The sequence below is a fragment of the Idiomarina baltica OS145 genome, from assembly GCF_000152885.1.
GTDB classification, from domain to species: Bacteria; Pseudomonadota; Gammaproteobacteria; order Enterobacterales; family Alteromonadaceae; genus Idiomarina; species Idiomarina baltica.
The window spans coordinates 414,503-472,173 of sequence record NZ_CH672403.1; the positions used below are offsets into that span (position 1 = coordinate 414,503).

Here is a 57,671-nt window from a genome sequence, read left to right on the forward strand (position 1 = left end):
CGAGAGGTGCGTATTCTACACACCGTCAGTTTTCTGTCAACACTTTTTTGAAAAAAGATTTTTTAGAAAACTTATGTTTTCGGCGACTTCGTTGTCTGCCTCAAACGTGGGGCGTATTTTAGACATTTATCTCCGTGGGTCAAGGGCTATTTTTCAATTTTAATTGATTTTTTTGCTGTTCGGTCAAAGTTAAATCAGTTCGTTTCTTTTATGACCAATTTTCCCAGTAGACTGTACAAACTATGCGCTTTTAAGCAAAACAGCTATAGTTAAATGCACAATTCGAAAAGACAAAAGATGATAGGAGTAGGGTTATGGCTGATATCCGTAGCTACCATGAAAAGGAGCCGCAATTAGGCGAGCGCGTCTATATAGATGATAGCTCAGTCATCGTAGGTGAAGTTACTATTGGCGATGATGCAAGCATCTGGCCACTCGTCGCAGCCCGTGGCGACGTTAACTATATCCATATTGGCGCTCGTACCAATGTACAAGACGGTTCTATTCTTCACGTGAGTCGCGCAAGCGCTGGTAAACCCGATGGCGATCCACTCATTATAGGAGAAGACGTCACTGTAGGACATCAATGCATGTTACATGGTTGTCGTATTGGTAACCGTGTATTAGTAGGAATGTCCGCTATCGTTATGGACGGCGTAGAAGTACAAGATGACGTCATCATCGGTGCGGGTAGTTTAGTTCCGCCGGGTAAAGTATTAGAGTCCGGCTTTCTTTATGTTGGTAGCCCAGTAGAAAAGAAGAGACCATTGAACGATAAAGAAATGTCATTCCTAAGTGCATCAGCAGAAAACTATGTTCGCTTAAAAGATGAGTATCTGATCGACGTTAAGCCAATATCGTGAATCACACTCGCAATTAATGAAAGCGCCGAGAGGCGAACTTGTTCAGTTGTAGCAGGTCACTTTTATCTTCTAAGCGACCTGCTACAACATGAACCACACCTTCACTCATCTCAATAACGCCCTTAACCCATAATAGTTGGGCCGATAAAAAAGCCTTTCTATATAGAGTCGCTGTATTGGCCCAAACTACAACATTCATATTGCCCGTTTCATCTTCTAAGGTTAAAAAAGTGACACCACTTTTAGTTCCCGGTCTTTGTCGACAAGTCACAAGACCGATAACCTCAATTACCTGCCCAGAGCGACAGCCTGCTAGAGTCTCGGCAGTAATACTCTTAGTCACTTCAGGGTGGTTGCGTATAAGCGCCATCGGATGTCGACGTAAGCTAAGTCCGGTACTCGCATAGTCTGCTTTTATATCCTCAGTCTCAGACGGCTTAATTGAGATTTCACTCTTATTATCAGCCACTTCATTAAAAAGTGGCATTTGCTGATCGCTGAGTGACAAAGCATCCCATTGGGCTTGATAACGATGTCCTGATAAAGATGTGAGTGCATCAGCTTTTGCTAGGGCTTGAATATCTGATTCATGTAAGCCCCCTCGACGTAACTGCTCAGTGTTAGCAAACAAAGCGTCTGCACGCGAGTTCAACAACAACGCGGTTCGTGAGCGAGATAGTCCGAAGATCTGGCGTAAGCCAATACGCACACAGTTCCCTTGGTCAGCAAGCCACTGGTAATCCCACTGACTATAATTAACATCCGCAGGTAGAAACCGAACACCATGGCGCTTTGCGTCTTGAATTAATTGGGACGGTGAATAAAAACCCATGGGTAAGCTATTTAATAAGCCTACAAAAAATGCCGCCGGATAGTGCACTTTTAGCCAAGCCGAGGCATACGCTAAATTAGCAAAGCTCGCCGAGTGTGATTCTGGAAAGCCATACTGACCAAAGCCACAAATCTGGTGAAACAGCCGTTGCGCAAAGGATTCACTGTAGCCTCGCGCTCGCATACCAGAAATCAGCTTATGCTCAAACTGCTGCAATTTACCAGTACTCTTCCAAGCTGCCATAGCACGTCTTAACTGATCGGCTTCACCCCCACTAAAGCCTGCCGCTACCATCGCCAACTTAATTGCTTGCTCTTGAAAGATAGGCACACCCAGCGTCCGTTGCAGAACTTGCCTCACTTCATCGCTGGGATAATCCACTTTTTCTTTACCGGCTCTTCGGCGTAAATAGGGATGCACCATATCGCCTTGAATAGGTCCTGGCCGGACAATCGCAATTTGTATGACTAAATCATAAAAAGTGTTGGGCTTAAGGCGCGGTAACATGTTCATTTGCGCGCGAGATTCAATTTGAAACACACCCACCGAATCACCTTGCTGCAAGGCCCGATAAACAACGGGATCTTCTTGAGGAATATCAGCCAACCCAAGCGTTAGATTACGTTTTTCTTTTAATAACCCAAGCGACTTACGTAATGCAGTCAGCATACCTAGCGCCAGCACGTCCACTTTCAATAGTTTAAGCACTTCAAGATCGTCCTTATCCCACTGGATAACAGTACGATCACGCATACTGGCATTTTCAATGGGGACGAGTTGAGTCAGTTCATTGGCAGCGATAACAAAACCACCCACATGTTGAGAAAGATGCCGTGGAAATCCCATTAGCTGCTCAGTTAAAGATAATAAGTGCTGTCCTCGTTTAGACTGAACGAGAGCAGGGTATTGCTCAGCAAGTTGCTCCTTCCAATTCTGTGTTTTATCCCGACGATCAAGGTTTTGTCGATACGTTTGTAGTTGTTGTTCGCTAAAACCAAGTGCTTTACCTACATCTCTAAAAGCACTTTTAAAACGATAGCGAATAACGGTTGCCGCTAAAGCTGCACGCTTACGACCGTACTTCTTGTAGATATACTGAATTACCTCCTCACGTCGCTCATGCTCAAAGTCCACATCAATATCAGGGGGTTCATCTCGCTCTTTGGATATAAAACGCTCAAACAACACATCGAACTGAGCGGGATTAACCGCGGTAATCTTAAGGCAGTAACAAACCACCGAGTTTGCCGCAGAGCCTCGCCCTTGATAGAAAATCCCCTGAGACTGAGCAAACTCTACTAGGTCATAAATGGTAAGAAAGAAATACTCATAGTGTTGCTCGGCTATCAGCTTCAGCTCTTTCTCATACTGACTCACAACTGACTCTGGAACGCCTTCTGGATAACGTTGCTGAGCACCCTGTTCTGTAAGGTGCCGTAAATACTGCTGTGCCGTCATACCTTTAGGCACCAGTTCGGCAGGGTATTCGTAACGTAACTCTGACAAACAAAAAGTGCAGCGGTCAGCTATTTTTGCAGACTCCGTTAACCAGTTGGCTGGGTAACACGCCTGTAATGCCTTTAGATCACGTAACCGACGTTCGCTGTTTAACGCACAGACCTCCGGATGCTGTACCAGCGACTGGTTAGCGTTAGTCGCACTCAGAATATCCAGTAATGGCTGCCGATTTTCGTCATGCATAACCGCGCCATTAGATGCTGTAACAGGTAATTTAACCTGTTGACTTAAGCGACAGACCATCCGAAATAAGGCTTTGTCATTATGTTGATAGTGTCTTTCGTAGAGTAACCATAAACGATCGCGCCAGTGACGCTTGAGTTGATGCCCCAAGTTTAAAGCTTTTGCGTAAGAAAGACCCTCGGTGTCGCACTGTGGCCACCATAGCAAAAGCGCTTCATCGAACCCATGCAAAAAGTCATCCAGCTGAACGGCGTATGAACCTTTCTCGGAACGTTGTCGAAATAAAGTGATTTTCTCACACAAGCCTGCATAAGCGCTGCGAGTAGGGCACAGCACCACAAAAACACCTGCTCCAGGCAGCATAAACTCACTCCCTACAATGAGTTTAATAGGCCGCTCGCGAGCCGCTTCATAGGCGCGTACCACACCAGCGACTGAGCATTCATCGGTTACTGCAATCGCCTCGTAACCGAGCTCTGTTGCTCGATCAACAAACTCACTAGGGTGAGAGGCTGAACGCAAAAAACTATAGTTCGACAAACAGTGCAGTTCTGCATAACGCATCAGCTAAACCACCCCTGTAAAAACCAGTGACTCTTTTCAAAGAAAAGCCAGCCTAGTCGTTGTTGCTCATCTTTAGCGAGCCAGTAATCTCTGCAGACTTCAGACGTTGACCACCAACCCGACTGGATTCGCTCGGGCCCTTCTAATAACTGCCAATGCTCAATTTGTACTAACTCGGGTTCCGTTAATAACCAAAGTGGTCGTCGCGGCGCATGCCGCTGAACTGTGAGTGTTGTCATTTGAGCGGCGCGCTGTTCATTGATTAAAGGGCGGGGATCACTCGATAGCTGCGGACTATAAACGGCCTTTTCGCCGAGTCGAGCTTGTAATCGGCTGACTAATTCTGTGACTGTTTGCTGATGTGCAACACCCTTTGTTAATAAGGACCCAGAGTCACGCGTCAATTCAAATAACTCAAGCGCTCTCATCTCAATAGCGATAACCGGCGCCGTAAGCGGGTAGCGATTCATTTGTAACTGCAATAAATTAAGAAACTCTGATGCCCGCCAACTATCCGAGGCTAACTTAAGCGGTACAGATGTTGGTTCCATATCACGGTGCTGTAACTCAATGGTTAACTGACGAATCACTTTTTGCCGCTGATATAAAAATTGCTCTAACTCTTGTAAGAGCCGCTTGAGAGGAAACAGCATACCTTGCCAGTGCTGTATTTCTGTTACTAAATCCAACTGCGTAATAAACGCATCGCGGGGACGGAAAAAGTCAAACGCTTGTGACTCATTGCCTTTTAAACGCTGAATATCATCCACCATACCTGCGCCAAAGCGCTTACCGATATCGGCTGCAGATAATGACCAAAGCTGTTTAAGTTGATGAATACCGGTGCTGAGCAGACGCTTTTCAATTTGAGAAGAAAGTAACAACTGCTTGATAGGTAAGTGCCCCAGCTCATGTTCAATCACACATCGATCCGTACTGAGTTGTTCAATACCTGCACACGCCAAACATTGTGCCGAGCGGGCACTAAACCCTAAACTCATCTGATAACTCACCCCTAGTGTATCGAGCTCTTCTTTTAAGTGATCGATTAAAGGTTGAGTACCTTGATAGAGCTTCAGTAGGCTATCAAGCTCGATAGCAATACCTTGCGGCTTAAACAGTACTTGTTTATCAACAGATAAATATAATCGCTCAGCCAGTCGCGTTAACACCCGCGACTCTTTTTCTTCAGAGTAGGGCATAAGTACGACATCGTTGACTAATGTATGGGCTAAAACCGTACTGTGACCCACTTCTAAACCTTGGCTAAGCGCAGTCTCATTGCACTGTAAAAGCCACTCTTTTTGATGCTCCTGATAAACCAGCGCGACGGGCAACGGCTGAATCTGCGGTTGCAAACGCTGTATGTTGTCGAGCAATAGCCGAGGAAAATGTAAATAAAGCCACAGTTTCATAAACTGATATTATTAACTGGCCAACCATAACGACGCTTAACAACATCCACTGTGTGATTTGGATGCAAATGCAGCCGGTTAGTATAGGCACGCGCTTCCACTGTTTTCTCAAGTGCTGTTAAGACAAAGCCCATTTGATGGCCTTGCTGCACTGCTTTTTGCCAACGCCGAACATAACTCGACTGATTTTCGGACTCGGGTTGCCATAAAAACGCAACACCCGCGCCGCTTTGTAGAATTTGTTCAAAAGCCCACGCCGCTTCGTTAGCCGAGGTGTTCAGTACAATATGCAAGCTATCGGCCTGCTTCAAGCGCCAGCGTAAACCCGCAGCCGATAGTAAAGCTGGGGGATTTAACCAAAATATAGGCTGGTTCATCTCGTGTAATTGTTCGAGTAACGGCCAAAGTAACTTTTGCTCTATAAAAGGAGAGTCGAGCTGCCACTCATGCACCGCATCAAACTGCCAACCACCACCTAACAACTCATTTAATGACGGATGTCCTGTACTGAGAAAACGCTGCTCTTGATAATGTGTTTGCCGTCCTTGCCAGAGCAGTCCTTTATTCACCAATTGCTTTAATTTCGGTTGCATTGTGTCACCCTCGCAATACTGTATATATGTACAGTATATTAAAAATGGTGAATTTCGCAACAGACAACCTTTATTTGTTCCGTTATGATTGTTGTTTTAAACAAAGGGAAGGGAATGCCACCATCATGATCCGTACACTCTTAATTCCGTTTCGCGTCCTTATCAATTTCACATGGGCAGCACTGACGACGGCGATTGTCGGGTTAATGGTGATCTTGGTGGGTATATTTAAACTGCTGCTTCCTATTCCGCCACTCACTCGGTTTTTCTCTCACCTAGCCAACTCAGTATTTCGTATCTGGGGCTATTGCATGTCAGTCACCTTTCAGCTCACTCAGCGAATGACTTGGCATATCGAGGGGGACTTAAATATTCACAAAAAAGGTTGGTACCTAATTATGGCCAACCATATGAGCTGGGTTGATATTCTGGTACTCATGCACCTAACACGCCGTAACGTGCCTATGCCTCGGTTTTTCTTAAAGTATCAGTTACTGTGGGTTCCCATTGTAGGAATGGGCTGTTGGACGCTTGATATGCCGTTTATGCGCCGCTACTCAAAAGAGAAACTACAGAAAAAGCCGCACTTAAAAGGCAAGGATATCGAAACCACCGCGCGCTCTTGTGCAAAGTTTAAACATATCCCCACCACGGTAGTGAATTTCTGTGAAGGCACACGCTTTACACCTGAAAAACACGCCAAAAAGTCGAGTCCTTACCAACATTTACTCACACCCAAAGCAGGTGGTACTGCCTTTGCTTTACAAATCATGGGTGATCAATTTGAGGCTATTCTTGATATAACCATCGTATACCCTGGTAACGATGATCGCCCGGTCGTTTGGCACTTACTGAGTGGCCAACTCCGTGATGTGTACGTTGATATAAAAACACGACCTATTACACCTGAATTAATCGGTGACTATCAAAATGATCCCGGGTTTAAGGCGTCGTTTCAAACTTGGCTCAATGAACGTTGGCAGGAGAAAGATGCCACTATCAGTCGCTTAAAAACAAAGGCGGAGCAAGATAACCAATAAGGACCAAACCGTATGGATTTAAACTTCATCAACGAATGGTTGAGCCAGCTCGGACTTGAAGGTGATTTACTGACCTACGCAGTGCTCGGCATACAATCCGTACTCGTCATCATCGCGGGTTATATTATTTATCAAGTCACCCGCTTAATCATCAATAAAACCATTCATCGCATGCTCAGAAAAGCCCCTGAGCGATGGTATAACTCTCTCGTAAACAGTGGTTTTTTTAAGCGGTGTGCTAATCTCGCCCCTGTTCTACTTATTAATCTATTTATTCCCGTAGTCTTCGTTGATGACTTCGAAAAATGGCAAGGTCCTCTACAAACCGCCGTTGGTATCTATTTAACGTGGGTGATCACCAGTATTTTATTGGCACTAGCGAACGTCGTTTCAATTGCTTACGAGTATTCAAGCAAGGCCAAAGAAGTCCCCATTACCGGTGTCATTCAAGTCGCCAAGCTCATATTAGTACTCATGGCAATTATCATCTCAGTTGCTATTGTGATGAATAAATCCCCTATGTATTTATTGAGTGGCTTTGGCGCCATGACGGCCATACTGATGGTAGTCTTTCGTGACACCTTAATGGGATTTGTTGCAGGGGTACAACTTGCAACTAACCGTATGGTTGGTATTGGCGACTGGATTCAAGTCCCAGATTCGGACGTCGACGGTACCGTTCAAGAAGTCGGTCTTATCACTGTAAAAGTGGAAAACTGGGATAAAACAACGGTTTACTTACCCACCTATGTGCTCATTCATCAATCATTTAAAAACTGGCAGGGGATGATTAACTCCGGAGGCCGTCGCATCAAACGATCGCTGATGCTCGATCTCGACAGTGCCCAGATACTTGATGACGAGACCCTTGAGTCATTGGCATCAAGCTACTTTAATGAATCTCTCGATGAGTGGCTCAACCGCCATCAGATGCAGAAGCCTGTTTCCAACTTAACGGCGTTTAGATGTTACGTGCAAGACTATGTAAGTGGTCATGAACAAATTCATGAGGATATGACGCTGATGGTACGCTTACTTGAGCCTACTGCCTCTGGATTGCCACTTGAGATTTATGCTTTCTCTAAGCAAACAAGTTGGACAGACTACGAGCAAATCCAGTCCATTCTATTCGAATACCTATACACGATTATGGGTGACTTTAAACTGAGCTACTATCAGTACTTCCCCAAAACACAGACCATCAAAAAGCAGCCTTCTGAGCAACAACGAGAAACTAATGATGACGAAAATGACCAGGATAGCAAAGATAAAGACGATCAATAGATAGAAAAAAGCCCCGCCATTTGGGCGGGGCTCTCATTCTGAATCTTTTTAAGACTTATTAAGTAAGTAACCTGCAAGCTTACTGAAGTCCGCAGCAAAGTCATCGCTGTCGCGGAAGCCCTGAGGCAACATTTTATATTTACCGTTTACGATAAACGTTGGTGTTGCACGCACGTCCATATCCGTCGCTTTACGGTCCATTTTACTCGCCGCTGCACGCACCGCGAAGCTCGACATAGCTTTATCAAACTCTTCGCCAGAAACACCATTTAAGATGAATACATTACGGATATCATCCTCGCTGGTCAGCATATTGCGCTGAGCAAAATTGTAATCGAATACGGCTGGAATAATTTTTTCTTCAATACCGAGTTTTTTAGCAACAACAAATGCTTTTGTCATCGTTTCACCCACATCATCTTTGGGACTTAAAAATGACACATGCATTTTCTCAAAAGCGTCTGGGTATTCCTTTTTAAGGCGCTCCGCAATAGGCTCAAAGCGATAACAGTGAACACAATAAAACGAGAAAAACTCGAGTATTTGCGCATCATCTGTCGCTTTATCAGAAATCACCTCATAATGAGTGCCTTCTTCAAACTCTTGTGCTTGCACCGCGCCTGTTACCATCAGTAACACACTCGCCAATCCTAACAACCAGTTTTTCATATGCTCTTACCTACTTAATTCGCTTCATTAATAACCGAGTTTAATGGGCGCCTCATCTAATGCAGCCCGCTGTTCTTTAAGCGCTAATATTTGTGACTCCCAGTAGCGAGCCTCGCTAAACCATGGAAACGCACGTTGAAAAGCACTGTCCTGCCAACGTTTAGAAAGCCATGCCATGTAATGAATGAGTCTAAACCCGCGTAAAGGTTCAATAAACGCAATTTCTTTTTTATCAAAATTGCAGAAATCTTGGTAGCCCTCAATTAACGCATCGAGCTGACACGTTTGATCTTCACGAGAGCCATTAAGCATCATCCAAAGGTCCTGTATTGCCGGACCCATACGGCAATCATCTAAGTCGACGAAGGTTAGTTCTGTATCATACTGCAATACGTTACCAATGTGACAGTCGCCGTGTAATCTTTGATAGGTCAAACTATCCCATGCAAACGTTTGTAGTGTTTCTGCTAACGGCGACAAAATGGCCCAGAACGCGGCTTCTAACTCTCGAGGTAATAGTTGTGACTGCTGCAATTCATCAATGGATTCCGATAGCAGTCGTTGAATGTCTAATGATTCACGAGCCTTAAATGCGTCTTTCTTTCCAACTTGATGCAAACGACCTATTTGCCGTCCGAGTCGCTCCAAGTCATCTAAATCGTTCGGCTCAAAAGCACGCCCACCAATGCTTGGAAACACCGCAAAGCGGTAACCTTCATATTCATGCAAAGATTGACCTGACACTTTTAGCGGCGCTACAACGGGGACTTCGTCATCGAGTAGTTGTTGAGAAAACAGATGCTCTTCTTCTATTTGAGCATTGCTCCAACGGTAAGGGCGATAAAACTTAGCGACATAGCGCATGCCCTCGTCACAGCGAAATTGGTAGACCCTATTTTCGTAACTATTGAGGGGAAGCAAACCGGAACTTGGGTAAATACCCAAGCTCTCGATAGCATTGATAACTACATCGGGCAACAGACCTGCGAATGCAAAGTCCTTGTCATTAACCATAGTGACCTATTGATAAATAAAGCGAGATTCTTGCTTTATAGTAACACCTTCTGATGTCTCCGAGGTCACAACAAAGTTAAATTCGGTAATTGAATCACTCAATTCGGTTGGCGGTACCGCCAGGGTTATAGGTAAACTACCCACTTCTCCTGCACCCACTGATTTCTCAGCATTGCCAATCAAACGATACTGCGACAAGCCTTCTACATCAATCTTGTACGTTTGATCGATCTGCGACTTATTGACAATTTTCAGGGTATACACGTTTTCTATCTCGCCCTGAATATTTTCTTGATACAGAGAGTTGCGGTCACGCAATACATCCACCTCAAGCGGAACCCGTGTTGCGACATCCCAAATCATCACCGAAGTGACAACTAACATGATGACGAAGTAGCCAATTGTTTTCATTCGCCACGGATTGGTTTTCTTAGATTTATCCGTCGTGTTGAGGTTGCGTTCAGTGGTAAATCGAATCAAACCACGAGGATAATTCATCTTATCCATCACATCGTTACAGGCATCAATACACGCACCGCAATCGATGCACTCATATTGTAGGCCGTTACGAATATCAATACCTGTTGGGCAGACCTGAACACACATATAGCAATCAATACAGTGCCCGAGCCCCTTTTCTGCCGGATCCGCTTTGCGTGAACGTGGTCCGCGCGGCTCGCCTCGGTTTGCATCATAACTGACCGTATAGGTGTCTTTATCAAACATCGCTGATTGAAAACGCGCATAAGGGCACATGTGAGTACACATGATCTCACGCATGTAGCCTGCATTACCGTAGGTACAGAACGCGAAGAACAAAACGGAAAAGGTTGCCCAGAAACCAGCGTCTAAGGTGAAGAAGTCAGCAAAAAGTTGGCGCACATCGGTAAAGTAGCCGACAAAGGTCAATGACGTGAGTAGCGCAACTGAAATCCAACCCAGTTGTTTACCGGTTTTACGCCAGAACTTGTCAAAGTCCATTTTACGTTCGTCCAGCTTGATGCGCTTGTTACGCGGTCCTTCAAACTTCTTCTCAAACCACATGAAAATAAAGGTCCAAGTGGTCTGCGGACACATAAAGCCACACCAGACACGTCCCCAGATTGTGGTCACAAAAAACAATGCAACAGCTGCAACAATCGCGAACCACGCCAACACCGTGAAGTCTTGTGGCCATAATGTGAGGCCGTAGATCCGGAAGCGTTGTTCCATGATATCCAGCAAGACCGCCTGCTGGCCGTTGTAGGTTAACCAAGGAATGAGTGCAAAAATAGCAAGAAGAATGAAGCCCCAAGAACGCCGAAAGTATTCCATCCCGCCTTTGACGTCACGAACATAGATACGATTGCGAGCCGTGTCTGAGCCGCCTTTTTTGGAAGGACGCTGGATTTTGACCTTATCGGCCGATTGAACTGTGACTTTTTGTTCCATGACATTACCACTAGAAACAGATCATTGTGCGAGCAGTATAACAGTTATCGTATAAAGCCGCATTACTCTGCTGAATTTAAGATGCAATCTAAAAGTATGTTTGCACCCGCCTCCACATCATGCCAGTGAGACCATTCATCAGGAGCATGGCTCACACCATTGACCGAGGGAATAAAGATGAGTCCAGCCTGCGTAATCTCTGAAAAAAACTGCGTATCGTGACCCGCACCACTAGGCATTCTGATGCAGCTTAAGTTACGCGCTTTGGCGCTTTTTTCTATGATCTGCGTCAACTTATCTGAACAGGATTGAGGCTTTAACCAACTGACTTGTTCATACTCAAACATCAACCGATGCTTCCGAGCGATAGCTGACAAGGCTTTCCGACACGCATCAGCAAGATCATTCATCACCTCATTACTCATATCACGGCCGACAATCGTAAATATGGCCTCACCCGGCACAGTATGTGGACTACCAGGTTTGAGCTCAACCTTACCTACAGTGATGCGCGTTTTATCGGTGCCATCCTCGGCAATAATACGCTCAATTTCATGTGCAAAATCAGCTAATCCCATAAACGCATCGCTGCGCATATTCATCGGAGCGGTGCCGGCATGGTCAGCTTTGCCTTTTAAATGCACAATCCATTTAAACACGCCTGAAATGCCCTCAACGGCGCCGATACTCACCTCTTCATTAAAGAGCACAGGACCTTGCTCGATGTGTAGCTCGTAAAACGCCTTTAAGCGACTCGGTGGCCATGCAGCGTCGAGCACATCCATGACATCCAAGTCATGCTTTGCCATCGCATCTTTCAAGTACACCCCATCAGCATCATGCGCAGACATCAACCAATCCATATTGACTACGCCAGCCAGTGCTTGCGAACCCATCATACCACCGAAACGACCTTCCTCTTCTGCCGTACCAACGACCCATACAGGATGTTTCAGCTTTACATCGTTTTCTTTCAACGTGCGCAATACTTCAAGTCCAGCCAGTACACCGAGCGCACCATCAAACATACCGCCTGCAGGCACTGTATCAAGATGAGATCCTGTTAAAACGGCGGGGGTCTCATGGTAATCGCCGATGCCCGCGAACACATTACCCGCACCATCCATATGACATTTAAAGCCTTCTTGTTCGGCCAAGTTTAGAAACCACCGACGAGCCTCCATGTCTGCATCGGTGAAGCCCCACCGATACACACCGTGGTCCGACTCGTTATAACCAATTTGGGAAAGCTCTCGTAACGTAGATTTCAGACGTTCAGCATTGATATTCATAGTTCCTCCGCTCATTGTATTAATAAGCTTAGGACACATCTTTGAAAAGATAAAAAAAGCCCACCGACAAGCGGTGGGCAAAGCGTTGTGAGCAGTTGGGGCTGCTCTAGACAGGGATCGGAGCACAGCTCCTAGGGGGGTTACGACAGTTTACGTGCAGTCAATGCTGCATTAAGTACCGCCGCCAACTTAATTGATGTTTGAATCGCTTGTGCTGTGACATCATGTTGAACGAGTGTCTTCACGTGCGAATCAATACATAAACCACAACCATTTAACGCTGAAACAGCGAGCGAGAACAACTCAAAATCCGCTTTATCGACACCGGGATTTGCCATCGCATTCATCCGCAAACCTGCTGGCATCTTAGAAAATTGTTTATCACTCGATAAGTGAAGAAAACGATAATAAACGTTGTTCATCGCCATGAGCGTTGCCGCTAACTTTGCCGCCTGCTTCACGCTATCTTCGACTTTATCACCAGTCTCGTTCTCAATCGTCTGAATGAGTTCTTCATCGCCTAAGCTGTAAGCCAAGGATAAAGCAGTACCATAGAATTGGTCTGTCGTTAGACCGGATGTATCGACGCTGTTAAACAGACTCGACAAATTCAGCTTAGTATCTTTGCCGTGGTCGCCTAACAACTGTTTGTAATCTGCAATCGCCATCATTACCTCTACTTCGACGAGTCATTCATCAAGGGGACTCAAATGAGTCCCCAACCAATCATCACTTACAGAGTGTCACCACCGACAGCGCGGTTGCATGGGCACAGCTCATCAGTTTGTAAACCATCTAAGATACGTAGAATCTCAGCAGGGTTACGTCCGACGTTTAAGTTGTTCACTGATACGTGCTGAATAACGTTGTGTGGGTCCACAACAAAAGTCGCACGTAATGCCACGTTTTCTTCTTTGTCGCGCACACCTAAGCCATCGACAAGTGAACCATTGTCAGCAAATGAGTACTGGTTCAAGCGGTCAAGGTCAGGGTGCTCACGGCGCCATGCTAACTTAACGAATTCATTATCCGTGCTGCCACCTAAAACCACAGCATCGCGGTCAGCAAACTCTTCGTTCAACTTAGCGAATTCAACGATCTCAGTGGGGCATACAAAGGTGAAATCTTTTGGATAAAAGAAAATAATTTTCCATTTACCTGTAAAGCTGTCTTGCGTCACTGTCTCGAACGCGCTTTCGCCATTTTCTTCTGGCATATTAAATTTTGGCTTCGCAGCAACTACACTGAAATCGGGTAACTTATCGCCTACTGTCAACATAATGTCTTCTCCTAATCGTTGAGAGGTGTCTTAACGTTTCGAGAAGCATACTAGGGCAAGTTTTTGATTGGATAAAACGAATAAAACCTATTAAGATAATCGAAAAAGCAATAACCACAGGTGAATAATGAGCAAATTACCGAGTTTGAAAAATCTGAACTACCTGATTGCATTACATCAGCAGCAAAACTTTAATCGCGCCGCAGCCGCCTGTAACGTCAGTCAGTCGACGCTAAGTAGCGGCATTCAGAACCTAGAAGAGCAATTGGGCTGCCAATTGATCGAGCGTGACCATAAGTCATTTTTGTTTACTGCGCTCGGTGAAGAGGTCGTTGAACAAGCGAGAAAGATTATCACCTCGACCGAGGAGCTGATGCACTATGCCAAAGGCCATGGCAATATTATGGAAGGCCCTGTACGCCTAGGTATTATCCCTACCATCGCGCCTTTCGTCGTCGCTGAACTGAGTCGTCGCGTTCAGGCCAAGTTTACCAAACTCGATCTACAGATTTCTGAAGACACCACGGCCAATTTATTGAGTGCTCTACGCGACGGTGAGCTGGATATATTGCTGTTAGCGCTACCGATGGATATTCATGGCAACCAGAAGTGGTTACTCGGGCGCGATCCGTTCAAATTGGTTGCGCACAAAGAAATAGCTGATCAGCTTGGAGAGCCCGTTGACTACGATAAGCTACCCGATGGTAGTATTTTCTTGCTCGAGAAAGAGCACTGTTTAACGGGACATGCGGTATCGGCATGCCAATTAACCGATACGGTTAAAGTCAATCCGTTTACGGCGACAAGCTTACACAGCCTAGTTCAGATGGCCGACGCTAAGAAAGGTGCCACTTTTATGTCACAAATGGCGATTGACCGCGGCATCCTTGATAACACCGACCTCAAGCCTTTGAAGCCAGCAGGTCAGGAAGCGTTCCGTGATATCGGTATGGTTTATCGACCCACCACAAGTCGACGCCAAACTTTTCGTAAACTGGCAGAACTCATCGCGCCGTTACTGCCAGTGAATACGCTGAACTGAGTCTATCGCCTACGTGCTGGCGGAAGCGGATAACGCTCCGCCAGACTGATACTTTCACCATCCGGTTTAATGACACGCGCATGGCGGCGATTAAGCTGACGCGGATCGGTGACCCCACACGAATGAGCAATTATATTAACGCCGTACTCAAGGTATTTGTGGTAATTGGCGACACGTTCCGATTTATCTTGCGGGTCTAAGCCACGTTGCAATTTAGGGTCATCAGTCGTCACACCGGTCGGACAAGTGTTTTTATTACACTGCATGGCTTGAATACAACCGAGTGAAAACATAAAACCACGGGCTGAGACAACAAAGTCCGCTCCCATCGCAATCGCCCACGCAACATCCGCAGGCGAGATCATTTTGCCAGAGCAAATAATACGAATACGTTTGTGTAAACCGGCTTCTGTTAACTTATCGACCAAGATAGGCAGGCTCTCTGAAAGCTTTAGCCCGACATAATCAATGAGTGGCTGTGGTGCCGCTCCTGTACCACCATCCGCACTATCGAGCGTAATAAAATCTGGGGCCGCTTCTTCACCGCGGCTGAGTATGCTATCGACTAACTCGTCTATCCAACTTGGGTCACCCATGACAAACTTAAAGCCCGTGGGTTTGCCGGTAATCGTGCGTACTTTATCGATGAAATCGAGTAGCTCTTCATTATTGCTAATTTCAGGGTGGCGGTTAGGGCTAATCGCATCTTCACCCACCTTAATACCACGAATTTCGGCAATTTCTTGATTGACCTTAATGCCCGGTAGAATACCGCCTTTACCTGGTTTGGCGCCCTGGCTTAATTTAATTTCAAACATTTTAACCGAATCATGTCGCCCTAATTCAGCTAGACGTGACTCATCGAGTTTGCCGTCTTTCGTGCGCACACCAAACTTTGCTGTGCCCATCTGAAAAACCACATCGCAGTGACCCGATAAATGATAGGGCGATAAGCCACCTTCCCCGGTGTTAAGCCAGCAACCAGCCTTCTTTGCTCCTGCAGATAACGCTTTAACGGCAACCGGCGATAACGCGCCATAACTCATGCCGGAAATATGAAAATATGATGTCGGCGAGTAGGGCTTTTCGCAATACGGACCAATTTTTACGGGTTGCGGACTCACCGATTGCTCGGCTAGTGGCGGATAGGGCGCATTACTAAAAATAATCGTCCCTGTGCGAGTCAAATCTCGGGTCGAGCCAAAAGCAACATTACGATCGGCGTTTTTAGCGGCGCGATATACCCAACTTCGTTGCGCTCGGTTAAAAGGCATTTCCTCGCGATCCATGGCGAAAAAATATTGCCGCATAAATTCGCCCATACGTTCAAATATATAACGAAAGCGACCAACTACAGGGTAGTTACGCCTGATCGTATGACGCGTTTGTATTTTATCAACAACATACATCACACCCACACTAACGACGAGCGTAATGATGCCTAAAACAAAAAGCGCTACTAACCACTGAGCAACGGTTAGTAGCGCTGAGTTATCAAACCAAGATTGACTTTGCATTATCGAGCTTCTTGTACCTTATTCAGTGAAGCTGTGATTGAATCCGCATTAACACGATCCATTGAATGCGTTTGCAATTGACTCCAATCGACAGGTCCACCGACGTGTTCCTCAATTAATCGACGGCTTTCATCCTTGGTGAGAGGACCATCTACTTTGATGGTATATAAGCCATCACCCTCGTTATTTTCTGCATTCGCAGAGTCCGGCAAATAAATTGTACCGTTGTTAAAGTCCACAGCGTAAGCAATAAGACCAGGAATAACGAATAATAATAAGCCAACACCGTTCAGAGCTGCGACGCCAGCATCAATACGTCCACCCGTTTGACCTTTACGCTCAGGATATAACAAAGTTCCGCACGCAGTTAAGTGCAAAATCAGTGTGACACTCACGGCTGCCTTTAACAATGACTTGGATTTCATAAGCTTTCCTTTAGTTTTGTAATTAATAGTTAACAACATTATTAAGTAAGGCTGTGATTTATAAAGAGATCAAGAAAAGTCATCAAAATCTTAAATTAATACGTATACTAAAAATATTAAAAACTATACAAGTTAATTATGGAGGCTCCATGAAAAGCAACCTCACTGCAGTAGCAGCTGCGCTTTTGTCAGCGACGATGAGTACCTCAGCACTCGCGCAAGAAGTCGAGACAGAACGTCACACGCTGTCGCTAGAGACCATTAGCGAAGGACTTAACCACCCTTGGGGAATCGCCTTTTTACCATCGGGCGATATGCTGGTTACCGAGCGTTCAGGTACGCTAAATATTATTACTCAAGAAGGTCAGAAAACACCCATACAAGGTACGCCTGAGGTGGTTGCAAAAAGCCAAGGCGGTCTACTAGACGTTAACATCGATCCCGACTACGCAGATAATGGCTGGGTCTATATCAGTTATTCAGAAAAAGACCCCAAAGGAGGTAATGGCAATAGCACCGCCGTTATGCGAGGTAAAATTGACGGAGATAAATGGACTCAAGGCGAGGTTATTTTCCGCCAAGCGCCAAAGTATGAAAGTAACGCTCACTTCGGGTCCCGTCTTGTATTCTCTCCCGAAGGGCATCTATTTATTACTTTAGGCGAGCGTTATTCCAGAATGCAAGATGCACAAACGTTAGATAATCATCACGGAAAAATTGTGCGTATTTGGCCCGATGGCTCAATCCCTAAAGATAATCCCTTTGTCGGCAATGACGATGCACTTGACGAAATCTGGTCTTATGGACACCGCAACGTCCAAGGTGCCGCTATTCATCCTGATACGGGCGAGCTATGGACGATTGAACATGGCCCACAGGGCGGTGATGAAGTTAATATTCCCAAAGCAGGTAAGAACTATGGTTGGCCGACCATCACTTATGGCGAAGACTACGGTGGCGGTGAAATCGGTATTGGCACACATAAGGAAGGCATGGAGCAACCGTTTTACTACTGGCTTCCTTCAATTGCCACGGCTGGCTCAATTTTCTATACCGGCGATAAATTTCCAAAGTGGAAAGGCGATTTACTGGTGACTGCCTTACGCGGACAAACAATTGCACGATTAGATCTTGAAGAAGGTCGTGTTCTGCACGAAGAACGGATGTTAGAAGACGCAACCAGCTTCCGTATCCGTGATATTGAACAAGGTCCTGAAGGATTCTTATATATCCTGACCGATGCCGATAGTGGCCAACTTATTAAACTGTCACCCGTAAAATAATTATGAAGTATTTACGCACAATAACAGGGCTGGCTCTTGCGCCAGCCCTTTGTTTTAGCCAAGAAATTAATGAAATCATCGAGGTGAATGCGCAGCAGTCCGGTAGCGAATGGCGCATGACCCCCGGTAGCGTTGATCTTATCGATATCAACCAGCAACTGCCATCTTTGAATATTGATGCGGGAGATACACTTCGCGCCATTCCGGGTATTCAGGCGGATACACGCTACAACTATGCCCAGGACACGCGTCTCGTCGTGCGTGGATTCGGTGCACGCGCAGCATTCGGTGTGCGTGGCTTGCAGTTGAATGTCGATGGTGTACCTCTGTCCATGCCTGATGGCCAAGCGCAAACCTCAAGTATCATTTTAGACGAAGCAGAAACAGTCGAAGTGTTCCGCGGTCCACTCGCTGTTCTATACGGCAACACGGGCGGAGGCGTGTTCGAATGGAACACGCGTGCACCACAGCGAACCACGAGTGAGATTGCTGTAGCCGCAGGTGCCAACGATCTTACCCGCGCCAAAGGCCAGTTTGACTGGGTCAATGATGCCCACAAATTGCGCTTCATCGCCACCGACTTGTACACCGCGGGACCTCGCCCTCACAATACGGCAAAGCGGCAGCAACAAGGATTGCGGTACTACTTTGATATCAACGACCAACAACAACTTATCCTACGGTACGACAACAACAACGCACCATTGTTAGAAGATCCAAGTGCGCTAACCCCCAGTGCTTGGCGCCAAAACCCCGACCAAACCGTCAGTCGAGCCATTGATTTCAATACCCGAAAATCCATTCATCATCGGCAAGGTTCTCTGACATGGAAGCTCGACGCAGATGGTTATCGCGCACGCATTGCGGCTTGGCAGGGTGATCGCGACGTTGTCCAGTTCCTACCCTTCGCAGGAGATGCCATTGGTAGCTCGGGCGCCGTGATCGATTTATCACGCCAGTTCGAAGGCAGCTCAGCTTATGTAGAGTGGCAAGCCACAGCGCAAACAGATATCGGTTTTGGTTTGCGATACGAGCGCCAGCAAGACCACCGGTTCGGTTTTGTGAACGATGAAGGTGAAAAGGGTGACTTGCGTCGCAGCGAGTTTAACTATGTTAGGAAGCAAGCCGTTTATACTCGTTTAACGCATCGGTTTAATGAACAATGGCGAATAACCGCTGGCGCTCGACACAGCCGCTTTGACTTCTCGGTAGACGACCAGTTTATTATGCCAGGCGATCCCGATGACAGCGGTCAAAATGAGCTCAGTGATAACTCCGGAGCGGTCGGTCTTACATGGGCGTTTGCGCCGCGTTGGTCAACCTATATCAGCCTAGGGTCAGGCTTCGAAACACCCACCTTGACTGAGTTGGCTTATCGTAATAATGGCAGTGGCCTCAATACCGAACTATCGCCCAGTCAATATCGACAAACCGAATGGGGCTTAAAGTTTAATTCAGCAGGGCGGTTTTCCTCGCAATTGGCAATGTTCGATATTCAGTCTGAGGACGACATTGTTATTGATCAATCGAACGACGGACGCACGACCTACCGCAACGCAGGTGAGACTGAGCGTCAAGGTATCGAGTGGCAGCTTAACGTACAGCTAACTGAGCAATTAGATAGCTTTGTATCCTATAGTTATATCGATGCCAACTATCAAGGAGGTCTTTATAACGGTAATCAACTGCCTGGGGTCGCTGACAGCCAATGGTTTACAAGACTCACTTGGCACCCCACACAAGCCACTCAAGTTCAATTACTTGGACAATATCGCGGTGAAACTTACGCCGACGATAGTAATACAGTAAAAGCACCGAGCTACGTAAAATGGGATTTGGCCATAACCCAGCAATGGCAAATAGCCGAGAACGAGTTTGAAGCTTGGCTTCGAGTGGATAATTTGTTGGATAGAAACTACGTAGGAGCAGTCGTTGTTAATCAGGGCAGTGGTCGTTCATTTGAACCCGGAATCGGTCGTTCGGCAAGTATCGGGATTAGCTGGCATCATCTATTTTGATGCCAGCTCTATTATCATACGATTACAACATTGCCCGTAACACATCGAGCAAACGCTCAGCCGTTTGCTCAGATGATGCCGGGTTTTGACCCGTAATCAGCATACCATCCTGCACAGCATAAGACTGCCAGTCGTCAACCTTACGATAGTGACCGCCTTTTGCTGATAACTCATCCTCGAGGAGGAAAGGAACCACGTCTGATAAACCGACGCCGTCCTCTTCGGAGTTACTAAATCCAGTAACCGTGCGACCTTGGACTAAAGGGTCTCCGCCCGGTGTTTTTGCATTAAGCAGTACCGCAGGGGCATGACATACTGCCGCGACAGGCTTACCTTTCGACCAAAACTTTTCAATCAAATCAATCGACTGTTCATCGTTAGTGAGATCCCACAATGGACCATGTCCACCTGGGTAAAAGATAGCATCAAAATCATCAACACAGACTTCATCTAGCTTGCATGTACTACTGAGCTTGTTCTGCGCATCCTGATCTTCATTAAAGCGTTTCGTCGCCTCTGTTTGAGCATCTTCCGCTTCACTATTCGGATCAATCGGTGGTTGCCCGCCTTTAGGCGAAGCAATTGTCACATCCGCGCCAGCATCGACAAACGTGTAAAACGGTGCGGCAAATTCCTCTAACCAAAACCCTGTTTTATTACCCGTATCACCTAACTCATCGTGAGACGTCATAACCATTAAAATCTTCACGGTTTACTCCTTAGCGTTTGTACTCGTGCCTTTAATACGTTTTCAGCTTTCAGATTGATCAGTTTGACCTTCAAGCCAACGATAAAGCGTGCGCCGCGTGACCCCTAAAATCTCCGCCGCTTTCTTCTTATTGCCACCCACATGATTCATAACGTCCTGAATATATGCATCTTGATGGGCTTGCAATGTATGCCAGTGTGGCTGCTTATCGGCTATCGGATCACGCACTTCCAGCATGCGCTCGGGTAAATCATCGACTTGTAAATGGTGCGACTGCGCGAAAGTCACCGCGCGCTCAATCGCGTTTTGTAGTTCTCGGACGTTGCCAGGAAAACGATAACGATAGAGTATATCCAAAGCATCGGTATCAATGTCAGTGATACGCTTGCCTGCCCTTTCTGCATACACACTAATAAAGTGATGCGCTAAACGCTCAACGTCCTCACCTCGCTCCCGCAACGCGGGGACTTTCACACTGAAGGTTTCTAGTCGGTAAAATAAATCTTCACGAAACTCGCCATCCCGCACACGCTGCTCTAAGTTTTGATGGGTTGCAGCAATAATACGTACATCAACTTTTTCTTCCTCATCACTGCCTACCGCGCGTAGCGTACCTTCTTGTAACACCCGCAGCAGTTTAGCTTGAAGTGCTAACGGCATTTCACCGATTTCATCAAGCAATAGAGTGCCACCATCAACCTGTTTGAACAGCCCCAAGCGTTTACCCTGAGCGCCGGTGAACGCCCCTTGCGTATGACCAAAAAACTCACTTTCCATAAGTTCTGAGGGTATACCCGCACAATTGACCGCTTGAAAAGACTTATCACGCCGCTCGCTAAGCTCATGGATTGCGCGTGCAACCAGCTCTTTACCGGTGCCGGATTCGCCCGTAATAAGTACACTACCTCCGGCTGTGCCGAGCCGCTCAATTTGATGATACAACTTGCGCATTGCGGGACTTTGCCCGATAAGGCCCGCGGGTCCTTTTTGCTGTGACTTAAAACGAGTCAACTCTTGCTTTAATAAGCGGTGCTCCAACACACGTTGAACACTCAGAAGCAGGTGCTCAACATCAAGTGGCTTAGTCAAAAAGTCAGCTGCCCCTTGTTTTAGCGCATCAACCGCCTGGTCGACAGTGGCAAACGCAGTAATAAGAATAAGTGCAGGAGCGCCCGCCTCTCTGACATGCTCAAGTAGTGACAAACCTGAAGAACCGGGTAAGCGAATATCACTGACAACGACATCAACCGAAGGCAGCTCAGCTTGATAGTCCTCGGTTGATGGAAAGGCAAAAACTTTGTAGTCCTCTGCTTCAAGCTCCTCAACAAGTAGCTCACGTAGCGCTGAATCATCTTCAACAACGGCGATTTGCGCTTTACTCGCTGTCATTCGAACCTCCTGTCTTTAGTACCTTTTGAGGAAGTGACAAAATAACGCAACAACCACCTTCAGGGCGGTTCTCAAGCTTCAACTCACCCTCGTGATCGCTCATGATGTGCTGCACAATAGTCAATCCCAGCCCCGTGCCTTCACCGGTTGTTTTGCTACTGTAAAAAGGCGAGGTGGCATGTGCTTGAGCGCGCTGAGTGAGTCCGTCGCCATCATCCATAATCATGATTTCGGTCGAGCTAGGTGTTTGACTCACAGCAATACGCACCTCTGATTTAGCCGCTTGATACGCGTTTCGTAGTACATTCACTAACGCAAGCTCCATACGCGAGACATCAACCGTACAAACATCATCGCCCTGATACTCAACAACACGCTGGATATCATCATTCTCCAGCTCAAACCCCACACTGGTGTATGCACGCTCTATCAGCACTTTTATTGCCACTTGTTGGCGTTCGCTCACAGGCGTGCGAGAAAAGGCGAGTAGTTGATTGACCAATCTTGTTAAGCGATGCACTTGCCCTCGAATGGCTTGTAACTGACGCCTGTCATCTTCAGAATCGGTATGCCGTAAAAGCTTTTTAGCACGATTATCAATCACCGTAAGCGGTGCACCTAGCTCGTGAGCGACACCACTCGAAACCGAACCGATAGCCGCCATTTTTTCTTGTTCACGTAAGGCTTCATTTAGACGCTGCTCTTCTTGACGTCTATCCCGGATCTCTTGCTCGGCACGAGTGACCGCTTCTAGCATCTCGTTAAGACCTTGGCTTATCGCGACGATCTCGCTCGGTCCATGGGTATCAACCCGAACATCGCGCCGTCCTTCAGCGACCTGTTGCATAATATTGCGAAGATACAAAACATGGCGCCCAACGCCGCGATAATGACCAAAAACTAAAACGGCAATCGTCACCACGGCAAAAATAAACCAACTAATCCACGCTACTTGGCTTAGTTGCTCAAACCGTTCATCAAAATCGCTGGCGCGTCGATTAATTTGCAGAAGGCCAATAATACGGCCGCCACGATCAACAATAGGAAGGAACTGGGAAAACACCTCACGCCCCTCAACTTGACGGTAGTCATCTTGTGAGACGCCAGTTTGTACAGTTTGTCGAGCTAACCAACTGTCTGATAAGTCAGTCTCAGTAACACCTGCCTCTGCGACTTGCTGACCATTTACGTCATAAACTGAAGCGCCATAAACGCGTCCAATATTAAAAACCGAATCTAAGTTCGCTTGCACAGTCGCCAAGTCATTGTTTAAAAGCGCATCACTGATCGGCAAACTAATCGCCCGCCCAATCAATTTAAGATCGGTCTTAAGACGTTCCTCTTCTTGCTGACCCGCTATATTCAATCCAAACGTTATCGCAGCCCCAGAAATTAATAGCATTGGAATAACCACATAAAGCAATAAACGGCGCTGAATACTCGAGAGCGGTAAAGTGTATCTTTTTGTCACATTACCTCCTTTGTGTGTATCAAAAGGATACATAAGAAATCGTAAATTTTCCTTGTTTGATTACAGGTATTTATTTTTTCCTTATTTTTCATGATGTTAAAAACTTGGCACAGTATTCGCTTTATCTAAAGTGATTAAATTTCTTGAACAACAGGAGTTCACGATGAAAAAGACAATGATTGCAATCGCATCAGCAATGACATTAGCGACTACTGCAGCCGCTGCGCAAACTCAAGACAACGCAGCACAAAATCAAATGGCACAACAGCAAGCTCAGCAAAAAATTACTGAAGGCATGCTGGTCAAGTTTGTCGCTGCAATGGAAGACGTTCAAAAAGTAACGACGAAATATCGCGACAAATTTCAAAATGCTGAAAATCAAGAAGAAGCGCGTAGCATCCAGCAAGAAGCGCAGAAAGAGATGATCGCAGCAGTGAAAGACTCTGGTCTTTCACCACAACAGTACAACATGATCATTCAACGCGCTCAAAGCGATAAAGAGTTGCGTTCTCGCCTTAAAGAAATGACTTCAGGTGAAGGTAACTCGTAAGCATCGATGTTAACGTTAATTTAAAGGGCGGTCATAGTACCGCCCTTTTTTGATCATAATTGACCTCCACAACGTAGCATTTAATATTCACACGAATTTAAAAGGAGTGTCTTAGTGAAAGCAGCAGACCTCATGGTAAAAGCTCTCGAAAATGAGGGTGTACAATATGTGTTCGGTATCCCAGGAGAAGAGAATCTCGATTTACTTGAATCTCTCTCAAACTCATCAATTGAACTGGTGTTAACGCGCCATGAGCAAGCTGCGGGCTTTATGGCGGCGACCTATGGGCGGTTGACAGGAAAGCCGGGGGTTTGTTTATCAACACTTGGGCCTGGAGCGACCAATTTAGTGACATCCGTTGCTTATGCACAACTTGGTGCGATGCCAATGGTCGTGATCACGGGACAGAAGCCAATAAAAGATCGGCCGCAAGGTCAATTCCAGATCATTGATGTCATCGATATGATGACGCCTATCACCAAGTACACTCAACCGATTATCAGTGCAAAGACGATACCTTCACACGTGCGGGAGGCTTTCCGTCGTGCCGAAGATGAACGACCAGGTGCAGCGCACCTTGAGCTATCAGACGATATTGCAGCTGAAGAAGTGGATGCTACCCCAATTACACCGAGTTACTCGCGTCGTCCAATTACTGAGCATAAGTCTGTCGATTACGTTTTGAAACTGCTTAAGGAAGCTAAGCATCCGCTCATCGTCATTGGTGCCGCAGCCAACCGTAAAATTACGGCAAAAATGCTTCGTGCGTTCGTCGATAAAACAGGAATTCCATTTATCACAACGCAAATGGGTAAAGGTGTCATTAATGAAGATCACCCACGTTGGTTAGGGAATGCAGCGGTATCTGATGGCGATTACCCACATCGTGCCATAGAACAAGCTGACTTAATCCTCAATGTCGGCCACGATGTCGTTGAGAAACCGCCATTCATGATGAAACCTGATCAACGCAAGGTGGTTCATATTAACTTCCAAGGCGCCCAAGTCGATTCTGTTTATTTCCCACACGCCAGTATGATTGGCGATATCGGCAACAGCATTTGGCAGCTTAAAGAAGGTATCGAGCCGCAGTCTCATTGGGATTTTGAATTTATGCTGAAAGTCCGCGAACACATGCGTGACCACACCGACGAAGGCGCACATGACGAGGCTTTCCCTATGCTACCTCAGCGCCTAGTAGAGGAAGTGAGAGAAGTTATGCCAGACGACGGCATCATTGCGTTGGACAACGGTATTTATAAAATTTGGTTTGCTCGCAATTATCCTGCACGCCAGCCAAACACCGTGTTGCTCGATAATGCACTGGCCTCGATGGGCGCCGGTTTACCATCTGCCATGGCTGCTAAACTGGTCCACCCAAACCGCAAGGTAGTTTCTATCTGCGGCGACGGCGGCTTTATGATGAATTCGCAAGAAATCGAAACCGCTGTTCGTATGAATCTCGATTTGGTTGTGCTTATTCTTAACGACAGCGCTTACGGTATGATTAAGTGGAAACAAGAGCACATGGGTTTGCACGACTTTGGCTTGGACTTTAAGAACCCTGACTTTATCAAATACGCGGAAGCTTACGGTGCTAACGGCTACCGGTTAGAAGCAACAGAAAAATTGCAGCCACTGATGCGTGACTGCATGGAGAAAGGTGGCGTGCACATCATCGACGTTCCCGTTGATTACTCACGCAATGTTGAATTACTCAACGAGGAAATTCCTAAACGCGCAAAAGCGATCCAAGCCTAATCTTTAAGGCTTGGATGCGTATCTGCAAAGATAGGATAGTCGTTAATTTTGTCTAAAAATGCCTGCAGCTTGGGGAATTCGTTTAACGAAATCAGTGAACGAAAGAGTCCCCAGCTCAGGAAACAGCCTAAGCGCAGTTCACCATCGCTGAACGGATGCGGTCCCTCATAAGCAACAGCATGGTCACGGCTCTCCATTAAAGCGAGAATTTCATGCACGCGCTCATGCTGGCGCTTCATGTAGCCATTGTTTTCTGGCGTCACACCTTCCTTGCTCAATAAGAACAGATTAATGGTGGCGTCCATCGCTGTATTCACCAAACAATACTGGTCAAAGTCAGTGGTGTCCGCGAAAAAACGCTCGCCGTTCTTTTCACGCACATATTTTAATATGCTCGAAGAATCAAAAAAGCGCAGGTCGTTATGATGTAAAAAAGGCACCTTTTTAGCAGGACTCAGCTTTGCACTCATATCGTGATCAGTCTCGGTAAACGAATACGCTAACCCCGTTTCTTTAAAGGCAATACGACAGTGCCGTACATACGGTGAAGTATAACTACCAAACAGTTCCATAAACCGCTCTCCTATTAATGGTCTCGACAGGGCTCGTCGGGATACTCAAGTTCAATTGTAGTATGCGCTAAATTAAAGCCTTGTAGCGCATCGGAAATATTAAGTTTGAGCCGGCCCCGCTGCTCCGCAGTCAGCTCACGCGCAACCACAATATGCGCGGTTAATACATGACGCTCACCATCAAGCGACCAAAAGTGAATATGATGAGCATCTTGCACATCATCTAGTTTTATCAGTTTTTCTTGAATAGCGATATAGGCCTCTTCGCTGGGCGCTGCTTGCACAAACAGTTTCACTGTAGAGGCCAAAGTGCGAATAACATTAAGTAAAATAAATAAGGTAAAACCGATAGATAACAAAGGGTCAAGAATAGGCCAGTCGACAAAATACAACACGATTGAGACTATCAATACCGCGACCCAGCCCAACACGTCTTCGATCAGGTGCCAATTTAATACGCGTTCATTAAGCGTCTCACCTGCACTTAATTTAAACGCCGCATAACCATTAACGGCGACACCAAAAACCGCCAGTCCGATCATTCCTTCAGCAACGGGCATCACGGGATCAAATAAGCGAGGGATGGCGGTATAAAGCACCCAGACCGAACCGGCAATTAGAATCACCGCATTAATAAAAGCCCCGACCAATGAAAGCCGCTGATACCCGTATGTGAAGGTGCGAGATGGATCCCGCTTACTGAACTTGTTGAGTAACCAGGCTAGGCCTATAGATAAGCTATCGCCTAGATCGTGCACCGCATCTGCAAGGATCGCTGTACTGTTCGTTAAAACACCACCAATAAACTCAATGATGGTGAAAGCCAAGTTGAGAAAAAATGCCCAACCAATCCGGTTCGAAGACATATCGTGGTGATGGTGATGATGGTGGTCGTGACTCATAAACTCCACTTGTTAACTCAGTGAGACGGACAACAGAGTGTGTGTTGGTTTAGTAACTACTATGACACGATAAGACGTATATGCGAAGCATATCGCGATTTATGTCGCTCTGACTTCGTCATTTTGGGCTGACAACACAGTACTATTATATTATTGTAAAAATAATGTTATCAAAATGAGAGAACACAGTGCGAAAACTTCTTATACTTGGATTGCTTTTAACGAGCTTCAACGCCCTTGGCAAAACATTTGAAACACCTACTTTTCTCATTCAATGCCAAGATTGTACAACCGGTCAACTCCGTGACTGGTTCTTCAACACGATCGTTCTTAATACAAATAAAAACCCGGAAAAAGAACATCAACGCATCTACTCAGAATATCGCATCATCGTACATCGACCTGAGTCATCTCGGTACGACGCGTTTAAAGTGATCGCACCCGTAACACGCTTAATGCAAGGCGATATTAAACCAGAAACCTTTAACGTCTCAAAGACCTCTCATACAAACAGTGAAACCTACCTCGCGAAGCAGCTGTTTGCCTATGCAAAGCAAATCGATAAACAATTAGATCATATCGGCGACCAATTAAGCCGTTCGTTTAAAACTACGGATGAGTATCAGCAATGGCTTAACTCAAATAACACGCAAGCTAATAACCACGTCTGCACAAATAACCCTCAATATCTTGGATTAACGTCTTTCTTTTCAGTTGATGCGCGTAAACAGTTACAACAACAAGCAAGCCAACTGTTCAGCGAAATCGACTTCAACAGTGAACCAACGACGATCGAGGTAGCCAACCAGTCTCGGTTTATTAAGGGCACTCTCAATCAGTCTTCTATTTACTTGATTAAGCGAAAGCCGTTTCATAATTCGACAATATCCTTAAATTTTGCCGATCCGGAGGACCCAAAAGACTCTGCGAAAGCAACATTCCTCCTGACATTAAAGGGCGATACGCTGACTATTAATCCTACTGAGTCGTTAACACGGCTAGGCAACAAGAGCCTGAGTCTTTTCGAAGACTTTGGCGGAGAAGTGTCGCCATGTGCTGTTGTGGCAATGAATAGCTATCAAACACCTCAAACAATTCGACAAACACAGAAAGAGCCTAGACTTGCAGCTAATGTTAATCCCGATAATCCACATTTATGCGCATACATTTATGATGCGCAAGATAAAACACGCAGATTGATTCTAGGAGCAACCTGTAGCTTGATGTCGGATGGAGCTGATACCGTTGATAGCCGCTAGCTATAGGATTCCGAAAGGCTTCTATCTTTCGTCTGACGGCAACAAATTGGTCAAGAGTTGAATTTACCAGAGGCTACATTATGACCTTAATACTAGTCCACGTTGCGATCATAGCTCTCATCACGCTAATCTGTATAAAAATTAAAGTATGGGTGCCTATGCTTATCACCTTAATTCTATCCTTTACTTATTTTTATTGGATAATCAGTAACAGCCAACCGGACGGTCTTTCAAACATAGTTTTCTTTATTTGGCCTCCTCTTTATACAATATTATGTGGCGGATTTTGGTTTCTCTTTAATAAAATACGGTTAGCGTTATAAAGGTTATCAGTGGGAAAATACGGGGTTTTATATCAAGCCTAATGACTATCGTTTTAATCTAATTAAAAAATTGAAGTAGGTTGTGCAAGTGATTAAATTTAAGTTCAATCATTTTTGGTTTGTTTTTCTTTTGTTGTTTTTTTTAAGTAGCCTCTATTTTATTTGGCCAGAAAAAGATCTAGTCATCAATTTTTATAAGACGGGCGACGGCACTCAGTTTGAAGCAAAAATGACCATTGGCATGACACTTATGATTTTTGCAGTTTTTATTTATATGCCATTTCGAATGATTACTGAACCGTTTTTTTCGTATTGGTTAGAAAATAATAGTCTTTTCATAAAAAAGTTTGGAAAAACTAAAGAGGTTCCACTTAGTAAAATGGTTTATGTGCTTCGGAAACCATTATGGACAAGGTTTTTTGGCGCACCATATATGCTATTTTACTATAATGACAAGCGTTACAGAATACCGTCAGGATTTTACCTTTCTGAAAAAGATTATGAGTATTTAAAAACAAAAGTAGATATAACGGAACAGGGTAACTTAGAGGTGAAAGTTTAGTGTCATCCAGCAAAAAAAGGACATCTAATGTTACTCAAAAGATACATTTTATGTCCTTATTAGCCGTTGTTTAAAACGCAGTGACGGTTATTCAACCGTCACTGACTTCGCAAGGTTTCTTGGTTGGTCGACATCGGTGCCTTTAATGATAGCCACGTAGTACGACAACAACTGCAGAGGAATGGTGTACACGATAGGCGCGATGACTTCATCACAGTGACAGACATTTAATACATTCATCGTGTCATCACTGGTGAAGCGTGCGTTCTTATCAGAGAACACATACATAATCCCGCCACGGGCGCGCACTTCTTCAACGTTTGATTTAAGCTTCTCGAGCAGCTCGTTGTTAGGTGCAACAACAATGACCGGCATCTCTTCGTCGATTAACGCTAATGGGCCATGCTTAAGCTCTCCAGCTGCGTACGCTTCCGCGTGAATATACGAGATCTCTTTGAGCTTTAACGCACCTTCCATGGCTATTGGGTATTGATTACCACGTCCAAGGAATAGACTATGATCCTTGCTTGCAAAGTCGGGCGCTAGCGCTTCAATTTCAGCATCGAGTTCAACCGCTTCTTCGAGTTTAGCAGGTAAGGTTTGTAACGCTTTTACAATAGCGGATTGCTGTTGTTCGTTCATGCCACGGTACTTACCAATCGCAACGGTGAGCATTAATAGCCCCGTAAGCTGGGTAGTAAATGCTTTCGTTGATGCGACGCCGATTTCTGCGCCAGCACGCGTCATAAAAGCAAGATCTGACTCACGTACCATGGACGAGGTTGCGACGTTACAAATCGTCAGACTGCCTCGATAGCCCATTTCTTTTGAGAGACGAAGCGCTGCGAGCGTATCCGCCGTTTCGCCACTTTGCGAGATAGTCACAAGCAGACTGTTAGGGCGCACAAACGACTGGCGATACCTGAACTCAGAGGCTATCTCTACATTACACGAGATGTTTGCCATTGATTCAAGCCAGTATTTTGCCACCATGCCCGCATGGTAACTGGTACCACAAGCAATGATTTGGACATGCTCAACCGTCTTAAATAACTCGGCTGCACCTTCACCAAACGCATCATCAAGCACGGTCGTTTCGGATAATCGACCTTCCAACGCATTTCGCACCGCGATAGGTTGCTCGTGAATTTCTTTCAACATGAAATGGCGATACTGACCTTTACCGCCTGCATCGTAATTGACATCTGAATCAACGACTTCGCGCTCAACAGCTTCGTCAGCGCTATCATAAATTTTGATGTCGTTACGGTTGATATCGGCAACGTCACCTTCTTCGAGATAAATAAACTTGCGTGTTACAGGTAATAGCGCCAACTGATCAGAGGCGACAAAGTTTTCACCAATACCTACGCCAATCACTAGGGGACTTCCAGAGCGAGCAACAACCAAACGTTCAGGATCATTGGTATCCATTACGACCGTTCCGTAGGCGCCCTCTAATTGTCTTACAGCCGCTTTCAACGCATCAAGTAAGTCATCATGGGTTTTACGTTCATGATGGATAAGGTGAGCAATTACTTCGGTATCGGTCTGACTCACAAATTCATAGCCTAACGCTTGCAGTTGCTCGCGCAAAGTCTCATGGTTTTCGATGATGCCATTATGCACAACGGCAATTTCGTGTTCCGATAGGTGAGGGTGGGCATTTCTCTCTGTCACGCCACCATGCGTGGCCCACCGAGTATGTGCGATACCTATGGTGCCATCAACTGGACTCTCATCAATAGCGTCTGCTAACGCTTGAACTTTACCTGTACGCTTAATCGTTTGTAAGTGTTGAGATTTATCGATAACAGCAATACCAGCTGAGTCATAACCTCGATATTCGAGACGTTTAAGACCTTCTAATAAAATTCCGCTGACACGTCGCTCAGACGTTGCTCCTACAATACCGCACATAATTACTGTTCCCTTTTCTTTGGTCTTTCCCAACCATCTATGTTTCTTTGCTTACCGCGCGCAACGGCTAGTTGCTGATCTTCAACATCTCGAGTGACGACAGAACCTGCACCGATAGTCGCTTCTTTGCCAATTTTCACAGGTGCGACTAGTGAACTATTAGAGCCAATAAATGCACCATCACCGATTTCGGTTTTGGATTTGTTAACACCATCGTAATTACAAGTAATAGTACCTGCACCGATGTTTGCTTGTTTACCGATCTCTGTATCACCTAAGTAAGTTAAGTGATTCGCTTTTGAGCCCTCGCCGAGACGAGTTTTTTTCATCTCTACGAAATTACCAACAAGGGCTCCTCGCTCCATAATCGCGCCTGGACGTAGTCGCGCAAAGGGACCGACTTGGCAATCGGTCTCTATGTGAGCATCCTCAATATGGCTGTTCGCCTTAATAACTGTGTTTGCACCAATTTTAGCGTTTCGAATAACACAGTTTGGCTCAATAACGACACCATTACCAAGTTCAACATGCCCTTCAAACACAACATTTACATCTATTACCACATCTTCGCCAACAACAACCGAACCGCGAACATCAAAACGCATCGGATCCATCAACGTAGCGCCTTGGGTCATCAAGTCGCGCGCAACTCTTTGCTGGTAAGCTCGCTCTAAGCTGGCAAGTTGAATACGGTTGTTCGCTCCCTCAACTTCGTTTGTTTCACCTGGTTGAGTTGAGGCGATATCGACGCCTTCACTAGCTGCCATAGCAACAATGTCAGTTAAATAATACTCTTGCTGGGCATTATTATTATCTAATGCGCCCAGCCAGCGCTTAAGCGCATCACCGCTTGCTACCATGATACCGGTATTTACTTCGTTCACCTGAAGCTCTTCGTCGCTCGCATCTTTCTGTTCAACAATACCAACGATACGCTGTGTAGCCTTGTCACGAATGATACGCCCATAACCAGATGGGTCATCTAACTTCATTGTAAGAAGACCTAAGTCGGTGCGTGTAGCAACGTCGAGTAGTTTAGATAGAGTTTCCGGCGTTAACAGAGGAACATCGCCATATAAGATTGCGACTTTTTCGTCAGGCAGAAGCTCATCCATTACTTGTTGAACAGCATGCCCGGTTCCTAGCTGCTCCTTTTGTTCGTTCCACACCAAGGATGAGTCCGAAACGTGCGCTTTTAATTGCTCCCCTCCATGGCCATAAACTAAATTTATAGCGTGTGGCTTTAACACCTTTGCACAGTCAATTACGTGCTGCACCATCGGCTTGTGAGCAACCTTGTGTAACACTTTGGGCAGGCTCGAACGCATCCGTGTTCCTTTTCCCGCAGCCAAGATGATTACGCGAAGTTTCATATCTTTTACATCCTTAGTGTTATCGATTTGTTGAAAACGGACATATTCTACATACAAAAAAGGCCTTGTTGTACCAACAACAAGGCCTTTTGCGTAATTTTTTTCTAATTTTTAACGTCTAAGCTTACGAATAACTTCAAGTTGCGCCATCGCGCGTGATAATTCTGCAATTGCTTCAGCATACGACAAGTCAGAACCTGAATCCGCAATCGCTTCTTCCGCACGCTTACGCGCTGCTTCAGCTTCTTGCTCATCTAGCTCATGACCACGTACAGCAACATCAGCAAGAACAATCACTTGACCTGGTTGCACTTCAAGAACACCACCGGCAACATACAGCAGTTCTTCTTGACCTTCCTCACTCAAAAAACGAACCATTCCTGGTTTGATTTTGGTCAGTAAGGGTGCGTGTCCTGGGTAAATACCCAGTTCACCTTCGCTACCCGACACCTGGACCGTCTGCACAACGCCGGTAAACAACCGACGTTCTGCACTCACGATTTCCAGATTTAACGTTTGTGTCGCCATTTAAACCTCCCAGTTGGTTACAGGTTTTTGGCTTTTTCAATCGCTTCTTCGATGGTACCTACCATGTAGAAAGCTTGCTCTGGAAGATCATCGTAGTCACCTTCAAGGATGCCCTTGAAGCCAGCGATAGTATCTTTGAGCGATACGTACTTACCAGGTGCTCCTGTAAATACTTCTGCTACGAAGAACGGCTGTGATAAGAAACGCTGGATCTTACGTGCACGAGCAACGGTACGCTTATCTTCTTCAGATAACTCATCCATACCCAAGATAGCAATGATGTCTTTCAACTCTTTATAGCGTTGAAGTACTTCTTGCACACCCATCGCTGTGTCGTAGTGCTCTTCACCGATAACCAGTGGGTCGAGCTGACGCGAGGTTGAATCCAATGGGTCAACCGCAGGGTAGATACCCAATGATGCGATATCACGGTTAAGTACAACAGTTGCGTCCAAGTGAGCAAAGGTTGTTGCTGGTGATGGATCCGTCAAGTCATCCGCAGGTACGTATACGGCTTGAACCGAGGTGATTGAGCCTGTTTTGGTTGACGTAATACGTTCCTGAAGTACGCCCATCTCCTCAGCCAATGTAGGCTGATAACCTACTGCTGATGGCATACGACCCAACAATGCAGATACTTCCGTACCGGCTAGGGTGTAACGGTAGATGTTATCAACGAAGAACAATACATCGCGACCTTCGTCACGGAATTTCTCCGCGATGGTCAAACCGGTCAATGCAACACGTAAACGGTTGCCCGGTGGCTCGTTCATCTGACCATAAACCAATGATACTTTGTCGAGAACGTTTGAATCGTTCATTTCGTGATAGAAGTCATTACCCTCACGAGTACGCTCACCAACACCGGCGAATACTGAGTAGCCGCTGTGCTCGATAGCGATGTTACGGATAAGCTCCATCATGTTTACGGTTTTACCAACACCCGCACCACCGAACAAGCCAACTTTACCACCTTTTGCAAAAGGACAGATCAAGTCGATAACTTTGATACCTGTCTCAAGCAAATCGCTGGTGTTTGACTGCTCTTCGTACGTAGGTGCTGCGCGGTGAATAGACATACGCTCTTCTTCACCGATAGGGCCCGCTTCATCGATAGGCTGACCTAATACGTTCATAATACGGCCCAGGGTTTTCTTACCCACTGGAACCATGATCGGCTCACCGGTGTTTTCAGCGATGATGCCGCGACGCAAACCGTCGGTAGTACCCATTGCGATGGCACGAACAATACCACCACCTAGCTGCTGCTGAACTTCTAGCACTAGGCCTTCAAGGTTACCTTCGGTCACTTTCAATGCGTCGTATACTTTTGGCACTGCGTCTTGTGGAAACTCAAAGTCCACAACGGCGCCGATAATCTGTACGACTTTACCTTGACTCATGACTATTCCTCTAACTCTTCAATTCTTTTACCGTTGCCGCGTTATACCGCTTCGGCGCCGGAGACGATTTCCGATATTTCTTGCGTAATCGCTGCCTGACGAGCTTTGTTGTACTGCAGCTGAAGCTTATCAATAAGGTCTTCAGCATTGTCAGTTGCAGCTTTCATCGCAATCATACGAGCAGCTTGCTCACTGGCGAAGTTATCTACAACACCCTGATACACCTGGGTCTCAACATATCGACGAATAAGCGTGTCGAGAATGCTTTCAGGGTTTGGCTCGTACAAGTAGTCCCAGCTACCCGTTTGGACATTTTCGTCCTTTTCCGCTTGCGGCAATGGCAGCAATTGGTGAATGGTCGGCTCTTGTGTCATGGTGTTAACGAACTTGTTGTACACCACGTACAAGCGGTCGATTTTGCCTTCTTCAAAAGCGTCCAACATAATTTGGACAGAACCTGTAATTTCTTTAAGTTCTGGCTTGTCACCTAGACCCGATACTTGGGCTTGCAACTTACCACCAAAACGTTTGAAAAAGCCGGTTGCTTTACTTCCGATGGCTGCAAAATCAGCCTCAATGCCTTGTTCTTTCCACTCGTTTGCGTGTTTTACGACGGCTTTAAACTCGTTAGAGTTAAGGCCACCACATAAACCACGGTCGGTAGAAATAACAATGTAGCCCACACGCTTCACCTCGCGTTCTTCCATAAATGGATGACGATACTCAATGTTTCCGCGTGCGACATGACCAATCACTTTGCGAATGGTGTCCGCGTATGGACGACTTTCATCCATACGTTCCTGCGCCTTTTTCATTTTTGACGCAGCCACCATCTCCATAGCGCTAGTGATCTTCTGAGTATTACCGATACTCGAGATCTGTGTCTTTATCTCTTTACCGCTGGCCATGATGATTCTCCTTTAACTCAACGACAAATGGCCGCTTACTAGCGGCCACCGCCAATTACCATGATTGCGTTTGCTTGAATTTCTCAAGTGCCGCTTTCAATTGGCTATCGATGTCGTCGTTATAGTTTCCGGTTTTATCAATTTCAGCCATCAGCTCAGAGTATTCGCTCGCCATGAATGATTGTAGAGACTCTTCAAAATCCATGATTTTGTCGATAGCCACATCTTTCAGGAAGCCTTTCTCAACGGCGTAAATTGATACAGCCATTTGAGCCACGCTCATAGGCTTATATTGCTTCTGCTTCATCAACTCGGTGACGCGCTGGCCATGCTCAAGTTGAGCACGAGTCGATTCATCAAGGTCAGATGCGAACTGAGCAAAGGCTGCCAATTCACGGTACTGAGCCAAGGCTAGACGGATACCGCCGCCCAATTTCTTGATGATCTTAGTCTGTGCAGCACCACCAACACGAGAAACTGAGATACCCGCGTTAACCGCTGGGCGAATACCTGAGTTGAACAGGTCAGTTTCAAGGAAGATCTGACCGTCAGTGATTGAAATCACGTTAGTCGGTACGAACGCAGATACGTCACCCGCTTGTGTTTCAATGATAGGTAATGCGGTCAAAGAACCTGTTTTACCTTTCACTTCACCGTTGGTGTGCTTTTCTACATAGTCAGCGTTGACGCGAGCAGCGCGCTCAAGTAGACGCGAATGTAGATAGAAAACGTCACCAGGGAATGCTTCACGACCTGGAGGACGACGCAGTAGCAATGAAATTTGACGATAAGCAACTGCTTGCTTCGACAAATCATCATAAATAATTAATGCGTCTTCACCGCGGTCACGGAAGAACTCACCCATAGTACAGCCAGAGTATGCTGACAAGTACTGAAGCGCCGCAGATTCAGAAGCAGAAGCGGCTACAACAATGGTGTTTTCCAATGCGCCGTGCTCTTCCAGCTTACGAACAACTGCAGAAATCGTTGAGTTTTTCTGGCCGATTGCGACGTAAACACATTTAATTCCAGAGTTTTTCTGGTTGATGATTGCGTCAACTGCTAAAGCCGTTTTACCGGTTTGACGGTCACCGATGATCAACTCACGTTGACCACGACCGACTGGGATCATCGAGTCGATTGATTTGTAGCCGGTTTGTACTGGCTCATCAACAGATTGACGATCGATAACACCCGGTGCAATTTTTTCGACAGGCTCGTAAGCTTCCGCTTCGATAGGACCTTTACCGTCGATAGGTTGACCAAGCGTGTTAACTACACGGCCAAGCAACTTGTTACCAACAGGTACTTCAAGAATACGACCCGTAGATTTAACTTTTACACCCTCTTGCAAGTCAGCATAAGGGCCCATTACAACCGCACCAACAGAGTCACGCTCAAGGTTCAGTGCGATAGCGTAGCGGTTTCCAGGAAGCTCGATCATCTCACCTTGCAAGCAGTCTGCAAGGCCGTGAACGCGAATGATACCGTCTTGTACAGACATGATGGTACCTTCGTTGCGCGCTTCGCTGGTGACTTCGAACTTCTCAATACGCTCTTTGATTAGTTCTGCGATTTCATTTGAATTCAGTTGCATGCTCAAGTCCCCAATTAGGATTGCAGTGCATAGGCAAGACGTTCTAGCTTGCCACGCAGTGAACCGTCAATCACGGTATCGCCTGCTTGAATGGTTAATCCGCCAATCATTGACGCATCTACACTGCAGTTCAGCTTAATTTTGCGTTGCAAACGTGCTTCGAGTGCCTTAGAAAGCTCAGCTTGCTGAGCATCCGACATTTCGACCGCACCCGTTACATCTACGACAATTTCCTTTTCGTAATCAGCACGGAGCACGTTAAATTGTTCCAACACCGCTGGCAGGGCAGTTAAACGTTCGTTTTCTGCCATCACCTTGATAAGATTCTGTGCTTGTTCGGTTAATGCGTCTCCGCAAACACCGATAAACACCTCACTCGTGCGACCAACGGTAGCAGAGCTACTCAAAAAGCTCGCCATACGGTCATCTTGCGCCACTGAAGCGGCAAAAGACAACATCTCGGCCCACTTATCGAGCGCTCCTTGTTGCAAAGCAAAATCAAAAGCTGCTTTTGCGTAGGGGCGAGCGACAGTAGTCAGTTCTGACATAAGCTCAAACCCCTTGATTAAAGTTCAGCGACCAGTTTTTCAACGATGTCGCGATGAGCGTTCTCATCAATCTCACGCTCGATAATTTTCTGAGCACCAGTCACAGCTAGAACAGCGACTTGCTTACGCAACTCTTCACGAGCACGATGGCGTTCAGCTTCGACTTCCTCATGACCAGACGCGACGATTTTCTCGCGTTCTTCGTGACCACGCTGAGTTTCGTCCTCAACGATTTTTGCGCCACGTTTCTTAGCCTGCTCAATGATTTCAGCCGCTTGCTGCTTCGCCTCTTTAAGCTGCTCAGCGATGTCTTCCTGGGCTTTTTCTAAATCTTTTTGAGCACGTTCGCCAGCACTAAGCCCGTCAGCAATTTTCTTCTGACGTTCTTCAATTGCCTTGATGATCGGTGGCCACACGAACTTCATGCAGAACCACACGAACACGGCGAACGCGATCGTTTGTCCAATTATAGTAGCGTTGATATCCACAACGGACCTCCTTTATTTGGTGACCGTCGAATCGCGCTTAGCCTGCTACCTGAGTTAAGAACGGGTTTGCGAATGTGAATAGCAAAGCAACCGCAACACCGATCATAGCGATAGCATCGATAAGGCCCGCAACGATGAACATTTTAACTTGTAATTGAGGCGCTAGTTCTGGTTGACGAGCGGCCGCTTCCAAGAATTTGCCACCCAACATACCGAAGCCAAGCGCTGTACCTAGTGCAGCAAGACCGATCATGATTGATACAGCGATAGCGGTAAAAGCAACTACAGTTTCCATTGATATCTCCAATTTTCAGTAGATTAAAGTTAAAAAATAAAAGTAAAACCAAACTTAGTGTTCAGATGATGCCATGCTTAGATAAACAATGGTCAACATCATAAAAATAAATGCCTGCAAAGTAATAACTATGATGTGGAACGCCGCCCAGATAAAGTGCGCTGGTAACTGGAACAGCCCCATCATGGCAATCAAAATAAAGATCAATTCACCGGCGTAGAGGTTACCAAACAAACGCAGTGCCAGCGACGCCGGCTTAGCGAGTAGCGTGATACTCTCGAGCACAAAGTTCACAGGGACAAGCGCCCAGTGATTAAATGGCGTAAACGTCATTTCTTTGGCAAAGCCCTTGATGCCTTTGTATTTGATCGAATAGATAATGATCAAAGCAAAAACACTTAAGCTCAGTGCGAATGTAGTATTCAAATCGGTGGTTGGCACCACTTTGAAATACACGTCATGAGGATCATTAACAAACCCTAGCCAATAGCCCGTGTACATAGCTGCCGTAGGCAACCAATCGACAGGTATTAAGTCCATCAAGTTCATCAGGAAGATCCAGACGAAGATGGTTAACGCTAAAGGTGCAATGAGTTTATCTTTGCCGTGGAATGACTCTTTGACGCTGTTATCGACAAACTCGACAACCATTTCGACAAAGCATTGCCACTTACCAGGTACCCCCGCAGAGGATTTTTTGGCTACTCTGCGGAAACTCCACAGAAATAGCACACCTAGTAACACGGACCAGAAGATAGTATCGACATTTACCGCCCAGAATCCTTCACCAACCGTCCAGTTTTGAAGGTGGTGTTTGATATACTGAGTCGGAGTTTGCTCTCCACTTACCATGTTGTTTCCCAGTTACGTTGATTTTAAAAACAAAATCGGTGCAATCCACTGTGCAACAACGGCTAGAATAAAGCCGGTTAATAACCACAATGCATTAGAATTTGTAAGCAGTAAAACTAAACTCAGTAGTACTGCTGTAAGTACTAGCTTGACGCCCTCACCAACAAAAAAACTTTTGACCACTTGTTGGTTGGCACGCGCGCCCGCATATCTAAACGCTATCCAGCCAAACAGCGCGTTGGGAATCAGTGCCGAAAAACTCCCCAATAAAGCGGCTAATGCAGCATCTGTTTGGCTCACAAGAAAGGCCAATAAAGCAGTGCACAACGACACAACTAACTGACTCAAAACCGTTTTTCGTGCTAGTTTTTTTCCTGCCAAAGCAAGGGGCTGAGTCACTATTGAACCTTTCTTCAAAATTTGGGTGTTGACCTATTTTTAAACAGGCGCAAATAAACTCGCGCTAGTATAAAGATCTGCCCGCTAAATGCAAACAAATTTGCCTACAGCCTTTGAGTTTAATGCTACTTAACATACCCGTTACAAATGTGACAAGGGTCTTATTTTATGTGCGCTAATATGCCATCTAACTCATCTAAGTTAGTGTAATTGATAACGACTTTTCCTTTACCTTTTCGGCCATGATTGATAGCAACTTTTGCGCCCAAGCGCTCTGATAAGGATGCCTCAAGGCGTTCGATATCAGCATCAGGTTGAGGTTTGTCTTGTTGTTTGGGAGGTTCAATGGTTTTGCGAACTAATTTTTCAGCTTCGCGCACCGTCATATCTTTTGCAGCAATATGCTGAGCAACGCTCGCTTGCTGTTCACCTTCGAGCGCTAATAATAATTTAGCGTGCCCGAGTTCAATATCGCCACGTTCAAGTAGCAACTTAACGCTCGCCTCTAAATTATTGAGGCGCAAAAGATTAGTCACCGTAGTGCGAGATTTACCAACCGCTTGCGCGACGTCTTGATGTGTCATATTAAATTCATCAAGTAGTCGTTGGAGTGCCGTTGCCTCCTCCATCGCATTAAGATCTTCGCGCTGGATGTTTTCAATTAAAGCAATCGCCACGGCAGCTTCGTCTGGCACGTCTTTTACCAAGCAGGGAACCAATTCAAGTTTAGCTAATTGCGCGGCTCGCCAGCGGCGCTCACCAGCAATGATTTCATATTCATCGTCTGCGATGATACGCACCACGATAGGCTGAATTATACCCTGTGCTTTTACCGAAGCAGCGAGATCTTCAAGTGCCTCAGGAGACATATCTTTACGCGGTTGATAACGTCCAGGTTGCAGTTGCTCGATAGGTAGCTTTTGAAGTTCACCTTTAACCAACGTATGTTGTTCATCTTCCACGGGTGGCTGATGACCATCTTGGCGTTGTTGACTCGCCGAATTGCTCGTCAATAAAGCGTCTAATCCACGACCTAAACCACGTTTTTTCGGCGACATATATTTATTTCCTCAAACCCTACTACTCGTTTTTATGAATTAACCGATTGCTGCTCTTTTTCCAGCTTTTCAGCTCGCCGGATGATCTCTCCAGCAAGTGATAAATAAGCTTTTGCACCAGTTGATGACTTATCATAATACATGGCCGGGGCACCAAACGAAGGGGCCTCAGCCAACCGTACGTTACGTGGAATAACCGTGCGATAAACTTTTTCACCAAAATGTTGCTTAAGCTGTTCTGATACATCATTAGCTAAGCGATTACGCGGGTCGTACATCGTACGCAGAATGCCTTCAATTGTCAGGCTTGAATTAACCACTTCAGCAAGCTGTCGGATTGTCTCCATTAACGCAGTCAGTCCCTCTAATGCATAATACTCGCACTGCATCGGTACAAGAATAGAATCGGCTGCTGCCATCGCATTAACGGTCAACATATTTAAGGAAGGAGGGCAGTCGATAAAAATAAAGTCATAATCGTCTTGCACGCTCTTAAGTGCGTTTCGAAGCCGTACTTCGCGCGCAAAAAATTCCATTAATTTGATTTCTGCGGCTGTGACATCAGAGTTTGCAGCGATAAGATGATATTTGCCGTTAGTATCGGTAACAACCACTTCTTTAATGGGTTTTTCGTCCACTAACAATTCATACACGGTGCTATCGACTTCATACTTATCAACACCGCTACCCATAGTCGCATTGCCTTGAGGATCTAAATCAATGAGTAGAACTTTACGCTTGGTTGCAGCCATGGATGCAGCCAAATTCACTGCGGTGGTCGTTTTGCCCACGCCGCCTTTTTGATTAGCTATCGCAATAGTTGTAGCCACGGGTGCATCACCTCTTATTATTAATGGGCGTTAATTGGACGGATAATAACCATGTGCCGCTCGCCTTCCAAGCCGGGCACCATCAATCGGTTGATTTCATCAATACCGTATTGGGTGTCAAGGTCAGCTATCTCTTGCTCTGGATACATACCTTTGAGCGCATAAAATCGCCCTGACGGCTTTGGTAAATGATGACACCATGAAAGCATATCATTAAGCGAGGCAAAGGCTCTACTCAACACACCGTCAAAATCGTGTAAGCGACTATCATAAGCTTCTACTCGGCTTTGTACGGCAGTTACATTCTCGATATTAAGTTCATGACAAACTTGCCTGATAAAGCGAATTCGTTTACCTAAGCTATCTAACAATACGAATTCACAGTGTGGCATACAAATAGCCAATGGCAAGCCAGGTAAGCCCGGACCTGTGCCTACATCAATAAATTGCTCACCTTTTAAATGTGGCATTACCACAAGGCTATCAATGATATGCTTAGTAAGCATTTCATTTGGATCACGGACTGATGTCAGATTATACGCTTTATTCCATTTATCCAGCAATTCAACCAGTTGCACAAGTTTAACCACTTGTTCATCTGACACTGTGCCACGGACAGAATCATCCGTTTGTGCAAGTAACCTCTCTAATTTTTCTTTCAAACTCATCCCTTACGCGCTTTTTCTGAGCAAACCTTGCTTTTTAAGATGTACGAGCAACATTGAAATTGCTGCAGGTGTAATACCTGAAATTCGAGCAGCTTTACCAACGGTTTCAGGTTGGTGTTGGTTCAATTTAGCAATCACCTCGTTAGAGAGACCTTTAATGCTCGTATAATCAAACTGATTAGGTAAACGCGTATTTTCATGGCGTTGTTGCTTAGCAATCTCATCTTGCTGCCGTGAAATATAGCCTGCATATTTAGTTTGAATCTCAACCTGTTCGGCTGCAGCTGAATCACTTAAACCCGGCGCAAAGAACGGTGTTTTAACCAACTGCTGATAGTTTACTTCTGGTCGACGTAGTAGCTCCTCACCACTGACCTCTTTTGTTATCGGACTTTTCACAAAGGCGTTAATACTATCAATTTCTGGGTGATCTTTATGAACCCAAGTGCTACGCAAGCGCTGCTTTTCTTGCTCGATAGCTTCCATTTTTAAATTAAACGCTTGCCAACGTTCATCATCAACCAAACCAAGTTCACGACCTGTTTCAGTTAAGCGAATATCCGCATTATCTTCACGCAATAATAGTCTATATTCTGCTCGTGATGTAAACATACGATAGGGCTCTTGCGTACCCAAAGTCGACAGATCATCAATGAGTACGCCCATGTAAGCTTGATCACGACGAGGAGACCACGTTTCTTTATCTTGAGCTAAACGTGCTGCATTTAGGCCAGCTATCAAACCTTGTGCACCTGCTTCTTCATAACCAGTGGTGCCATTGATTTGACCAGCAAAAAACAAACCATTAATCACTTTAGTTTCCAGTGACTGCTTGAGATCTCGTGGATCAAAATAATCATACTCGATCGCATAACCAGGACGTGTAATCACAGCATTCTCGAAACCACGAATTGACTGAACCAATTGCTGTTGAACGTCAAAAGGCAAACTCGTTGAGATCCCGTTGGGATACACTTCAAACGTATTGAGACCCTCAGGCTCTACAAATATTTGATGCGAAGTTTTGTCCGCAAAACGGACAATTTTGTCCTCTATTGAAGGGCAGTAACGCGGTCCAACACCTTCAATCTCGCCCGAATACATGGGTGAACGATCGAGTCCTGAACGAATCACATCATGAGTTTGCTCATTGGTATGTGTAATATAGCAAGGGATCTGTTGAGGATGATCAGCGCGACTTCCTAAGTACGAGAACACGGGTGTTGGTGTGTCACCGGGTTGTTCTTGCATGACTGAAAAATCAATTGAATGACTTGCAATACGAGGTGGAGTACCTGTCTTCAAGCGATCAACACGAAGTGGTAACGCACGTAAACGTTGTGATAGGGCATTTGCTGGTGGATCCCCTGCACGACCGCCTTGGTAATTATCTAAACCAATATGGATCCGACCACCAAGAAAAGTGCCCACTGTAAGTACGACTGCTCGAGCATGGAATTTGAGCCCCATTTGGGTCACTACACCCGTCACCTGATCATTTTCTACGATCAGATCGTCACAGCCTTGCTGAAATAACGTTAAGTTAGGTTGGGTCTCCAACGCATAACGGATTGCTTGCTTATATAGTTGACGATCGGCTTGCGCTCGCGTAGCCCGCACCGCAGGGCCTTTCGACGAGTTCAATGTTCTGAATTGAATACCTGCTTTGTCAGCGGCTTTTGCCATGATACCGCCGAGTGCATCGATCTCTTTGACCAAATGCCCTTTACCAATACCACCGATCGCTGGGTTACATGACATTTGTCCCAACGTATCAATGTTATGCGTTAGCAATAAAGTACGCGATCCCATGCGAGCTGCGGCTAGCGCTGCTTCGGTACCTGCATGTCCACCACCGACGACGATGACGTCATAGGTTTGGGCGTTATTTTTCAACATTCAGAACAACCTCGATGAAAGGAGATAAAGATAAAACTGATCATCATCAGTGAACCGCGTATTTTAACGCGTTTTGGCTGTGATCGAAACGGTTATTTTTTATTCAGACTGTAAAGCTATGCTCGATCAATAAAGATCAGTAAAGGATCTTTATTTAGATCTTTATTATTGTTTCTATTAGGATCGCTTTTTCTGTGAATAGATCGCTACAAGTCTTATTTTTACTGCTTTTTAGAGCGATCAAAACATGTGAAAAAGATCCCTTAAACTGCGATCATAGATCGTGGATAACTAGGGTGTTTATACACAGCTTGAGTTATCCCCACAGTTATACCCAATTCAATGACAGCGCTTATGTCTGCTTATCCTTATTTTGATCACAAGTAAAAAAATTTGTGTATAGAACTGTGGATACGATCACGTGATCGTGTTGCAAACCCCATAAAATACGCGATCAATCTTGTGGGTATGATCGCAATTTATCGATCAATTCAGTAACCCATTTTGATACTTTGTCTTCAGGATCATCTTCCATCATGTCGATCTCTAATCGTTCAAATAGTCGTGTGGCATTCAAAACGCTGAGCTTTTTATCGCAATGTCGACCGGCTTCACAAAAAGTGTCATAACAAGATTCACCGATGGCACAGACCGCATAGCTAAGATCAGGCAATAAAGGGGCATTCGTAGAAGCGATGACATCATAGAAATCAAGCATTGAATCGGCATAGTCGCCTGCTCCGTGAGTGGCTAGGAAGATCAGCCAAATACCTGATTTGGGTAAATCATCGAAAGTGGGTTCGTAATGCATCTGGGTAGAAAGATCATGACTTTCTAGAATTTCTTGAACGTGGTCGGCTAACGCTTCAGTGTTGCCCGACGTGGTGCCTACCAATATATGTATCGTATTCGTCATCGTAAAATGCTTAAATAGTTGTGACAGATACTCGTATTGTACAGGAGTGAAAAACCATGCGTGCAATTTATCTATTCGCAGTTGTCATATTGAGTTTGCCTATATTTTCCATGGCCAAAGGTATTGAGACTGCAAAGCAAGTTGAACAGAATTTGTGGGTAATGGGAATGCCTCGTGAGGAGGTTATTGAATACTTTTCTCAACAAGGCGGCGATATCGTAATCAGTCTGTTGTCTGTACCAGAACAATCACAAACAGCTGAATCGACATGGGTAACAGAAAACGGCATGGCGTTTTACCATGTTGCAATTCCAGGCGCTGATGGTTTGACACTCGCAAAGGTGCGCTTGTTGGATAAAGTGTTACTTGAGCATAAAGATAAAAATGTGCTCGTGCATTGTGCATCGGGTAATCGAGTGGGTGCTTTGTTTGCACTGCGTGCAGCGTGGCTCGATGGAAAGGAAAAAGACCTAGCGCTCAAAATAGGGCGTGAGCGAGGTTTAACCTCGCTCGAAAAGACGGTATCAGAGATGCTCGCGCAATAAATCTGGTTGGCGATTCGGAGTAAAGATCTCGATCCAGTAGCCATCGGGATCTTTAATAAAAGCAATGCCTTTCATGTTGCCATCATTAGGTTTTTTCTGGAATTCAACGCCGAGCTCTTCAAAGCGCTCGCAGGCGGAGTCAATGTCGGGCACGGCAAAGCCGATATGACCAAACCCCTTTGGCTCTTGGTTACCGCTGTGATACGACACGTTGTCATCGTTCTCATCTCCCCAGTTATGCGTAAGTTCTAGCATGGCGGGTCGGCCAAAGGTTTGAACGATGCGTTCATCGTGATCGGTTGACCAATGACTGCGTTCTTCGGGCGAGATTGAGGCCATGAAATAGAGCGTGAACTTCATCTCAGGGAAGTCCAAACGCTTGATAAGCGTCATGCCGAGTACCTCTGAATAGAACTTTAAAGTACGCTCGGGATCTTTAATACGAAACATCGTCTGATTGAAAACAAATTTGTGGGTTGCGGGATCGTGATGTTCTGATAACCCCTTAGCTTGGTCAAAATGACGACTCATGGAATGCTCCTAAGACAACAATGTGTGAATTACTAGAAATTGGGAATAAGACATTAAATTTCAAGCCAGAGCCCGAAGCTCGTTGGTATGTATACATGGTTGAATGCGGTGATCGATCACTTTACACCGGTGTCACTACGTGTTTAGAACGACGCATTCGTCAACATAACGGCGAGTTAAGTGGTGGGGCTCGCTATACACAGAGTCGCCGACCAGTCGTGTTGAGTTGGCGTCAGGGGCCTTTTTCTAAAACTCGTGCCTGTCAGCTCGAAGCTCAATTGAAACAACTCTCGCGTGCAGATAAACGAAAATTAATTAGTCTGTAACCGGTCGTTCTTTTTGACACTGCCAACATTCTTCAAATGAGGCAGGATTAAGCTCACCACATGCAGGACAACACCATTCTGCGTTATTAGCGCTATTTTGTTCATAGAGACTGAGAATATGTTTCGCGGCATCGTAAGCTTCTGGCATGACGTAGATGACCGTTTCGATAGCGTCAGCAGGTAACTCGCCAACGCCGCCGGCACTGGGATTATTGGGAACGTGAACCTGAATTCCCTCAGCACGCAATAATCCGCCGAGTAATTCGGCCTCTATCGGGCTACTGGCGCGGTAAATCTTTATCCATTGATCGCTCATGAGACACCATGACTTGTTGATAACGTAATAACCAACTTATCACGCTTTTATATGATGCGTGAGTTTTGTCAGCAATTTGTATGAGTTTGAATAGTCGGTGGTAAAATCGCGCCCGATAGCGACGCCGTCGAGAAGCGGATGCCGGTGTTTGGCCAAAGGCTTCAAGTTCATGGGCAATTGCGATAGTTAACGCATGTTCACGACGAGCGAGATTGGTTGGATAGAGTAGTTTGTAACCAAGCATCGCTGTGATAGGGGCTAACACAACAGCAAGCGCAATACTCACCGAATTAAATACCTCAAAGCTGTACGGTATTACCGGCTGCATCAACAATAGAAAGACCAGAATAAAGTCCATGCTCCCGTTAATCGTACGGTGATGGGATAAAGGAAACGCGGCGATAAACATTATAGGTAGCAGTGACATTACCATGGCGCCGGTACTTTCTAGATAAGGCCATATTGCCGCATGAATGACTATCGAGAGTAATGCCCCTGCACATTGACCGATGAATACTGTTTTCATTGTCTTAGCAGGGTTATCTGTGGTGGAAAACAGCGTTAGCATGATGCTTGCGCCCAACAACAAAAAGGCGACTTGGAACCACTCGGTATACCACCATAAAGCACTGATTAATCCCATGATGACCATGGTTCGAATACTGGCCTCGCGTGCGCCTATCCAGTCACGGTGAAGCAACGATAGCGAGCGGCGTGTCGAGGACGCCGCGCGACCGGAATCACGAAATGAAAGACGCTCGTCACAGGCCTCAATAAATTCATCAAATGCACTGCGTAATGGTGACTGTCTAACGCTCAAAGAGGCGTTCTTTAATGCGGCTAAAATATCTGAGCGTTTCGCATTTTGCCGGAGTAAACTTGCTGCATCAAGTAAGTGCTTACTTATCTCTTGATTGGCTTCAAGTGGCAAGAAATAAATCTGAGCCAACCACTCAAGTTGGCTATTAATAACCTTTCTTACCAGTCGAGCGGATTCATGTGCTGCAGGAGAACCCGTACCATGTTCGAGCAATTGTGCTTCAATTTGTGCTAGTTTCGATAGCCGGTCATCAAAATTAAGGAGTGCTTTGTCTTGCTTACTGAATAATTGTGCTACATTTTCTAGAGAAATAATGGTTTCGCGTCGCATTTGGTTGATAAGGCTTTGCTCCGCGCGTTTGTAGGTGAATAACCAACCTACAACCAGTGCCATCATGACACCAACAAATACCGTTAATAACCGGTCGATCCCCAAAGGCAAGAGCGCATCAGGGCTGCGGCTTAGCAAAGCAACCATGGAAGCAGAGTAACCCGCCAAAATAGTGCCATAAGACACTAAGCCATGAATTAGATTACCAAGATAAACACAGAGAGCGACCCAAAGTGTAAGACCCATCGCGACAGGCAGTATTTGATGATCCGCTGTCACCACTAAAATCATACCAAACAAGGTTCCGATTAGAGTGCCTAGCGCGCGATATGCGCCTTTTTCTAACAGCAGTCCGCGAGTAGGTTGCGAAACAGCCCATACGGTCATAGCGGCCCACTGTGGGTGTTCTAATCCTAATGCCCAGGCTATGATCAATGATAAGCAGGCAGCCAACGCAGTCCGCAATCCAAAGCGGAAGCGAATATAGTCAAAACCGAGTTTAGCAAGCGGCTGCCTCACAAGCTCCATAAAGTCTATTTACCGATACAGAATTTAATATTTTAAATAAAAACAAACATATAAGTAAAAACTGGAGCACATTAGGAGTGAAAATAAATTTATAAAAAAGTGCAAAGATGTTAAGTGTCTTGGTATCCAGCCTCTCATTTCCTAATTTCTAAGTGGGAAATGTGGGAAAATGGGATCTATTCCTCAACAGAACAAAATTTATCCGAACTAATTGATATGTTAGGTGTATTTAGAATCCCATTTTTAAAAATCTCTTACCTATCGCCTGAAGAGTGCGTCTGCTTTTTTTTGTCATCGTTAGAGGTCATTCCCGATCTGGTAACGCCTCCTCCTTGAAATTTACATCCATTTTTCGCCCATTCAGGATATGATTTAATGGCTTTCTCTGATTTTTCAATTCTTTCACTAAGATTTAAATATGTCATGTTCGATGCCTCTTACCGTTTCTACTATAGTGGGAACCAAATTACTAACAATTTGATTTTCTATTGCCATATAGGATGTTACAAACCGTTTTAGCTTCGTCTTCGCTTTATTCTTTTTCCACTCTACAACTTCTCCACTTTTGTTCTTTCGTTTGGTTATAAGTTTGAATGCAAACTGGTACATTCTTGGCGCAACCCCAATGAATGGTTCGAAGATTACCAATCCATTATTTTCACGAGAACCAGAAATAGAGTCTTTGAATAATTTATTTGTGAAACTTTTAGGGTATGGTTCAATGAAAACTAACCTCTTTACACCAGACGAAATAATGTGGCGAGCACAAATATGGCAGGGAAATGTATTAACGTACATAGTCGAATTTTTTACACTAGCTCCTTTCGATACGGCGTCTGTAAGGGCTGCCATTTCAGCATGAACGGTTCTTCCATATTCAATAACATTTAGAGCTTGTAAGCCGTCAAGCACCGGGTCGCTCGTTCCATTTATCGATTTTTCGACGAGTCCTGACAACGTTTCTTTAGCTTTCGTGTCAAAATTTCCACGTTCTTTCAATCTATTAAAAACTTCAGCTAGCATTAACCTTTTAAGTTCAGCACCCTGATCCGAGTCATATTGGAAGTCACGACCATCTGGAGTATCCCCTTCCCAATATAGACCCCCGAGCGCTTTTGGAACGTCATTGCAACCTAATGCTATTATCTCCCCATCATCCCCGCAGATAGACGAACCGACTTGTCGAGCCAAGTCAGCGGACCGCCAAGATGCAGCTTCAGCATGAAACATGCCCCATTCGTCTCTCGTAGGCGTAATAAAAGGGTTGCCGAAAATTATTTGAAATAGTCTATCAATTTGAGTAGAGAGTTTGTCCTCTTTCGAATCCAAATCAACAAAAAAATCGGCTTTGGGGAAACACGACTGAACATTTTGACCAAAATCTAAAGATTCTTCTTTTTCATCCCTAGTAATCAAGTATTCTGCATCTGACCTAGCAGAGTGAACTCCTTGAGGGTTTTTTCTACTATTGCTTATTCTTCTCGCAAGATTTTCTATTCTGTTACCTCGACTAGCATGAGCAGATACTAAAATAAATCCTTGTCCATATGTGGCACGCAAAGTAGATATTTCGTCAGGATGTTTCAGGGAGTCCAAAATATATGCTGTCTTTTCCCTCGGATCTAGCGAGGGAAGTTTTTCTTTCTTATTAAGCGATTCTCTAATGTCTTGTATTTTAGCAATGGCTAATAAAGCTAGAGCATCACCTTTAGACGTAATTTCTCTTAAATTATTTCCCGCATTCATTAAACTATCTATTCGGTCGCACTCATCCTCAAAATCCGATTCAACTTTTTCAAAACCCGGTAGGGCGCTCATTAAAGAGCTTAGCTTTATCTTTTTTGTTTGATAATTATATTCCTCTAATTCAGAAATAATAATTTTACAAATCTTTGAGCGGTCAACCCCTGCAGGACCAACTATCCCAATAACCAACTCTGGAGCTCCAGATGGAGCTAATGGGTCGTATCCTTTATAAGAAAAAATCGGTGACGACTTATCGTTATCTTCAGGTGAAGAAATTTTATTTTTATTTGCGCACATGAGATCCGTCTGCAGTTTTTTAGCGAGTGTAAGCCAACGTTCGAATTGACTACTTGTATCCTATTATAGGCATGGCTAGCCATTATATCCAATAATAAAATTTATAAAAATCAAATATATACATATCATAGTGATTGCAAATACAAGAGTTTGCCAAATTTTCGGGAGCTTTACTTTTACAGCAAATTTTTACTTAAGACTCTGTTTAAATTAGTAACAGTACTCCGGCGACTTTGGTTCCGGGCCATCTAGAATAGCATCTGAGACTGCTATTAACGGGTCCATGCAGTCTGCTTTGATTCGAGCCCAGCTTATCCAGTCCTTGAGCTCCTCGTTGAGCTCCCCATTCCTGACCGCAGCCTGCTCTACCGCATCGATATATTGTCGTAAACGTTCGGCTTCGAGCCACTGGGTGGCGCTTACCTTCAATTCTTTAAGTTGCTCTAGTTCCTGCTTTCGGAGCTCAACCTGGCGGTCGTATCGGTCTTTTTCTGTCTGCCATGCTAGGCGTCTGCGCTCCTGCTCTTCAGCTCGGATACGATGTTCTGCGATCAGGTCTAATGTACCGGCAACAACTTGATGCAGCCGTTGCTCCAGCGGATTTTTCAGCGTATCCCCCCAACTTCTGGATGGGTAACCGGCGATTGAAATCGTCAATTTTCCGGTTGGGTGGTAGTCGTAATTAGGTGGCCTTGGGTAGTGGTATCCGGTTCCCCAGCGATTCGGAGAACGTTGCCAGCGTTCAATTGCTTTTTTCTCTGCTACGGTTATTTCATGCTTGCTCCTGGCGACATGCTCGCTGATTGCTATGGTCAACGAAGTTTCGTCCAGTCCGATCAGGGTACTACTCTTTTCACGGTCCACCCAAACCTTCATCCCCTGACTTTCAAGCGCTTTTATCAGTGTGTCACCTATCAATAACGCTCTATCGATGGCATCTCTAGTCACTTCGAAAGCAAAAATTTCTCCCGGCGCTGAACGCAGTCCTTTGTAGTTGCCCCATCCGGCTTTTTGCCTCAGTCGCTTGGATGCTTTCCTTATCAAAGGATGCTGCGATTCGAGCAGTTCTGGCACATCAACAAAGCCTATACGTTCTTTAGCTGTCGTGGCTTTTTTCCGCGAGGCATCAGGATTATTGGGGTCGTAAGTGCGTGACCGACTCAGAGGTAAGGAGTAATTTTCAAACTCCCTGGCGATAGGAAGCGGAATTTTCTTCGGTGAATGTCCGGCGTTGATTTTTGCCCAGTACCCACGTGGCGACAGAGGTATCTTGTGCTTGCGACAAACTTTTCCCAATGCAACACCGGATATCCCATAGCGCGGCGCAACTCTGGAGACAGGCTCTGCCCATACCTCGTTGTAAAGTGATTCTCGCGTAATTGCAGCGACGCTTTCCATAGGTAACCTCTGCTGATCAAAAGTGCCATTTTCTTTTATAGCCAAAGTTATGCCTGCCCCGCCAATTTTTCGCTACGTCCGAGTTTAAACTTTGTTCTGTTAGTGCAAAGCATTGATTTATAAATATTATTTTTAGTTTTCCTCTTGCATATTCTCAACCTCATGAGAATATTTAATAAAAGCAGGAGGACATAATGAAAAGATTAGCACCCTTAACTACGGCAATATTGGCCGCTGCCCTGGCTGGCTGCACGGCCACCCCATGAGTTTACAATCAGGAAGAGTCTCGGGCTTTAAACCTGGCGAGAGCCGGTGGTATCTACGATATGGACTTGCGGGATTCTGGGGATGGCACTCGCTCCTACAGTAAAGGCATGTTGGTGCCATTACTGGATCTCGCCAGCCTGGCGACTTCATTCGATGCACTGCTTCGACATCTCTCGGGTAGCCAGACGTTTTTGTTCAACGCTACTGACATCATGATGACTCCAGACAATCCGTCGGCGAGACCAAGCCTGATGGGATGGATGCCAGCGTCTATGGCCACTTCGGAGGCTCAGGCCTATGAGCAGTATGTGGATCTGGTGGACCAGGCCATCCGGCTAGCTGCCAATGATATGGCGTTGAGCGCCACCAAACTCAGTAACGTGGAGACGCCCGAGATTGACGGCCATCCACTGGTGCTTTGGTCGATTGAAAGCGCTGAGCATGGATGTGGTGTGAATCAATGTGTGGTTGCCTACAACATCAAAACTCCGAATCGCTGGAAGTCACCGCCTTACGTGGAAGGTACTGAGCCCGAAAGCTACAACATCGCGGCCAATCATCCAGAGAATTATTCCCGCCTTGTTTTCCGGCAGTCAGGTGAGCAACTCAGCTTCCCTGTGGACGAGTTCTACCGCACGGTCAGTGGTGCCTCACCATCCTGGATGGTGGTTTATTTTCCTCCCGGCACCGTAATCCGGGATGGCGAACCGCTCCCGTACCCTGTGCTGTACGAGCAGGGGCAGCGACTGATTTTCAATGAGCCAGATCATGAGTGACTGGCATGATGAACTTGAGTTCGCTCTGTTGCCGCTTGAAGACGCCAAAATCGATAGCGACTGCATGACCTTTGTGATCAGCAATGCCCTGAGCGAGCAAGGCATATTCCATGAATGTCGTATCGGATACGCAGAGGGACGACTGGGCCAAATGGCCACTGCTCCCCATTGCTGGATTGAGCTCGAACAGGGCTGGTGTATCGATCTGCGGCTCAGACATTGGTTGGGCGATGAGGACGACCTCCCTCATGGCGTATTCCAGCCATCCAACTATCCGCGAGTTCGATATCAAGGCACTGCGTGGCTGGTTTCACGCCTGGACACGGAAGATTTGAGGGCGATGACAAATGAAGCCTACAGCAAGATGAAACTGCCATGGCTGGCCGGGCAAGCCGCTGCGGCCTGACGCCGGGCAAAACTTGCATTTTCTCAGGTTCTGGTAGCTTCGAAGTAAAGAGCTATCGGGGACTGAAACCATGGTGAGGGTGACAAAAAAAGTAGCAGTGGGGCTCGCCGGGATCGGCGTTGTGGAGCTCGCCTTAAGGGGTACCGATGCCGCGCTTTACGCATGGTATCTATTGTTCGTGCTCTGGTTGGTCGTACTGCTTATTCGCTTCGCAATGGCCGCAGTCGATGCTTACAAGACGGTTTTCGCCAAGGGACCCGACGGGGAAATGACGTTTGCTGAATTCGAGACAAAGATGGCGTCGTTTGGTCGAGGCAGTGGTAGGGGAGAAAACGGTCCACGCAGCACGACAACCTCCGGCACCGGGAGTAAAGACGGCACTGGCGATCCGTTCGATGACTTCAGAGTCAATCCGATCCTCCGGGAAGATGATCCGTTAGGGGAGTTTTTCGACTCTTGAGGTGGTTCCTGATGGGTACACTTCAGGGGGAACCAACTATTCAGGCCGCTTACCATGACAAGGAACCATTTAAAACAGACCGGCCAAACGGAACCACTTATAACAGACTGAGGAGGCATGAATGTTTATACGCGCCTATTTGAGAGCATCGACCCAGGAACAAAATGCCGAGCGGGCCAAAGCATCGCTAATCCAGTTTGCCGAGCAACATGGTCAGCGCATTGTTGTCTTTTATACGGAGAATGTTTCCGGTGCCACATTGCATCGCCCCGAACTGATGCGACTGATTGCCGAATCCGGTGAAGGTGACATTGTGCTGGTAGAACAGATAGACCGGCTTGCCCGCCTGAAACAGCAGGACTGGGATACGCTCAAACAGAAGCTGGCAGCCAAGCGTTTGGCGATTGTCTCGCCCGAGTTACCAACGAGTTGGCTGGCACTGGACAAGAAAGACGACACTGGCTTTACCGACTCTATCTTGCAGGCTGTTAACAGTATGATGCTCGACATGTTGGCAGCGGTAGCCCGCAAAGATTACGAGGATAGGCGTCGACGTCAGAACCAGGGGATCAACAAGGCCCGCAGCGAGGGTAAGTATCAGGGGCGTCAACCTGATCTGAAGAGGCGGCAACACATCGCCAGTTTATTGCGCACCGGCCATAGCTATAGTGAAATCCAGGACATCCTGAGTTGTTCGCGCCATCTGATTGCCTCTGTCGCAAAGGAACAAAGGCAGTCAGATGCAGCATAGGCTGCAACTTGCACTCAAAGAACGAAAACAGGAGAACTCACATGATCGATATGTCCGTCACACTTATTGCTTTCCTCGGCTTTGTCACCGTTATCTTGGCAATATGCGGGATCACATACCTGAACGCTGACCGGCTGGAAGCATTTCTCAACCGGAAATTTCAAGGACGCCGCCCGGTCGATAAAAATTCCAGATAATCTGGGGGTAAACGGCTACTTTTGCCCAAATTGGCAAATTACAGACCCGTGGGTTTGTCTCTGCGGCCAGTAGCATTTCTCTTGAACATTAACCAACAGGAGAATGCTAATGAGCAAACCCAAAACCATTCAGGAAATCACCGATAAGTGGCATGAGGTGGCGCGTGCCGGGGAGTTTGACCATCACCAGGGGCGCCGAATGGCGCTTGATCAATGCAGACAGTATCTACAATCGCTATCCAAAAGCCTGGATATGGAGCGAGCGCGCCTACGCTATCTCGCTCAGCGACTGTCGGACCATTTTTGGGCACATAATGAGGCCCATCGAACCAAGGAAACGAGAGGCTACCCTGGCCACCACGGCTGCCGGGTGAGAATCCTGCACGGCAGCTTGGAAATGCACTGGTATTACAACACCTTTGTAAGAGTGAGAAACCGTAAGGGGCATGCGGTTATCAGTGAACACATCCGTCGAGCCCTGAAACACCGGTACTCAAAACCAGCATTTAACCGCGCTCACGAATGGGAAAGGCCCATCATTGAAGAGACCGAAGCCGGGTTTGAGATAGTGCGTATCATGAATGCAAACCTCACTCACATGCGCCGTCTCGTCAGGGCGAACCTGAAGCAGTTGGACAGTTTGGAGGCGCATTTCGATGCCCTTCAGCCCCCGGAATCCTAAACAAAATATCATTCAGGCCCGTCCCCTTCCGACGAGCTTTATGCATCTATTTTAGAGGATGATTACAAACAGTATTTGGCTTAAACTACGTAATACTCTGGGTACAAGACTTGTCGAAAGGCCTAGATTTTTTTTGTATTCGCGCCGACCTGTGTATACGATAGTTTGACAATAAAAAGCAATTCTTACGGTTGACTGCGAGGGATATGTGAAAAACTGCTCAAAAGGATCAATTTGGAGAAAGTGGGACCTCCATGTCCATACTCCATTTTCAATTCTGAACAACCAGTTCGGCGACGACTTTGACAATTACGTCAGAAAACTCTTTCGATCAGCAATAGATCATAATGTAAGTGCCATTGGCCTGACCGACTATTGCCTTCTTGACGGCTATAAAAAAGTAGTCGAAGACTATATTCTCAACGATGATAAACTAGCTGAGCTATTTGATGAGGATGAAATCAGGAAAATTAAGAATATTGCTATTTTCCCGAATCTCGAGTTTCGCTTGGACAAACTCGTAGTAGGCAAAGAGGTCGACTTAAAATGGAATAGGCGGACCAACTTCCACGTTATCCTTTCCAATGAATTGTCTCCCACACTAATCCAAAGCGAGTTTTTATCCAGAATACAGTTTGAAACTCACGCTGAAACAGGGCTCAAAGCCGAGAGAAGAGCCTTAACCAAAGAAAACTTGATAGAATATGGTAACAGACTAATTGAAGAACACCCCGAGTTTAGAGGCCAATCTGCCCTTGCGGTAGGGATCTGCAATGCGTCGGTCAATACAAGCGAAATAGCTGAACTACTCACCGAAGATGGAAGATTCAAAAAAAACTACTTGTTAGCTTTGCCTTGTGACGAAGACCTTAGCAGAGTAAGTTGGAACTCGGCCGGTCACGGTACGCGGAAGACACTTATTCAACAGAGCCAACTGATATTCTCATCTAACAAGCGTACGAGAAGCTTCTTGCTCGGAGATTATCACGATAATCCTACCTCTTTCAGAAAAGAGTTTGGCTTACCTAAAGCTTGTATATGGGGCTCCGATGCACATGCATACGAAACACTTTTTGAGCCTGACGAAGAAAATAACACTTGGATAAAGGCTGATCTTACTTTTGAGGGCCTCAAGCAGGTAGTATTTGAGCCGAGGTCACGGGTTGCTATTCAAGATACTTGCCCTGGCGATAAGGTAAGCTATGAAGTTATAGACTCCGTTCGATTCAAAGATTCCAGTGGGAAAAATATTTTTCCTGAATATAAAATAGAATTAAATTCGGATTTAAATTCGATTATTGGTGGCAAATCCTCAGGGAAATCGCTTTTACTCTATCATATTTCAAGGACGGCAAATAAAGAGGAAACCGTAAAGAAGTGTGATCTAGCAAAGGCAAGTACTTATCCAGAATTTGAAAATGAATCAAATTTCGACTTTGAAGTCACTTGGAACGACAACACTAAACAAAGCTTTAGAGAAACAAACGAACAACGACCAATAACCTACATACCTCAGCTATATATAAATAAATTAGCCGAGGAAAGTGGTCGAGATCAACTCAATGAGCTTGTACTCGAAATTCTATATCAAGACAGGGAAATAAAGCTAGGTGCTGAAGAGCTTTTTAAAAACTGTGATTCGTTGAATGAGAGCATCAGCACACAGGTTACAAAACTTGTATCCCTCAGACACAAGTATGCAAAAGAAAAGGGCGAAAAGGAAAAAATAGGAGCTGAGAACTCGATAAATAATGAAAAAGAAAAAATAAAAGAAAAAATAGAAAGAATAAAAAAATCATCAGGTTTTACTCCTGAAGAAAGAAAAATTTATAGAAAGCTTAGCGACAGATTGT

General features: G+C 45.7%; 56 protein-coding genes (1 of these 56 cut by a window edge). 19 read left to right on the plus strand and 37 right to left on the minus strand.

Annotated elements, in window-relative coordinates; genetic code table 11:
- Positions 1–314: 314 nt before the first annotated feature.
- The gene (locus tag OS145_RS03345; RefSeq protein WP_006954694.1) at positions 315–863 is read left to right on the plus strand and encodes a gamma carbonic anhydrase family protein; all 549 of its coding nucleotides are present in this window, start codon (positions 315–317) and stop codon (positions 861–863) included.
- Between the two features lie 13 nt (positions 864–876).
- On the opposite strand, the gene OS145_RS03350 is transcribed toward OS145_RS03345, so the two are convergent.
- Genes OS145_RS03350 through OS145_RS03360 form a run of 3 tightly spaced genes read right to left on the minus strand, consistent with a single transcriptional unit; the run spans position 877 to position 5,968 of the window.
- The gene (locus OS145_RS03350) at positions 877–3,960 is read right to left on the minus strand and encodes an error-prone DNA polymerase (RefSeq protein WP_006954696.1); all 3,084 of its coding nucleotides are present in this window, start codon (positions 3,958–3,960) and stop codon (positions 877–879) included.
- Positions 3,960–5,375 (minus strand): Y-family DNA polymerase, encoded by a 1,416-nt coding sequence (locus OS145_RS03355; protein WP_006954697.1) that lies wholly within the window; start codon positions 5,373–5,375, stop codon positions 3,960–3,962. The genes OS145_RS03350 and OS145_RS03355 overlap by 1 nt, the downstream gene beginning before the upstream one ends.
- Positions 5,372–5,968, minus strand: a complete 597-nt coding sequence (locus tag OS145_RS03360) for an ImuA family protein (protein ID WP_006954698.1) — start codon at positions 5,966–5,968, stop codon at positions 5,372–5,374. Before OS145_RS03360 ends, OS145_RS03355 begins: the two co-directional genes overlap by 4 nt.
- Before the next feature lie 125 nt (positions 5,969–6,093).
- On the opposite strand from OS145_RS03360, the gene OS145_RS03365 reads away from it, so the two are divergent.
- Together OS145_RS03365 and OS145_RS03370 are read left to right on the plus strand one after the other, a co-directional pair.
- Positions 6,094–7,008, plus strand: coding sequence for a 1-acylglycerol-3-phosphate O-acyltransferase, YihG family (locus OS145_RS03365; protein ID WP_006954700.1), 915 nt, complete (start codon positions 6,094–6,096; stop codon positions 7,006–7,008).
- A gap of 12 nt (positions 7,009–7,020) precedes the next feature.
- Positions 7,021–8,292 carry a mechanosensitive ion channel family protein gene (locus tag OS145_RS03370; RefSeq protein ID WP_006954702.1) on the plus strand — a complete coding sequence of 424 codons (1,272 nt, stop codon included), beginning with the start codon at positions 7,021–7,023 and terminating at the stop codon, positions 8,290–8,292.
- A 48-nt stretch (positions 8,293–8,340) separates the two neighbouring features.
- Here OS145_RS03370 and OS145_RS03375 read toward each other — a convergent pair whose 3' ends face one another.
- The 6 genes from OS145_RS03375 to OS145_RS03400 form a co-directional block, all read right to left on the minus strand.
- Positions 8,341–8,961 carry a thiol:disulfide interchange protein DsbA/DsbL gene (locus tag OS145_RS03375; RefSeq protein ID WP_006954704.1) on the minus strand — a complete coding sequence of 207 codons (621 nt, stop codon included), beginning with the start codon at positions 8,959–8,961 and terminating at the stop codon, positions 8,341–8,343.
- Positions 8,962–8,988: 27 nt separating this feature from the next.
- Entirely contained in the window at positions 8,989–9,975 is a 987-nt protein-coding gene (locus tag OS145_RS03380) for a serine/threonine protein kinase (protein ID WP_006954706.1), read from the minus strand.
- A gap of 6 nt (positions 9,976–9,981) precedes the next feature.
- Positions 9,982–11,406: a cytochrome c oxidase accessory protein CcoG gene (gene ccoG, locus OS145_RS03385; protein ID WP_006954708.1), complete on the minus strand. Its 1,425-nt coding sequence runs from the start codon at positions 11,404–11,406 to the stop codon at positions 9,982–9,984.
- A gap of 62 nt (positions 11,407–11,468) precedes the next feature.
- On the minus strand, positions 11,469–12,698 hold the full coding sequence (locus tag OS145_RS03390) for a Zn-dependent hydrolase (protein ID WP_006954712.1): 1,230 nt from the start codon (positions 12,696–12,698) through the stop codon (positions 11,469–11,471).
- A gap of 140 nt (positions 12,699–12,838) precedes the next feature.
- The gene (locus OS145_RS03395; protein WP_242603646.1) at positions 12,839–13,369 is read right to left on the minus strand and encodes an alkylhydroperoxidase AhpD-related protein; all 531 of its coding nucleotides are present in this window, start codon (positions 13,367–13,369) and stop codon (positions 12,839–12,841) included.
- Between the two features lie 62 nt (positions 13,370–13,431).
- The gene (locus OS145_RS03400; RefSeq protein WP_006954714.1) at positions 13,432–13,977 is read right to left on the minus strand and encodes a peroxiredoxin; all 546 of its coding nucleotides are present in this window, start codon (positions 13,975–13,977) and stop codon (positions 13,432–13,434) included.
- A gap of 127 nt (positions 13,978–14,104) precedes the next feature.
- On the opposite strand from OS145_RS03400, the gene OS145_RS03405 reads away from it, so the two are divergent.
- Positions 14,105–15,019 (plus strand): hydrogen peroxide-inducible genes activator, encoded by a 915-nt coding sequence (locus tag OS145_RS03405; RefSeq protein ID WP_006954718.1) that lies wholly within the window; start codon positions 14,105–14,107, stop codon positions 15,017–15,019.
- A gap of 2 nt (positions 15,020–15,021) precedes the next feature.
- Here the strand turns inward: OS145_RS03405 and OS145_RS03410 are convergent, their stop codons facing one another.
- Both OS145_RS03410 and OS145_RS13480 read right to left on the minus strand, forming a co-directional pair.
- Positions 15,022–16,536, minus strand: coding sequence for an FMN-binding glutamate synthase family protein (locus tag OS145_RS03410; RefSeq protein ID WP_006954720.1), 1,515 nt, complete (start codon positions 16,534–16,536; stop codon positions 15,022–15,024).
- Positions 16,536–16,961, minus strand: a complete 426-nt coding sequence (locus tag OS145_RS13480) for a hypothetical protein (RefSeq protein ID WP_006954722.1) — start codon at positions 16,959–16,961, stop codon at positions 16,536–16,538. The genes OS145_RS03410 and OS145_RS13480 overlap by 1 nt, the downstream gene beginning before the upstream one ends.
- 149 nt (positions 16,962–17,110) lie before the next feature.
- Here OS145_RS13480 and OS145_RS03420 point away from each other — a divergent pair, with 149 nt between their 5' ends.
- Together OS145_RS03420 and OS145_RS03425 are read left to right on the plus strand one after the other, a co-directional pair.
- Positions 17,111–18,244, plus strand: a complete 1,134-nt coding sequence (locus OS145_RS03420) for a PQQ-dependent sugar dehydrogenase (RefSeq protein ID WP_006954724.1) — start codon at positions 17,111–17,113, stop codon at positions 18,242–18,244.
- A gap of 2 nt (positions 18,245–18,246) precedes the next feature.
- Positions 18,247–20,262 carry a TonB-dependent receptor family protein gene (locus OS145_RS03425; RefSeq protein WP_006954725.1) on the plus strand — a complete coding sequence of 672 codons (2,016 nt, stop codon included), beginning with the start codon at positions 18,247–18,249 and terminating at the stop codon, positions 20,260–20,262.
- 22 nt (positions 20,263–20,284) lie between these two features.
- Here OS145_RS03425 and OS145_RS03430 read toward each other — a convergent pair whose 3' ends face one another.
- The 3 genes from OS145_RS03430 to OS145_RS03440 are packed head-to-tail and all read right to left on the minus strand — an operon-like array spanning position 20,285 to position 23,831.
- Positions 20,285–20,971: a type 1 glutamine amidotransferase domain-containing protein gene (locus OS145_RS03430; protein ID WP_006954726.1), complete on the minus strand. Its 687-nt coding sequence runs from the start codon at positions 20,969–20,971 to the stop codon at positions 20,285–20,287.
- A 42-nt stretch (positions 20,972–21,013) separates the two neighbouring features.
- Complete coding sequence (locus tag OS145_RS03435; protein ID WP_006954727.1) at positions 21,014–22,360, minus strand: sigma-54-dependent transcriptional regulator; 1,347 nt, start codon at positions 22,358–22,360, stop codon at positions 21,014–21,016.
- Positions 22,347–23,831 (minus strand): sensor histidine kinase, encoded by a 1,485-nt coding sequence (locus OS145_RS03440; RefSeq protein ID WP_242603647.1) that lies wholly within the window; start codon positions 23,829–23,831, stop codon positions 22,347–22,349. The genes OS145_RS03435 and OS145_RS03440 overlap by 14 nt, the downstream gene beginning before the upstream one ends.
- Positions 23,832–23,994: 163 nt before the next feature.
- On the opposite strand from OS145_RS03440, the gene OS145_RS03445 reads away from it, so the two are divergent.
- Together OS145_RS03445 and OS145_RS03450 are read left to right on the plus strand one after the other, a co-directional pair.
- A complete protein-coding gene (locus OS145_RS03445; RefSeq protein ID WP_006954729.1) occupies positions 23,995–24,381 on the plus strand; it encodes a DUF4168 domain-containing protein in 387 nt (128 codons plus the stop codon).
- A 114-nt stretch (positions 24,382–24,495) separates the two neighbouring features.
- Positions 24,496–26,142 carry an acetolactate synthase large subunit gene (locus OS145_RS03450; RefSeq protein WP_006954735.1) on the plus strand — a complete coding sequence of 549 codons (1,647 nt, stop codon included), beginning with the start codon at positions 24,496–24,498 and terminating at the stop codon, positions 26,140–26,142.
- Here the strand turns inward: OS145_RS03450 and OS145_RS03455 are convergent.
- Complete coding sequence (locus OS145_RS03455; RefSeq protein WP_006954736.1) at positions 26,139–26,714, minus strand: glutathione S-transferase family protein; 576 nt, start codon at positions 26,712–26,714, stop codon at positions 26,139–26,141. The two genes, OS145_RS03450 and OS145_RS03455, sit on opposite strands and share 4 nt — an antisense overlap.
- 14 nt (positions 26,715–26,728) lie before the next feature.
- The gene (locus OS145_RS03460; RefSeq protein ID WP_040487614.1) at positions 26,729–27,616 is read right to left on the minus strand and encodes a cation diffusion facilitator family transporter; all 888 of its coding nucleotides are present in this window, start codon (positions 27,614–27,616) and stop codon (positions 26,729–26,731) included.
- 188 nt (positions 27,617–27,804) lie between these two features.
- Here OS145_RS03460 and OS145_RS03465 point away from each other — a divergent pair, with 188 nt between their 5' ends.
- Positions 27,805–28,875 carry a hypothetical protein gene (locus OS145_RS03465; RefSeq protein ID WP_006954738.1) on the plus strand — a complete coding sequence of 357 codons (1,071 nt, stop codon included), beginning with the start codon at positions 27,805–27,807 and terminating at the stop codon, positions 28,873–28,875.
- Positions 28,876–29,286: 411 nt separating this feature from the next.
- Positions 29,287–29,760, plus strand: a complete 474-nt coding sequence (locus OS145_RS03470; RefSeq protein ID WP_131382123.1) for a hypothetical protein — start codon at positions 29,287–29,289, stop codon at positions 29,758–29,760.
- Between the two features lie 87 nt (positions 29,761–29,847).
- On the opposite strand, the gene glmS is transcribed toward OS145_RS03470, so the two are convergent.
- The 16 genes from glmS to OS145_RS03550 form a co-directional block, all read right to left on the minus strand.
- Complete coding sequence (gene glmS / locus OS145_RS03475; RefSeq protein WP_006954740.1) at positions 29,848–31,680, minus strand: glutamine--fructose-6-phosphate transaminase (isomerizing); 1,833 nt, start codon at positions 31,678–31,680, stop codon at positions 29,848–29,850.
- Between the two features lie 2 nt (positions 31,681–31,682).
- A complete protein-coding gene (gene glmU / locus OS145_RS03480; RefSeq protein WP_006954741.1) occupies positions 31,683–33,053 on the minus strand; it encodes a bifunctional UDP-N-acetylglucosamine diphosphorylase/glucosamine-1-phosphate N-acetyltransferase GlmU in 1,371 nt (456 codons plus the stop codon).
- Positions 33,054–33,164: 111 nt separating this feature from the next.
- Positions 33,165–33,581, minus strand: coding sequence for a F0F1 ATP synthase subunit epsilon (locus tag OS145_RS03485; RefSeq protein WP_006954742.1), 417 nt, complete (start codon positions 33,579–33,581; stop codon positions 33,165–33,167).
- 17 nt (positions 33,582–33,598) lie between these two features.
- Positions 33,599–34,984: a F0F1 ATP synthase subunit beta gene (gene atpD, locus OS145_RS03490; protein WP_006954743.1), complete on the minus strand. Its 1,386-nt coding sequence runs from the start codon at positions 34,982–34,984 to the stop codon at positions 33,599–33,601.
- 41 nt (positions 34,985–35,025) lie between these two features.
- Complete coding sequence (atpG, locus tag OS145_RS03495; protein ID WP_006954744.1) at positions 35,026–35,892, minus strand: F0F1 ATP synthase subunit gamma; 867 nt, start codon at positions 35,890–35,892, stop codon at positions 35,026–35,028.
- 55 nt (positions 35,893–35,947) lie between these two features.
- Positions 35,948–37,489 (minus strand): F0F1 ATP synthase subunit alpha, encoded by a 1,542-nt coding sequence (gene atpA / locus OS145_RS03500; RefSeq protein WP_006954745.1) that lies wholly within the window; start codon positions 37,487–37,489, stop codon positions 35,948–35,950.
- Between the two features lie 14 nt (positions 37,490–37,503).
- A complete protein-coding gene (atpH, locus tag OS145_RS03505) occupies positions 37,504–38,037 on the minus strand; it encodes a F0F1 ATP synthase subunit delta (protein WP_006954748.1) in 534 nt (177 codons plus the stop codon).
- Positions 38,038–38,054: 17 nt separating this feature from the next.
- Positions 38,055–38,525 (minus strand): F0F1 ATP synthase subunit B, encoded by a 471-nt coding sequence (gene atpF, locus OS145_RS03510; protein ID WP_006954751.1) that lies wholly within the window; start codon positions 38,523–38,525, stop codon positions 38,055–38,057.
- Between the two features lie 37 nt (positions 38,526–38,562).
- Entirely contained in the window at positions 38,563–38,820 is a 258-nt protein-coding gene (gene atpE, locus OS145_RS03515) for a F0F1 ATP synthase subunit C (protein WP_006954753.1), read from the minus strand.
- A gap of 54 nt (positions 38,821–38,874) precedes the next feature.
- The gene (gene atpB / locus OS145_RS03520) at positions 38,875–39,672 is read right to left on the minus strand and encodes a F0F1 ATP synthase subunit A (protein ID WP_006954755.1); all 798 of its coding nucleotides are present in this window, start codon (positions 39,670–39,672) and stop codon (positions 38,875–38,877) included.
- Between the two features lie 12 nt (positions 39,673–39,684).
- Positions 39,685–40,071 (minus strand): ATP synthase subunit I, encoded by a 387-nt coding sequence (locus tag OS145_RS03525; protein WP_006954758.1) that lies wholly within the window; start codon positions 40,069–40,071, stop codon positions 39,685–39,687.
- Positions 40,072–40,232: 161 nt separating this feature from the next.
- A complete protein-coding gene (locus OS145_RS03530; RefSeq protein WP_006954760.1) occupies positions 40,233–41,129 on the minus strand; it encodes a ParB/RepB/Spo0J family partition protein in 897 nt (298 codons plus the stop codon).
- Positions 41,130–41,161: 32 nt separating this feature from the next.
- On the minus strand, positions 41,162–41,959 hold the full coding sequence (locus OS145_RS03535) for a ParA family protein (protein ID WP_006954761.1): 798 nt from the start codon (positions 41,957–41,959) through the stop codon (positions 41,162–41,164).
- 20 nt (positions 41,960–41,979) lie between these two features.
- A complete protein-coding gene (gene rsmG, locus OS145_RS03540) occupies positions 41,980–42,621 on the minus strand; it encodes a 16S rRNA (guanine(527)-N(7))-methyltransferase RsmG (RefSeq protein ID WP_165477439.1) in 642 nt (213 codons plus the stop codon).
- A gap of 9 nt (positions 42,622–42,630) precedes the next feature.
- On the minus strand, positions 42,631–44,526 hold the full coding sequence (mnmG, locus tag OS145_RS03545) for a tRNA uridine-5-carboxymethylaminomethyl(34) synthesis enzyme MnmG (RefSeq protein ID WP_006954764.1): 1,896 nt from the start codon (positions 44,524–44,526) through the stop codon (positions 42,631–42,633).
- 454 nt (positions 44,527–44,980) lie between these two features.
- Positions 44,981–45,442: a flavodoxin domain-containing protein gene (locus OS145_RS03550; RefSeq protein WP_006954766.1), complete on the minus strand. Its 462-nt coding sequence runs from the start codon at positions 45,440–45,442 to the stop codon at positions 44,981–44,983.
- Positions 45,443–45,498: 56 nt separating this feature from the next.
- Here OS145_RS03550 and OS145_RS03555 point away from each other — a divergent pair, with 56 nt between their 5' ends.
- Positions 45,499–45,987 carry a protein tyrosine phosphatase family protein gene (locus OS145_RS03555; RefSeq protein WP_006954768.1) on the plus strand — a complete coding sequence of 163 codons (489 nt, stop codon included), beginning with the start codon at positions 45,499–45,501 and terminating at the stop codon, positions 45,985–45,987.
- Here the strand turns inward: OS145_RS03555 and gloA are convergent.
- Positions 45,967–46,518 (minus strand): lactoylglutathione lyase, encoded by a 552-nt coding sequence (gloA, locus tag OS145_RS03560; RefSeq protein ID WP_006954770.1) that lies wholly within the window; start codon positions 46,516–46,518, stop codon positions 45,967–45,969. The two genes, OS145_RS03555 and gloA, sit on opposite strands and share 21 nt — an antisense overlap.
- A gap of 95 nt (positions 46,519–46,613) precedes the next feature.
- Between gloA and OS145_RS13700 the strand changes: the two genes are divergently transcribed.
- Complete coding sequence (locus OS145_RS13700; protein ID WP_040487699.1) at positions 46,614–46,844, plus strand: GIY-YIG nuclease family protein; 231 nt, start codon at positions 46,614–46,616, stop codon at positions 46,842–46,844.
- Here the strand turns inward: OS145_RS13700 and OS145_RS03570 are convergent.
- From OS145_RS03570 to OS145_RS12950, 4 genes are all read right to left on the minus strand, one after another.
- On the minus strand, positions 46,834–47,160 hold the full coding sequence (locus OS145_RS03570) for a putative signal transducing protein (RefSeq protein WP_006954777.1): 327 nt from the start codon (positions 47,158–47,160) through the stop codon (positions 46,834–46,836). The genes OS145_RS13700 and OS145_RS03570 overlap by 11 nt on opposite strands.
- A complete protein-coding gene (locus tag OS145_RS03575) occupies positions 47,123–48,838 on the minus strand; it encodes an FUSC family protein (protein WP_006954778.1) in 1,716 nt (571 codons plus the stop codon). The genes OS145_RS03570 and OS145_RS03575 overlap by 38 nt, the downstream gene beginning before the upstream one ends.
- Positions 48,839–49,243: 405 nt before the next feature.
- Complete coding sequence (locus OS145_RS03580) at positions 49,244–50,881, minus strand: anti-phage dCTP deaminase (protein WP_006954780.1); 1,638 nt, start codon at positions 50,879–50,881, stop codon at positions 49,244–49,246.
- A gap of 210 nt (positions 50,882–51,091) precedes the next feature.
- Positions 51,092–52,324, minus strand: coding sequence for a hypothetical protein (locus OS145_RS12950; RefSeq protein ID WP_131382125.1), 1,233 nt, complete (start codon positions 52,322–52,324; stop codon positions 51,092–51,094).
- Positions 52,325–52,605: 281 nt separating this feature from the next.
- Between OS145_RS12950 and OS145_RS03590 the strand changes: the two genes are divergently transcribed.
- From OS145_RS03590 to OS145_RS03615, 7 genes are all read left to right on the plus strand, one after another.
- Complete coding sequence (locus OS145_RS03590) at positions 52,606–53,322, plus strand: hypothetical protein (RefSeq protein ID WP_006954784.1); 717 nt, start codon at positions 52,606–52,608, stop codon at positions 53,320–53,322.
- A complete protein-coding gene (locus OS145_RS03595) occupies positions 53,315–53,728 on the plus strand; it encodes a hypothetical protein (RefSeq protein ID WP_006954785.1) in 414 nt (137 codons plus the stop codon). The genes OS145_RS03590 and OS145_RS03595 overlap by 8 nt, the downstream gene beginning before the upstream one ends.
- Before the next feature lie 70 nt (positions 53,729–53,798).
- Positions 53,799–54,188 (plus strand): hypothetical protein, encoded by a 390-nt coding sequence (locus OS145_RS03600; protein ID WP_006954786.1) that lies wholly within the window; start codon positions 53,799–53,801, stop codon positions 54,186–54,188.
- A 121-nt stretch (positions 54,189–54,309) separates the two neighbouring features.
- Positions 54,310–54,939 (plus strand): recombinase family protein, encoded by a 630-nt coding sequence (locus OS145_RS03605; protein WP_006954792.1) that lies wholly within the window; start codon positions 54,310–54,312, stop codon positions 54,937–54,939.
- 41 nt (positions 54,940–54,980) lie between these two features.
- Positions 54,981–55,136, plus strand: a complete 156-nt coding sequence (locus tag OS145_RS13380; RefSeq protein ID WP_006954793.1) for a hypothetical protein — start codon at positions 54,981–54,983, stop codon at positions 55,134–55,136.
- Between the two features lie 109 nt (positions 55,137–55,245).
- Entirely contained in the window at positions 55,246–55,818 is a 573-nt protein-coding gene (mobI, locus tag OS145_RS03610) for a conjugative transfer protein MobI(A/C) (protein WP_006954794.1), read from the plus strand.
- 208 nt (positions 55,819–56,026) lie between these two features.
- On the plus strand, positions 56,027–57,671 hold the 5' portion of the coding sequence (locus OS145_RS03615) for a TrlF family AAA-like ATPase (RefSeq protein WP_006954795.1). The gene runs 1,271 nt beyond the window's last position; only the first 1,645 of its 2,916 coding nucleotides appear in the window; it begins with the start codon at positions 56,027–56,029; its stop codon lies off the right edge, out of view.

Bases quoted from the DNA above. Each gene is read 5' to 3' on its own strand.
- OS145_RS03355 (WP_006954697.1), bottom strand. From the start codon at position 5,375: ATGAAACTGTGGCTTTATTTACATTTTCCTCGGCTATTGCTCGACAAC.
- OS145_RS13380 (WP_006954793.1), top strand. From the start codon at position 54,981: ATGATCGATATGTCCGTCACACTTATTGCTTTCCTCGGCTTTGTCACC.
- atpA (WP_006954745.1), bottom strand. From the start codon at position 37,489: ATGCAACTGAATTCAAATGAAATCGCAGAACTAATCAAAGAGCGTATT.
- mobI (WP_006954794.1), top strand. From the start codon at position 55,246: ATGAGCAAACCCAAAACCATTCAGGAAATCACCGATAAGTGGCATGAG.
- OS145_RS03420 (WP_006954724.1), top strand. From the start codon at position 17,111: ATGAAAAGCAACCTCACTGCAGTAGCAGCTGCGCTTTTGTCAGCGACG.
- OS145_RS03395 (WP_242603646.1), bottom strand. From the start codon at position 13,369: ATGATGGCGATTGCAGATTACAAACAGTTGTTAGGCGACCACGGCAAA.
- OS145_RS03365 (WP_006954700.1), top strand. From the start codon at position 6,094: ATGATCCGTACACTCTTAATTCCGTTTCGCGTCCTTATCAATTTCACA.
- OS145_RS03390 (WP_006954712.1), bottom strand. From the start codon at position 12,698: ATGAATATCAATGCTGAACGTCTGAAATCTACGTTACGAGAGCTTTCC.
- mnmG (WP_006954764.1), bottom strand. From the start codon at position 44,526: ATGTTGAAAAATAACGCCCAAACCTATGACGTCATCGTCGTCGGTGGT.
- atpB (WP_006954755.1), bottom strand. From the start codon at position 39,672: ATGGTAAGTGGAGAGCAAACTCCGACTCAGTATATCAAACACCACCTT.
- OS145_RS13700 (WP_040487699.1), top strand. From the start codon at position 46,614: ATGGTTGAATGCGGTGATCGATCACTTTACACCGGTGTCACTACGTGT.
- OS145_RS03370 (WP_006954702.1), top strand. From the start codon at position 7,021: ATGGATTTAAACTTCATCAACGAATGGTTGAGCCAGCTCGGACTTGAA.
- OS145_RS03555 (WP_006954768.1), top strand. From the start codon at position 45,499: ATGCGTGCAATTTATCTATTCGCAGTTGTCATATTGAGTTTGCCTATA.
- OS145_RS03350 (WP_006954696.1), bottom strand. From the start codon at position 3,960: ATGCGTTATGCAGAACTGCACTGTTTGTCGAACTATAGTTTTTTGCGT.
- ccoG (WP_006954708.1), bottom strand. From the start codon at position 11,406: ATGGAACAAAAAGTCACAGTTCAATCGGCCGATAAGGTCAAAATCCAG.
- OS145_RS03485 (WP_006954742.1), bottom strand. From the start codon at position 33,581: ATGGCGACACAAACGTTAAATCTGGAAATCGTGAGTGCAGAACGTCGG.
- OS145_RS03405 (WP_006954718.1), top strand. From the start codon at position 14,105: ATGAGCAAATTACCGAGTTTGAAAAATCTGAACTACCTGATTGCATTA.
- OS145_RS03360 (WP_006954698.1), bottom strand. From the start codon at position 5,968: ATGCAACCGAAATTAAAGCAATTGGTGAATAAAGGACTGCTCTGGCAA.
- OS145_RS03375 (WP_006954704.1), bottom strand. From the start codon at position 8,961: ATGAAAAACTGGTTGTTAGGATTGGCGAGTGTGTTACTGATGGTAACA.
- gloA (WP_006954770.1), bottom strand. From the start codon at position 46,518: ATGAGTCGTCATTTTGACCAAGCTAAGGGGTTATCAGAACATCACGAT.
- atpE (WP_006954753.1), bottom strand. From the start codon at position 38,820: ATGGAAACTGTAGTTGCTTTTACCGCTATCGCTGTATCAATCATGATC.
- OS145_RS03445 (WP_006954729.1), top strand. From the start codon at position 23,995: ATGAAAAAGACAATGATTGCAATCGCATCAGCAATGACATTAGCGACT.
- OS145_RS13480 (WP_006954722.1), bottom strand. From the start codon at position 16,961: ATGAAATCCAAGTCATTGTTAAAGGCAGCCGTGAGTGTCACACTGATT.
- OS145_RS03600 (WP_006954786.1), top strand. From the start codon at position 53,799: ATGGTGAGGGTGACAAAAAAAGTAGCAGTGGGGCTCGCCGGGATCGGC.
- OS145_RS03425 (WP_006954725.1), top strand. From the start codon at position 18,247: ATGAAGTATTTACGCACAATAACAGGGCTGGCTCTTGCGCCAGCCCTT.
- OS145_RS03460 (WP_040487614.1), bottom strand. From the start codon at position 27,616: ATGAGTCACGACCACCATCATCACCATCACCACGATATGTCTTCGAAC.
- OS145_RS03595 (WP_006954785.1), top strand. From the start codon at position 53,315: ATGAGTGACTGGCATGATGAACTTGAGTTCGCTCTGTTGCCGCTTGAA.
- OS145_RS03435 (WP_006954727.1), bottom strand. From the start codon at position 22,360: ATGACAGCGAGTAAAGCGCAAATCGCCGTTGTTGAAGATGATTCAGCG.
- OS145_RS03590 (WP_006954784.1), top strand. From the start codon at position 52,606: ATGGACTTGCGGGATTCTGGGGATGGCACTCGCTCCTACAGTAAAGGC.
- OS145_RS03455 (WP_006954736.1), bottom strand. From the start codon at position 26,714: ATGGAACTGTTTGGTAGTTATACTTCACCGTATGTACGGCACTGTCGT.
- glmU (WP_006954741.1), bottom strand. From the start codon at position 33,053: ATGAAACTTCGCGTAATCATCTTGGCTGCGGGAAAAGGAACACGGATG.
- OS145_RS03580 (WP_006954780.1), bottom strand. From the start codon at position 50,881: ATGTGCGCAAATAAAAATAAAATTTCTTCACCTGAAGATAACGATAAG.
- OS145_RS03400 (WP_006954714.1), bottom strand. From the start codon at position 13,977: ATGTTGACAGTAGGCGATAAGTTACCCGATTTCAGTGTAGTTGCTGCG.
- OS145_RS03550 (WP_006954766.1), bottom strand. From the start codon at position 45,442: ATGACGAATACGATACATATATTGGTAGGCACCACGTCGGGCAACACT.
- OS145_RS03575 (WP_006954778.1), bottom strand. From the start codon at position 48,838: ATGGAGCTTGTGAGGCAGCCGCTTGCTAAACTCGGTTTTGACTATATT.
- atpH (WP_006954748.1), bottom strand. From the start codon at position 38,037: ATGTCAGAACTGACTACTGTCGCTCGCCCCTACGCAAAAGCAGCTTTT.
- OS145_RS03380 (WP_006954706.1), bottom strand. From the start codon at position 9,975: ATGGTTAATGACAAGGACTTTGCATTCGCAGGTCTGTTGCCCGATGTA.
- OS145_RS03410 (WP_006954720.1), bottom strand. From the start codon at position 16,536: ATGCAAAGTCAATCTTGGTTTGATAACTCAGCGCTACTAACCGTTGCT.
- glmS (WP_006954740.1), bottom strand. From the start codon at position 31,680: ATGTGCGGTATTGTAGGAGCAACGTCTGAGCGACGTGTCAGCGGAATT.
- OS145_RS03605 (WP_006954792.1), top strand. From the start codon at position 54,310: ATGTTTATACGCGCCTATTTGAGAGCATCGACCCAGGAACAAAATGCC.
- OS145_RS03530 (WP_006954760.1), bottom strand. From the start codon at position 41,129: ATGTCGCCGAAAAAACGTGGTTTAGGTCGTGGATTAGACGCTTTATTG.
- OS145_RS03570 (WP_006954777.1), bottom strand. From the start codon at position 47,160: ATGAGCGATCAATGGATAAAGATTTACCGCGCCAGTAGCCCGATAGAG.
- OS145_RS03345 (WP_006954694.1), top strand. From the start codon at position 315: ATGGCTGATATCCGTAGCTACCATGAAAAGGAGCCGCAATTAGGCGAG.
- atpG (WP_006954744.1), bottom strand. From the start codon at position 35,892: ATGGCCAGCGGTAAAGAGATAAAGACACAGATCTCGAGTATCGGTAAT.
- atpD (WP_006954743.1), bottom strand. From the start codon at position 34,984: ATGAGTCAAGGTAAAGTCGTACAGATTATCGGCGCCGTTGTGGACTTT.